This is a genomic window from Rothia sp. CCM 9419, assembly GCF_048512815.1.
Classification (GTDB): Bacteria; Actinomycetota; Actinomycetes; order Actinomycetales; family Micrococcaceae; genus Rothia.
In genome coordinates, this window is the sequence record NZ_JBLXXY010000006.1 from 1 (window position 1) to 57671 (window position 57671).

A 57671-nucleotide genomic window follows, 5' to 3' on the forward strand; every position below is an offset into this window, starting at 1 on the left:
GTCGTTGGAAATATATACGGGGTGGGGTTTTACAATTAGTGGTAAAACCCCACCCCTTATATGCCGGAGCTGAAGATACTATCGCCCAATAGTATGCAAATCTCGGTTCTTCGTCTCACCGGTGATAGCAATAAAGAGTACGGAGAGCAAAGCCGCCGCGCTAAGATACATGCCCACGTATCCAACACCGCCAATGGAGTTCAAATAGACTGCCACAAAAGGAGTCAAAGCTGCACCAAGAATGGACGCTGCGTTATAGGCAATACCAGAACCCGTATAACGTACGTGAGTTGCGAACAACTCTGGAAGGTAGGCAGACATAGAACCAAAAGATAGGCCCATCAGTGCCATACCTACAGACATGTACGCGGTCAACAAAACGATGTTTGCGTCTTCACCAGTACCGATAGTTTCGGGGGAGATGAAGAAAGAGAACGTCAAACCGTATAAGGACATGAGCAAGGTCGTGACGAGCTGCTGATGTTTACGTCCAGCAATATCTGCCCACCATCCAGATACAGGAATGAAGACGATAAAGAAAATAATAGATACGAGCTGTACCATGAGGAAATCGTGATAAGAGATACCCAAGCCACCTTTTTCGACTTTGCCAATTCCGTAGGAAAGAATCCACGCTGTCATGAGGTAGAACAAAACGTAGCAGGCAATCATGATGAAAGTTCCTTGAATCATCGGTAGCCATGCAGTTTTGAGTGCCTCAACCAAAGGCGCTTTAACACGCTCATCCTGTTTCAAGACCTGAGCAAATACAGGAGTCTCTTCGAGCTTGAAACGTACATAGAGTCCGATGAAAACCATCACCAGAGACGCTAGGAAAGGAATGCGCCAACCCCACATCATGAAAGTATGGGACATATTGGACGAATCAGCGGTGGAATCAAAAGACATGAGAGTGGTGAGGAAGAGGACAAACCCGTTCGCCAAGATGAACCCGAATGGTGCTCCCAACTGGGGCCACATGGCAGCGCGTGCACGTTTGCCTTCTTCTGCATACTCTGTAGCGAGTAGAGCTGCACCAGACCATTCTCCGCCTAGACCAAGACCTTGAGTAAATCTTAAGATGGTGAGCATTGCTGGTGCCCACAAACCAATTTGGTGGTAGGTGGGGAGCAACCCGATAAGGAACGTTGCGATACCCATGGTCAATAATGCGCCAACGAGGGTGGCTTTACGTCCGATACGGTCGCCAAAATGTCCGAAGATAATAGAACCAATGGGGCGTGCTACGAATGCGGCACCGAATGTTGCCATGGAAGCTAAGAGCTTGGCCGTGTCATCGACACCGATAAAGAACAGTGCCGGAAAAACTGCTACAGCAGCGGTTGCGTAGATGTAGAAGTCGTAGAACTCGATAGTAGTTCCAATGAGCGAAGCAAGAATTACTCGACTTCGTGGAACTGGCGTTTTGTGGTGCGCTGATGCGCTGGGTGTATCTGGTGTGGTTCGTGTAGCCACTGGTACCTCTCTTGGAAAGAATCAGATGTTGTTGGTCTAATACTTTAGGACGTGAGAGGACAGAAAACCCTGCTTGTCTCATTATGTGAAAGATTGTGTCTTAGGGTAGAAACAGCTACACCTAACATCAGAAACAACCCTCACCACACAACTACTTAATCGTAGCTATCGTCGCACCAGCTGAAACCGTATCCCCAGCCTTAAGCTTCAACCCACTAATCTTCCCAGAACGATGAGCCGTAATCGGCTGTTCCATCTTCATCGCTTCCAAAACAACAACAAGATCCCCCTCAGAAACCTTATCCCCATCCTTAAGAGCAACCTTGACAATAGTGCCTTGCATCGGCGAGGTCAACTCATGAGAATTAACTGCAGCAGCACGAGAGCCCCCACGTTCTTTACGCTTCTTAGCCGTTGGTGCAGGCTTAGTAACCGAGCCCAAAGACTGAGGAAGAACAACCTCAAGACGCTTACCATTGACCTCAACCACCACCTGATGACGCTGTTCGCTCTGCTCATCCACAGAACCAGCCGCCCCATCATAAGGCGCAATCGTGTTATTAAACTCCGTCTCAATCCAACGTGTATGCACACTAAAAGGAGAATCACCCTCAGGCGCAAATGCTGGGTCGGAAACCACCGCACGATGAAAATTCGTCACCGTAGGCATACCCTCAACCACCAGTTGAGATAACGCACGACGAGAACGCTCTAACGCCTGCTGACGCGTCGCCCCCGTAACAATGAGCTTGGCAAGCATCGAATCAAAAGAACCGCCAATTACATCGCCCTCAACAACGCCAGAATCCCAACGAACACCAGGACCAGTAGGAATCACCAGCTTCTCAACAGTACCGGGAGAGGGCATAAAAGAACGACCCGCATCTTCACCATTAATACGGAACTCAAACGAATGCCCATGCAAAATAGGGTCAGAATATCCAAGCTCCTCACCGCGAGCAATACGGAACTGCTCTCGAACAAGGTCGATACCAGAGACCTCCTCAGAGACAGGATGCTCCACCTGCAAACGAGTATTAACCTCCAAAAAGGAAATCGTTCCATCCACACCAATCAAGAACTCACACGTACCCGCACCCTGATAACCAGCCTCCTGCAAAATTGCGCGAGAAGAATCATAAAGACGCTGCTGCTGCTGTTCCGAAAGAAACGGAGCTGGAGCTTCCTCCACCAATTTTTGGTTACGACGCTGCAAAGAACAATCTCGGGTTGACACCACCACAACATTGCCATGGGCATCAGCTAAACACTGCGTCTCAACGTGACGTGGCGAATCCAAAAAACGCTCAATGAAACACTCGCCACGACCAAAAGCAGCCGTCGCCTCACGTACAGCAGACTCATAAAGTTCAGCAATCTTCTCACGCTGACGAACCACTTTAATACCGCGTCCACCACCACCAAAAGCAGCCTTAACGGCAAGAGGAAGACCAAACTCATCAGCAAAATCTTCAACCTCAGCCACAGAAAACACAGGATCCTTTGTCCCCGGAACCTGCGGCGCTCCGACCTTATCTGCAATATGACGTGCTGCAACCTTATCGCCAAGTAACGTAATAGATTCTGGGGAAGGCCCAATCCACGTCAAACCCGCATCAATCACACGCTGAGCAAACTCAGCATTCTCAGACAAAAAACCATAACCGGGGTGAACAGCATCAGCGCCAGAACGCTCTGCAACACTAAGAATCTTATCCATCACCAAATAAGAATCTGAAGCAGTGCTACCACCTAAAGAATAAGACTCCGTCGCTAACTTAACGTGCAAAGCATCGCGATCAGAATCAGCATAGACCGCAACGGTGCTAATACCCTCATCTTCAGCAGCGCGAATAACACGAACCGCAATTTCACCACGATTCGCCACTAAAACCTTAGAAACAGGACCTGTATGACGACCCGGCACGCTCATAAACTGACCACGTAGACGTTCGGTGTTTTTGCTCAATGAAAAAGCTCCTTGCCACCCCAAAGAGGTTAGCTATATTCTTCTGCGACAAGCACAAATAAAGATTATGGTTGAGAAAAGTCTACATTCTTATCACGTCAGCAGAGTTCTTTTCTTAGCTGATAGTACCGAAAAAACCAGAAGATTTTTGAAAAATTATGCCGTTTTCGTCCAAAAATTGGTGATAGAAAGACCTAAAACCTCCAACATATCCTTAAGCGCATTCACCGACAACCCCACCACCGTATGGTACTCGCCCTCAATACCGCGGATAAACGCAGAACCAAACCCATCAATCGTAAACGAACCAGCCACAGCAAGCGGCTCACCCGTCGCCACATACTCATGAATCTGATCCTCCGAAAGAGCATCGCAATGCACCGTAGCAGTACGTAACTCAGACGACGAACGCCCGTGCACCATACGAGTATCAATCAACCAATGCCCCGTATGCAACAACCCCGAAGCACCACTGAACAACCGAAGACGCTCAACAGCCGTACTCGCGTCATGAGGCTTACCATAAGCCACACCATCTAACTCAAAAACAGAATCGCACCCAAGAACAATAGCCCCCGGTACATCAACCAAACGAGCAACGTCCTCAGCCTTAGCGCGAGCCAAAAGTAACGCAACCTGAGCCGGAGTCAGCTCACCCAAATCTTTAACATCAGCATCCTTTTGAGCGCGAGCCACAACAGCGTCCTCATCTACCGAAGACACACAAACCTGAAAAATAATCCCCGCATCACGAAGAAGCTTCTGACGAGCAGGCGAAGAAGACGCCAAAACTAATGTTGGCTCAACATCAGAAACCAAAGAAAAAGAACTCATAACTACCAGTGTAGAAGTAACACCACAAAGAACACCTACCTTAACATCAAAAGATGCCGGTAAATATCTTAGAAAAGATATATACCGGCACCTTCAACAACAATCTTTACCCGCCTACGCAGGAAAAACTAGGTATGCTTAGAGATCCAAAGCCCTCTCCAAGCTATCAAGACCCATAGACCCGAGCTTCAACACACGAGTATGGAAATCACGGTCATCTTCTTGACGAGCACGAGCTTTATCACGCAACTGACCCCAAATGCGCTCGCCAATCTTATAGCTAGGAGCCTGGCCTGGCCAACCTAAGTAACGAGCGTATTCAAAGTTTAGTTGGCCCTCAGAAAGGTCTAGGTTTGCTTTGAGGAACTGGTAACCGCTCTCTGCATCCCATACACCGGCAGGAACACCAAGTTCTTTTACCCAACGTTCTGGAATTTCAAGACCACAGTGCACACCAATATCGAAGACTACGCGAGCTGCACGCATACGCTGATTATCAAGCATGCCCATGCGGTCACCGGGATCTTCTAAGAACCCAAGCTCTTGCATCAAACGCTCAGCATAAAGAGCCCAGCCTTCACCATGACCAGAAACCCAAACACCATTAGCACGCCACTGGTTAAGAGTCTGAGACATAGCGGTTGCTACAGAAAGTTGTAAATGGTGTCCCGGTACACCCTCATGGTAGACCGTCGAAACTTCGCGCCATGTACCAAAGGTTTCTTCTCCTTCAGGAACAGACCACCACATACGACCGGGGCGCTCAAAATCGGGGGAAGGTCCAGTGTAGTAGATACCGCCTTCTTGAGTGGGAGCAATCATGCACTCTAGCTCGCACATGGCGCCACCAATATCAAAATAATCGCCGGCAAGAGTCTCCACCGCACGATCTGAGAGATTCTGCATCCACGCTTTTAGTTCTTCAGTACCATGCAACGTACGTTCAGGGTCAGCATCAAGAACAGCCTTTGCCTCCTCGATGGAAGCACCTGGTTTAATCTGCTCAGCAACTTCTTTCTGCTCGTCAATAATACGTTCTAGCTCTTGAACGCCCCACGCGTAGGTATCCTCAATATTAATCTTTGAACCGAGGAACTGGCGAGAGTATAAACGGTAACGGTCAATACCGACTGCGTCCTCTTTCGGCGCTACCGGCAAAAGAGTTTCACGAAGATAAGAATTAAGGGTACGGTACCCTGCAATGGCAGCGTCTGCACCTTCTCGCGCCTGCTGTGCTAAATCAGGGGCATGCTGAACAACTTCTTCATGAAGCTTTTGGAAAAAACCATCTTCAGCAATATACGCATCGGTCTGTTCAATGACAATTTCTACCTGACGGCGCGCCGCAACATTGCCGCGTTCACGCGCATTTTCTAAGGTGCGAATATAGTCGTCAATCGCGGCAGGAACATTCTTCATACGTCCTGCAATATGAGCCCAATGTTCAGGAGTCTCGCGATTCATCAAGTCAAAAATTGCGCGAATACTTTGCGAAGCAGAGGCAATGTTATTAATTTCCCATGTGCCTAACCCTGCTTCATGCAATTCAAGTTCGAGACCGAGTCGTTCTTGCATCGCGTCAATGGTGACCTTATCAACATCATCAGCGGGTGTTGCTTGTTCAAGACGAGCAAGAGTCTGACGAATCAACTCAATAGATTTCTCGTGACCTTCGGGGGAGAACACATCACCGTATTCTGTCTCATGGCCAGCACGTCCCGCTAACGTTGCAGCTGAAGGATCTAGCTGAAGAGTCGCTTCATAATATTCATTAGCGATGGCGTCTACAGATGTGCTCTGACGTTCTTGGCGGTAAACCGCAGGAATGGTATCAAATTTCGACATGCCTCCATTCTACTGGGTAATCCTTTTGTGAAGGCAAGCACAGTCCAAAATCTTAATCTCAAAAAACAGTTTTTAGAACCTACATAGGGCGAGCACGACGCCAAGAACCAGGGCCAGGGCGTAACCGAACACCTAGACTCTGCCCACGTAACAAACGACGCTGCCACTGCCCCATAGACGGTTTCTGCTGTTGTTGATGAGACTGAGCCACAGCAAGTAAAACAGTAGATAAGGCTGCCAGTTCTTCCTCCGTTGGGTTACCTGAAACTACCGAAAAAAGTGGTTCTTGCTCTACTTCTGCAGGGGATTCTTGCTGTTCTGAGGAGCGACGAGAGCCAAGAGAAAACGCAAAACGTAGCGACGAACTAGCCATCACAAACTCCAAACAATAGACAGGATCGAAAAACTCATAGTGCGCAACAGCAATTACAAGGGGATATTGCCGTGCTTTTTCGCCGGTTGCGTCTCACGCTTATCGCGAAGAGCACGTAACGCACGAATCAGTCGCACACGCGTCTCAGCGGGAGCAATAACCTCATCAACATAGCCCAGCTCTGCCGCCTGATAAGGATTAAGTAATTCTTGTTCATATTGAGATACCAATTCTTCTCGTCGAGCCTCAACATCTCCTTGAGCCTGAGCAACCGACGCCAACTCACGACGATACAAAATATTGACAGCACCCTGTGCGCCCATCACACCAATCTGCGCAGTTGGCCACGCAAGGTTAATATCTGAGCCAAGCTTCCGTGAACCCATCACAATATAGGCACCGCCATAGGCTTTACGAGTAATCACCGTTACCAGAGGAACCGTTGCTTCAGCGTATGCATAGAGCAGTTTTGCGCCACGGCGGATAATGCCGTTGAACTCTTGATCTTTGCCCGGTAAGAACCCCGGCACATCAACAAAAGTCACTACAGGAATGTTAAAAGCATCGCAGGTTCGAACAAAACGTGCAGCTTTCTCCGAAGCATTAATATCCAAGGTTCCTGCAAACTGTACCGGCTGGTTAGCGACAATTCCTACGGTTCGTCCCTCAATACGGGCATAACCAACCATCACATTAGGGGCGTAGAGTGCTTGTAAAGGTAAAAAGTGCCCGTCATCTACGACAGTCTCAATAACGGTACGCATATCATAAGGCTGGTTAGCTGAGTCAGGAATAAGCGTATCTAAAGAATAATCCTCGTCGATGAGATCTTCTTCCTGATCATGGTCCACTATCAGAGGTTCCGAAAGATTATTTGCGGGTAAAAATTCGAGGAGTTCTCGCACGAAGTCAAAAGCGTCTTCTTCATCTTCAGCAAGATAAGCTGACGTTCCCGTCACAGCGTTATGTTGATGTGCCCCACCAAGGGTCTCCATATCAACGTCTTCGCCAGTTACCGTTTTAATAACGTCAGGTCCGGTGATGAACATGTGTGAGGTCTTATCAACCATGATAATGTAATCCGTCAGCGCAGGGGAGTAGGCTGCACCGCCGGCGCAAGGACCTAAAATGACAGAAATTTGGGGAACTACCCCTGAGGCGCGAACATTCATGCGGAAAATGTCGGCAAACATCGCTAATGAAGCGACGCCCTCTTGAATACGCGCTCCGCCACCATCGTTGATACCAATTACAGGGCACCCATTATCAAGAGCAAATTTTTGTACCTTAACGATTTTTTCGCCATTGACCTGTGAAAGAGAACCACCATATACGGTGAAATCTTGCGAATATACTGCTACAAGACGACCATCTACTGTTCCATAACCACAGACGAGGCCATCACCTAATGGGCGTTTTTTCTCCATACCAAATGCTGTGCTGCGGTGTCGAGCAAAAGCATCAAATTCTACGAAAGAGCCCTCGTCAAGGAGTAAATCAATACGTTCTCTTGCGGTGTTCTTGCCCCGACTATGTTGGCGGTCTACTGCTTCTTGACCAGAAGGCATGTAACTTTTTTCTCGACGATCATAGAAGTCTGCGAGTTTACCTGCGGTAGTACTTAAATCGTGTGCAGAAGATTCTTCTGTTGTGCTGTGGTGATTCATAGACACGGGGACATCCTTGACGGTGGGCATTCGCTAGCGTCACCGTACTGAGGCACAGTGAGCTGGTGAATAATATGATGCCCTCAACTATAGGATGTTTCTCGTGACGAAAATACCTGATAACTACTTATCTCATCACAAAAATAACAAAATATGTTGAGGGCGTCGCACTATTTGTAATAGCTAGTCAGACTAGCTGCCCAAAGAACCTAAAACAGGGTTCCACTCACGCACGTTATAAGAGAGCACCGCCCCACCGAGATACATGGGGTCCTGGCTGACATACTCACGGACCTCATCTGCAGAAGATGCCTTAAAAAGCAACATCGCCCCAGGTGCTTCGTTATCCACATAAGGGCCAGAAGCAATAATGATTCCTTTTTCTACGAGAGAACCTAGATAAAGGCGATGCTCTGGACGGTGTTTTTCTTGTTCTTCTGCTGGTGCGTAGCTATAAGTACAGATAAAAATGCTCATTGGTTTTCTTTCTGTTTCCGGTTGGACGAGAGGTTCATGTAGGCAACCCAGAGGAATACTGCAGAAAATGGGAAATACCAAGGCTTTCCAAGGAAGCCAAGAATAATCCCTGTTACTGCGGTAATTGTTGCTAGTAGTGCAATAACTTGTTTGCTTGTCATAGTATTTTTCCTTTGCTAGAGTCAGGGGGTAACGCCCTCCCGCCCCTGATTAGCTGAGTTATTCAGGAGCGGGAGGGTTTTACTTCACGTGGTTTCAAGAAAGTTTTTTCTTTTCAGAAGAAAGTGGCTTAGGTACAACCTCGTTATACCACTTCACCAGACTCTCCTTTTTCCATCCCTTAGTTTTTCCATTGACAATAAAATCTGGCTCTAGTGGGTATTTCTTCATATTACTCAAAAAGCCAGCGCTGGAAAGTTTGACCTGCTTACTCGCCTCTTCGCCCTTGTAGAAAACGGGAATTTCTGATTTGTTGCTCATGCCTTATACTTCTTCTTTTCCTATGAGAGAGGAAAGACTGCCTTTGCTGTATTGCAGATGTCACATGGAATCTGACGGGCTTTATTTAACCAGCTTCTCAAGATTTTTTGGAGCACCGACACTTGGAATGGTCTTATCCCAAGCTCTGAGGGTTTCCTCGGTCCAACATGGTTGATTCTCGTTGATGAGATAGTCAGGCTCAAGAGGATATTTCTCAATTCTCTTATAAAATCCATTGCGAGTAATACCCAAAAGAGCGCACGCCCCAATAGGAGTAAACACCTGCACCGGTTCAGTGGTAGACATTCCTAGTTCCTCTCTGTAACAATGAAAGCGCTTTCCTTTCTGAAAGAAGCCACCCTAAAAGTGGCGAGCGCCCCGATAGCTTCGTTCTTTTATCCTATCGGGGCGTTTCTTAATCTGCTCCAATAAAGCATTGCCTATCATATAAAACCTCAAGAGAGAACACCGCCGATGAGCGTACCGATACAAACCCTCGATAACTACCTCAAATATGAGGTGAGCCGTGCCGCATCTAAGGCTCCCTACCACCAATACCAACAAGTTCTTCTGCTCGATACTGTCCCCTCAACGAACCTCTACGCCCACGAACTTCTCACCTCAGCAGATTCTCTACAAAACCGGCGATGGGGTGAACTCTCTGTTATCGCAACAACACAACAAACACACGGTAAAGGTCGGCTCAATAGAGAATGGGTTGCTCCTGCCGGAAGCTCCCTCTGCGCGTCAGTCATCGTTCGCCCTCATGCTAACCCCGCACACCGTATCGCACCCGAACAATATCACTGGTTCACCGTGCTCCTCGCCCTAGCAGCAATTGACACACTCAACTCTTGGGGCATTGAAGCGCATCTCAAATGGCCTAACGACGTCCTCATTGGTGACAAAAAATGTTGCGGAATACTCGCTCAAATTGCTGTAGAGTCTGCTGAAAATCTCTCAGCAATAGTTGGTATTGGAATAAATATTAACCTTGAACCAGAAGAGTTTCCCGTCCCCACGGCAACTTCTGTTCTCGCCGCAACACAAAGACCACGAAGCCTTGATGAAGCCCTCGAAAAAATCTGTGAGAATTTTGCTCAACGATATGAAGACTTCGCCCGCGTTAACGGTATTCCCTCCGCACTGCAACGACATGGAATTAGCCTGTTAGACAGTGTCCGAACCAAAATGTCGACATTGGGGCAACGCGTTGTCATAGAACTGCCAGACGGACAAAAAACATATGGTGTAGCAGAAGATATTAACGACGACGGAGAAATCGTTATCACCACAGACTCCGGAATATCCCAAAGCTACGCAGTCGGCGACGTGATTCATCTGCGCAGTGCATAGAAAGACCATCTTTTTTGACGATTACTGAGACAAAAGACTATTCATTACCGTAAGATAAGTGAGCTATGAAACTACGAGGAACGCTTCTACAAGGGGAATCGGTGCGTGTTGCAACCCGATTACATTGGCGTTGCCTACTTATACCAGCACTTTATGCTCTTCTGAACATATTCTTCGTGAGTTTTGCGTCTGCTATAGCCGGAGTTAGTACTATCTGGTCATTTCTTGGATATCTTTTAGCAGGGGCGTCCTTATACCAGACGATTAAAAGCCTGAAGCGATACTTCTTGACCCAGTATTTCATCACGACACATCGTCTCGTAATCCAACGCGGATTGAGTGCTAAGCGTTCTATCTCCATCAATTTCGAGAGTATTACGGGGTGTGAGGTGCAACGAACGTGGCTTGGATATACAAAAATTGGAAAGCTGACAGTCTACGTTCAACACGGCACTCAAAAAGGTCTTTGCGTTCTACAAAATGTTCCTCATGCTCAGGCGTTTTCAGAGGAACTAAAACGAACACAGTACGATTTTAACGCTTCTTATCATGGCGTTTTAGGGTCGTATAGATAGTTCCACATCATAAGATGATGAACAGTTTTTCGTCATTCTTCGTATTACTCCCCATAAGTAGAGTATTGTAAGTCACAGAGTAAGTTTTATTGTCTCAACGAGAGCATGAGAAAGGATAGTCCCGTGGAAAAGCCGGCACCTGGATCAGACGATAATCTTCATCCAGTGCCTCTGGAAGAAGAATTTGAATATTCCAACAACCGTGTGCAAAGCAACGTATATCGCACAAAAGAAGACCGCGAAGCGGTTAAAGCCCTCGAAAAATTTCTCCTCGGTACACAGAAAAACCTTACCAGCAAAGAAATCATAGAACAGACCGGAGCGACGCTCCCACTAGTCAGCAAAATTTGGCATGCACTAGGAATACCAGATATCTCCGAAAACGAAGTGTACTTCACCGAAGCAGATGTCAAAGGGCTCAAAAAGGTTACTGAACTGACCGACAAGCACGGTTTAGACTTCGAAACAACGATCTCAATCGCCCGTTCTATGGGACAACTGACCGACCGAATCGTGGCCTGGCAAATTGAAGAAATCGTTGATGACATCTCAAGACAACAAGGCTTTAGTAACGGTAGAGCACGTCAAGAACTCCTTAAAGTTCTGCCAGAACTCATCACAACCTTACAAGAGATACTGTCTTACACCTACCGCAGACAATACAACGCTGGAGTGTTGCGACTAGCGCTCCGCAACGAAGACGGAGTCTCTGAAGACCGTGCTGATTTACCTCTGCTACGCGGTATAGGTTTCATTGATCTTGTTTCTTACACCACACTTTCGTGTCAGATGAATGAGAAAACGCTAGGTAAACTCGTCAAAACTTTTGAACAACGCTGTGCAGAAATCATAGCGATTGGTGGTGGACGCATCATCAAAACCGTTGGTGATGAAGTCCTTTTCCTCACCGAAACACCAGACGCCGCTGCACGCATCTCATTAGCCTTATCTCAAGCGATTGAAGAACACCCAGACCTGCCACACACACGCGTGGCGTTTGTTTGGGGACGTATCCTTCCCAAACTAGGAGACGTTTACGGCCCTACCGTAAACCTAGCTTCGCGCCTAGTAAGCATCGCAGAACCTGGTAAGGTGCTTACCAATGACGCTACCGCCCAGACGCTCAAAGGCGACGGACGTTTTCGCTTCACACCACAACCAAAGCGCAATGTCCGAGGCTTCGGAGACATAACGCCTATATCCGTGGAAGTCGGTACCGGCAATGAATTGGAGATCGACACAGAATGACCGCACAAAAACTAACAACCTTCTCCGGAAGTGCCACTGACGTTGGCGCTTACCGAGACAATAACGAAGACTCCTGCTCAGTAGTCGGAACTTTACACATCGTCGCCGACGGAATGGGCGGGCACGAAGCAGGCGAACACGCAAGCCGACTCTGCGCACGAACCATCAGCTATAACCACCTCTTCTCGCGCCCTTGCGGTATGACAGAAGCTGAACAAGAAAGCTATGCACGAGAGCTTGCAGCAGAAGATAACACCTCTACAGAAGGCAATCAGGGACTTCTTGGACGTCGTCGTCAAAAGACCACCGCCTTAAACCGGCAAATTATGCGTACTCTCGAACATATTCGTTCAATCATTGGCGAATCAGACGAACGTATTAAGGAGATGTTCTCTCAACGAGCTGGTACAACTGTGACGGGTGCTTGGTTGACGAATATCGGAGACCAATATATGTGGTTTATTTTCAACGTGGGAGACTCTCGTACCTATCGTCTCGTTCGTGAAGAAGAAGTCGAAACAGACGCACACGATATGTCTTTCTCTGCGGGAAGCGTTGAAGGCCTTACTCTAGAACAAATCACTGTGGACCACTCCGAAGTGCAATACCTCGTAGATACCGGACAAATTACACCACTTGAAGCGCTTACTCACCCACGTCGAAACGTCATTACACGTGCGTTGGGAACCGGAAACTACTGGGAACCAGACTTCTGGGTTATTCCTGCCCGAGAAGGAGACCGTTTGATGCTCTGCTCAGATGGGCTATCGGGTGAACTATCTCATGACTATATGGCGAGGGTACTGGCAACTGTTGAGCACCCTCAAGACGCTGCAGATGTCTTACAAATGGCTGCCCTACGTGCTGGCGGTAGAGACAATATTACTGTTGTTGTTGCTGACGTCGTGACTGAAGAAACAGCTCAAGAAAGAAGCGAACACCTTAAAGAACTCACTTCAACAGAACAACACCATATTGTGAGCTCTGCGGAAGAATATCAATCTCAACCCACGACAGTGGCAGAAGAAGAGTCCTATCACGATGAGAGAGAATTGCGCTAAAGTAATTCTTGAGGATATTTCGGGTAAACCCCAATGGAAAGTCCCTAACTGCTGATTAAATGTAGTTAGGGACTTTTCTATGAATGAAATACTACTAAGCCAACCTGAAAACAACACCACTGCGCCGTTCAATGCGGATACCTGCCAAGAACAGCGAACGTGAAATATGGAGAAGAAGATGGACGTTACGTCAACGGAACAATCTCGTGAACTCATCACAGCTGAGCTACAAGAACGCTATATTGCTTTGATGGAGAAAATCCGTCAGGCGCAAAAAAAATACTTTGTTGACGACGAACCAATCCTCTCTGATAAAGAATACGATGAACTTTTTGTTGAGTTGGAAAAACTTGAAGCATTACATCCTCAACTCATCTCTCAAGATTCACCGACACAACAAGTCGGGGCAGAACCATCCTCTATCTTTGCGCCCGTTGTTCATCTCAGCCGTATGTATTCTCTTGAAGACGTCTTTTCTATCCCCGAACTAGAACAATGGTTGAATAAAACTGAACAGAACGCGCACCTTGCGGGGTTATCATCTGTTCGTTGGTTAACCGAACTAAAAATTGATGGTTTAGCGGTTAACCTGCTATATCGTCAGGGAGAGCTTGTACGGGCAGCTACTCGCGGTGACGGAACAACGGGGGAGGACGTGACCCATAACGTCCTGACTATCGGGACGATTCCTCGTAAACTTGCCGGTGACGGACATCCTGAAGAAGTTGAAATTCGTGGAGAAATTTTTATTTCTTCTCAAGATTTTCTTACTCTCAATGAGCAGATGATTGCAGAGGGGAAAGCACCATTCGCAAACCCTCGTAACGCTGCTGCCGGTTCGCTACGTCAAAAAGATGCGAAAGTGACGGCTCGGCGTCCTCTATCAATGTACGTGCATGGCATTGGCACACATGAGGGTATCTCATTGGACTCTCAATACGAAACGTATGCTCTGCTCGAACAATGGGGACTTCCGGTGAGCCCCTATACTGAACTGTTCTCCGATACTCAGCAAATTCTTGAATTTATTGAACGTTACGGGCAGCAACGTCATTCTCTGGCACATGAGATTGACGGAATTGTTGTCAAAATTAATGATTTTTCAACACAAGAACGATTAGGCTACACCTCTCGTGTGCCGCGTTGGGCTGTTGCTTATAAATATCCTCCTGAAGAAGTGCATACAAAACTTGTTGATATTCGTGTCGATGTGGGGCGTACTGGGCGTGTCACTCCCTATGGGGTCATGGAGCCGGTAAAAGTTGCTGGTTCAACCGTTGAACGTGCAACGCTGCATAACCAAGACGTTGTCAAAGCTAAAGGTGTGCTTATTGGCGATACGGTGGTATTGCGTAAAGCAGGGGACGTTATCCCAGAAATTGTGGGTCCTGTGATTGCTTTGCGAGATGGCAGCGAACGAGCTTTTGAAATGCCTCAGGAATGTCCTTCCTGCGGTGAGCCGTTAGCGCCTGCTAAAGAAGGTGACGTTGATATTCGTTGTGTTAATGCTCGCTCTTGCCCTGCTCAGCTGACAGAACGCGTTTATCATGCTGGAAGTCGTGGTGCGTTTGATATTGAGGCGTTAGGTTTTGAAGCGGCTAAAGCATTGACTGCTCCTGCTGAGCCTGATGTTGCTCCTCTTGTTTCTGAAGCGTTCTTATTTGATCTTCGTGCAGAAGATCTTGCCGATGTGAAAATACGACGTGAGAAGAAAAAGCGTGGGGTTCTTAGCGGAGAGTATGAGCTTGTCCCATATTTTTATACGCGTGGTACAGCGAAGAAACCTTCTGCTGTTAACGCAAATACAAAGAAGCTTTTTAAAGAGTTAGAGAAAGCAAAAGAACAGCCGTTATGGAGAGTTCTTGTTGCGTTGTCGATTCGACATGTAGGCCCTACCGCGGCACGTGCTCTTGCAACTGAGTTTGGTTCTATGGAAGCTATTGAAAATGCCTCTGAAGAGCGTTTAGCGGTTATTGATGGTGTAGGTGCAGTAATGGCTCGCTCTATTAAAGAATGGTTTGCGGTGGACTGGCATCGCGAAATTATTGAGCGGTGGGCTGCTGCTGGCGTGCGCATGGCTGATGAGCAAGATGATAATCTACCGCAAACATTAGCTGGACTGTCTATTGTCGTAACGGGCACTCTCAAAGATTTTTCAAGGGATTCTGCCAAGGAAGCTATTATTGCTCGTGGCGGTAAAGCAGTGGGGTCGGTGTCGAAGAAAACGCATTATCTTGTCGCCGGTGATGCCGCTGGTTCGAAGCTGGAGAAAGCAGAATCTTTGGGCGTTCCAGTGTTAGATGAAGACGCTTTTAAGGTACTTCTTGCTGAAGGTGCTGAAGCCTTAACATAGGTGCTTTTGAGGTTTTATCGCGAAATATCGTAGTTTTCGTGGAGTGTCGCAAAGAAAATTAAAAAATTTTTTTCGGCGTTTTTTCGCCGATAAATGTTGCGATTTGATAACAAAAATAACGAAATGGTAAAGATGACCCCCACGTTGGTTCTTCCCAGAAATACGCGGGTTTAACACTCAATAAGTTCTCTTTTAAATAAAAAATACAACTGCGTGCGGGCTGTTATCAACAGTAGGCTGATAAATGCCCTACGGGCAACAAGACCTGCTGGGGAGGTTGTATGAACCCAAATCGTTACGTTATCGTTATCCATGAACGCAATCCCGCACCTGCGGGAAAAATACATTTCAGGGCTGGAAGAAGCCTTGAACTATATGCCGGGTTTTGCCGCACACCTGAGTCCGTCTACAGGGCAAAACCTCAATAGATACCCAATAAGCATCTACGGGTAGACGGCAACGCATTGAAGCCAAGGGATTGGTGGAGCGTTAGGTGGCCTACACTTGGAGCATTGTGAAAAAGACTTCCATTCGCCAAAACGTAACCCGCTCCGCAGCTGCACTAGCAGTTAGCGGTGTAGCAGCAGCATCTTTTGCAGTAGCACCTGCACAAGCAGCTCCTCTCGAAGCATGGGAAGCGCTATCTCAGTGTGAGTCCGGTGGCAACTGGTCTATCAACACCGGCAACGGCTTCTACGGTGGCCTACAGTTCACCCAGTCTTCCTGGAATGCTGCTGGCGGTAGCGGCGCACCTCACTACGCTTCTAAAGCAGAGCAGATTCGCGTTGCTGAAAACCTCCTTCAGATGCAAGGATGGGGCGCATGGCCTGCATGTGCAGCTAAGCTCAACCTTTACGCATACGGAACTGCCGGCGCACCTGCTGCCGTAGCTCCAGCTCCAGCACCAGCTGTTGTTGAAGCACCAGCTCCAGCTCCAGCACCCGTAGCAGCACCTGCACCAGCAGCACCCGTTGCTCCTCAGTCTGAAGCAGTTGTTGAATACACCGCTCCAGCTCCAGCACCAGCACCCGTTGTTGTTGAAGCACCAGCTCCAGCTCCAGCACCCGTAGCAGCACCTGCACCTGTTGTAGAGTCCACTCCTGCTCCTGCACCTGCAGCAACCGCTGGTACCTACACCGTTAAGCCTGGTGATACCCTCTCCGGTATCGCATACCAGCTAGGTCTTCCTTCCTACCACGTTATTGCTGATGCAAACAAAGACATTATTGCTAACGTAGACCTCATCTACCCCGGTCAGGTTTTCGTTATCCCAGCTCTCTAATATCGAGATAATCTCCATTAGGTAGCATAAAGACTTCGCTTTCTTCCTCAACTCATTGAGGAAGAAAGCGAAGTCTTTTCTTTAACCTCACTGAGTTCTTTGAGAGAACCTGCCACATATCCTCAAGAGAACTGCCTAAAGTGAGTTCAGAGAGATAAACTAGAAAAGAAAACTTTTGTCCACTACGGAGAATCTATGTCTGACATCACCCGTGAGACAGTTGCGCACCTAGCGGAACTGGCACACATCGAAATGACGGATACCGAACTAGAAGCAATGGCACAGGAACTCGGCGTCATCGTCGAATCCGTCAAATCTGTTTCTGAAGCAGTATCCGACGATATTCCAGCAACATCACACCCCATCCCACTACAAAACGTCTTCCGAGAAGACGTCGTAGAGGAAACCCTCAGCGCAGAAGAAGCGCTCTCCGGGGCACCTGATGCAGAAGACGGAAAATTCAAAGTCCCAGCAATTCTCGATGAGGACTAAGGAAAAACTATGAACGAACTCATTAAACTCTCTGCTGCAGAACTCGTCGAAAAACTTAAGTCTCGCGAAATCTCTTCAGTAGAAATCACCCAAGCACACCTAGACCGTATCAAAGCAACCGACGGGCAAGCCCTCGACAGCAACGACCGTTCCGCAGGAAAAGACGGACTCAACGCCTTCCTCCACACCAACGAAGAAGAAGCATTAGCAACCGCTCAAAGCGTTGACAAAGCCCGCGCAGCCGGCGAAGAACTCCCCGAACTAGCAGGCGTTCCCATCGCTATCAAAGACCTCATCGTCACCAAAGGACAACCCACCACCGCAGCATCTCGCATGCTTGAAGGCTGGATGAGCCCCTATGACGGTACCGTCACCCAAAAAGTTCGCCAAGCACGTATGCCCATCCTCGGCAAAACCAACCTTGACGAATTTGCAATGGGATCATCCACCGAACACTCCGCTTTCGGTGTCACCCGCAACCCATGGGCACTAGACCGTATCCCAGGCGGCTCCGGTGGTGGCTCCGCAACAGCAGTGGGTGCTTTCCAAGCACCTCTGGCATTAGGAACCGATACTGGAGGCTCCATCCGACAGCCAGCAGCCGTCACCGGAACTGTCGGCGTCAAACCAACCTACGGTTCTATCTCACGCTACGGCGTTATTGCCATGGCATCATCCCTAGACCAAGTAGGTCCTTGCTCCCGCACCGTTCTTGACGCAGCACTGCTTCACGAAGCCGTCGCAGGATACGACCGCCACGACTCAACTTCTTTGAACGAGCCGGTTGGCCCCTACGTTGAACAGGCACGAGAAGGCGCCCGAGAAGGAAGCCTAGCCGGAATCCGTATTGGCGTCATCAAAGAGCTCACTGGTGAAGGCTTCCAAAACGGTGTTACTGCACGCTTTAACGAATCACTAGAATTACTTAAAGAAGCTGGCGCCCATATTATTGAGGTCTCTTTGCCATCGGTCAAAGAGGCTCTTGGCGCGTACTACCTCATCATGTCTTCTGAGGTTTCCTCAAACCTCGCCAAATATGACGGCGTACGTTACGGGCTTCGTGTACTACCAGAAGACGGCCCACTGACCATCGAACGTGTCATGGCAGCAACCCGTGCCGCAGGATTCGGAGCAGAAGCAAAACGCCGTATCATTCTCGGAACATACGCCCTCTCTGCAGGATACTACGACGCCTACTACGGTTCAGCTCAAAAAGTTCGCACCCTCATCCAACGCGACTATGCTGCAGCCTTTGAACAATGCGATGTCCTCGTCTCACCAACAGCACCTACCACCGCATACAAACTCGGTGAAAAAACTGACGGTGACCCCATGGCAATGTACCTAGGCGATATCGCAACTGTACCTACCAACCTTGCGGGCGTCCCATCACTGTCTCTACCAGCTGGACTAGCTGACGAAGACGGCATGCCCGTAGGTATCCAATTCACCGCCCCAGCACACGAAGACGCACGTCTTTACCGTGTTGGCGCAGGGCTCGAAACCCTCTTGAACAACACCTGGGGTGCCCCACTATGGACACAGATGCCCGACACCGAATCACTGATTCGCGATTTTAACTTTGGGGGAGCGAAATAATGTCTGAAGAAACCCTAAGCTTCGACGAAGCAATCGAAAAATACGACCCAGTATTAGGCTTTGAAGTTCACGTAGAGCTCAACACCAAAACAAAAATGTTTGATGCTGCGCCCAACGAATTTGGCGATACACCAAACACCAACGTCACACCCGTATCCCTCGGGCTACCTGGTGTGCTTCCCGTCGTCAACGGAAAAGCTGTAGAATCTGCCATCAAATTGGGTCTTGCGCTAGGCTGCGAGATTGCACCAATTTCGCATTTTGCGCGTAAAAACTATTTTTACCCAGATACCCCTAAAAACTTCCAAACCTCACAATACGATGAGCCTATCGCCGCAAATGGCTCTCTCGATGTTGAACTTGAAGACGGAACAATCTTCACCATCGACATCGAACGTGCCCACATGGAAGAAGACGCCGGAAAACTCACCCACAAAGGCGGCGCAGACGGCCGTATTCAAGGTGCAGACTTCTCCCTCGTAGACTACAACAGAGCAGGCGTTCCCCTCATCGAAATCGTGACCCGACCCATCGTTGGGGCAGGAGAACGAGCACCAGAACTCGCACGAGCCTACGTGGCAGCTATCCGCGAAATCGTCAAAAACTTAGGAATTTCCGATGCGCGTATGGAACGTGGAAACGTCCGCTGTGACGCAAACGTCTCCCTCATGCCTAAAGGAAGCAGCACCTTTGGAACTCGCTCTGAAACAAAGAACGTCAACTCCTTACGCTCTGTAGAACGTGCTGTTCGATACGAGATTCAACGACATGCAGCTGTTCTAGAAGCTGGACAAAAAGTCGTTCAAGAAACCCGTCACTGGCACGAAGACACCCGTGAAACCTCACCGGGGCGTCCCAAATCAGACGCTGACGACTACCGGTACTTCCCAGAGCCAGACCTCGTGCCCGTGGTTACCGATAGCGAATGGATTGAACGTCTACGCGCAGAACTGCCAGAACCCCCTGCAGAACGCCGTCGCCGTCTCAAAGCAGAATGGGGATACTCTGATGAAGAGTTCCGTGACGTTGTCAACGCTGGGGCAATGGACGCAATTGAAGAGACCGTCGCTGCAGGCGCTAGCCCAACGGTAGCGCGTAAATGGTGGATGGGAGAAATCTCTCGCCTCGCAAAAGTTCGCGAAACCGAACTGCTCGAGCTTGGTGTAAGCGCACAAACCGTTGTGGAACTTAACCAACTCATTGAGAGCAAAAAAATCAACGATAAAATTGCTCGACAAGTTCTCGAATTTGTTCTTGACGGTGAAGGAACACCCACCGAAATTGTTGAAAAACGCTCTCTAGCTGTTGTTTCTGACGACGGTGCACTCAGCGGCGCTATCGACGATGCTTTAGCTGCAATGCCTGACGTTGCAGAGAAGATTCGTGGTGGCAAAGTTCAAGCTGTCGGCGCAATCGTTGGTCAAGTCATGAAAGCAACTCGCGGACAAGCAGACGCCGGACGTGTACGAGAACTCATCCTCGAAAAACTTGGCGTAGAACTCTAAGCCTCTTACACCTGGCTGAACACAAAAGCGGTGGTGTTGCCTCCAACGAGGCAACACCACCGCTTTTGTTATATACCGAAAAACCAGAAATATTATTGGTCTAATAAGTAAGTCAGCGCAAAAGCGTACTCCCACGCAATATCACGCCACGCAGTGTAACGGCCTGAACCGCCACCGTGCCCACCATCCATCTCAATCTTCAACAGGGGAGTAGCCGAATCAGCAGAGATACTCTCACGTAGCTGAGCTACCCACTTAGCCGGCTCAACATATAACACACGAGTATCGTTAAAACTCGTCACTGCAACAATCGGTGGATACTTGACGTGACGGATATTCTCGTATGGAGAATAAGACTTCATATACTCGTATACATCAACATCCTCAATAGGGTTACCCCATTCCTCCCACTCCAAAGCAGACAACGGAAGATCTGGATCAAGAATAGTCGTCAACGCATCCACAAACGGAACACCTGCGATAGCAGCACAATACTTCTCTGGAGCAAGATTCAGAACCGCACCAATGAGCAAACCGCCAGCAGAAGCACCAGAAATAGCAATCTTCTTCTGATCAACCCACGGGCGTTGCCCTAAGAACTCCGTAACATCAACAAAATCAGTAAAAGTATTCTTCTTCTGAAGTTTCTTACCATCTTGATACCACTGGCGTCCCATCTCGCCACCACCACGAATATGCGCCACCACATAAATCACGCCACGATCTAGAAGCGACAACCTCGCTATAGAGAAATAAGGATCTATCGACACCTCATAGGAACCATAACCATACTGGAACACGGGATGCTGCTGAGACAAATCAAGATCAGCACGATGAATAACAGAAATAGGAATCATCGCACCATCACGGGCAGGTGCCCACATGCGATACGCCTGATAATCCTCAGCATGATAATCGCCTAATACGGGGGTCTCACGGCGAAGAATAAGCTCCTGAGTACGCGGAAAATAGTCATAGATTCGAGGGGGAGTCACCCACGACGTGTACGAAATACGAATGACTGGCGAATCAATAGAAACATGAGAAACACCAGTCGTATAAATTTCCTCCACAAAACCGGTCGGCTCACTAAAAACAACCCCCGCATTCGACTGCGAACGCAACAAGGCACGCAAACGGTCTAAATCGGCAAGAAAAACTCGTACCGTCGTATTCTCACGAGCCGTCACCACAAGATGAGTTGACGAAAAATCAAACCCCTCAATACGCACCTCAGAACGATGAGGCATAACTTTAAGCCATAACTGACGGTACTGCTCAAAAGGCTGAGACGTTGGATAAGGGGCAAGCACAATTTCTGAGTTAAGAGCGTCAGCATCATGCATGATGAGAACATAAGGCACACCATCAATACGAATAGGCTCAACACCGTATTGCACACGATGCTTCTTACCAATAACCAACAAAGGCTCAGCCGACATATCTTGAAGCGGAACTAAACGAACCTCCGAAAACTCAGAAGAAAATGACGTAATAACGATATGAGTCCGGTCAGCAGAAAGAGCGCTGCTAAGCCACATCGCATTGTCATGCTCGGTGAAAAGAACACAATCTTCTTCCCCCGCACCAATACGGTGAGCCCGTATCTCATATGGGCGCCATGACTCATCGACAAGAGAATAAATAAGGGTTGATGCATCAGGAGTCAAATATGCGCCACTAAAAATACCGGGCAAAGTCTCCTCTGAAAGAGTCAACGTCTCTAAATCTAAGAAATACTGGGTATAGCGTTCATCGCCAGAATCATCAACACCAAAGCTCAACAAAGAACCATCTAACGAAGGCGAAAAAGACCCAAGAGAAAAGAACGGCAACTCTCGTGCAAACTCATTACAATCAAGAATGACCTGCTCTTGATCAAGAGGAACACCCGCCTGAACCTGCGGAGGAGAAAACATCTCCACCTCACCACCGTCTACCAAAGCAGGCACACGACAAAATACAGGGTACTGTTCACCCTCAATCGTCCGCGAAAAATACCACCAATCTCCATGGCGAGAAGGAACAGAAAGATCCGTCTCTAAGGTACGCTCCTTAATCTCCTGAAAAATACTTTCACGAAGTGCTTGCTGTGACTGAGTGGACTGCTCTGTATAAGCATTTTCTGTATTGAGGTACTCCACCACCTCAGAATCGTCCTTAGCACGAAGCCACTCATAATGGTCAATAAACGTATCGCCATGATGAACACGTGAAGACTCCACACGCTTCGTAACAGGTGCTTGAGACATGAAATGTACCTCCGAAAAGAAAAATAGATAATGCGCTCTTAAAACAACGCGACATGAGAACTATTCTAAAGACAAAATATGACGAAACAAGACAAACTACCGCATGAGAACGTAAAGAAGAAGAAACGGCTCGACCCACAACAAACCACTCAGATACGATAACAATACGGTCAAGAGCGCTAATACCAAGACTCAGCTTATTAGCCGGCAACCCTCCACTCGCGGCGGGGTGCCACTGAGACAGACCCGGCACCAGAAAAACACTCTAGACGGTGCAAGCGCGGGAGCAGTACGCACTACCTCCTCAACATAAGAGCCTGCACACCAAACAGGCAACACACTAGAGGAAACAACAGTGCAGATACAGCCCCAATCTACTACAACAATAGTTATTGGAGCATCTATGAGTACCCCAACAACACTCACTCACCAACACCACACAACCATCGAGACACTACCCCTAGAATCAGGGCACACACTACCCAACGCAACTATCGCCTACGAAACATGGGGAAACCTCAACAAACACAAAGACAACGCCGTGCTCATCTTACATGCCCTAACAGGAGACACCCACGTCGCCCACAACGAACACAACACTACTTACGGCTGGTGGGAAGACCTCGTTGGAGCAGGAAAAACCATCGACACAAACACCTACTTTGTCGTAGCACCGAATATTCTCGGTGGCTGTAACGGAAGCACCGGAGCACACAGCACACACCCACATAAACAACCGGAACAACCGTGGGGTTCTTCCTTCCCAAGACTCACCGTACGAGACACCGTACACGCCGAAAAACATCTAGCAGAAGCACTCGGCATCACACAATGGGCACATGTTATAGGAGGATCCCTCGGAGGAGCACGAGCCTTAGAATGGGCCATCACCTACCCCGAAAACGTACGTCACTGCGTCGTCATCGCCTCCGGCGCATACACCACCGCAGAACAACTAGCCTGGGCACAAGCACAAAACCTTGCTATCCGCAGCGACCAACACTTCTACGGAGGCGACTACTACGATAAACAACCTCCCAGCCAAGGACTAGGGATAGCTCGACGCATCGCACATATCACCTACCGAACCTCAGAAGAACTCCACACCCGATTCGGACGCACACAACAAACACAAAACAGTACACAATACAGCGTGGAATCATATATGGACTACCACGCGCATAAACTCGTGCAACGTTTTGACGCAAATAGCTACCTCAGCATTAACGAAATACTTATGAGCCACGACATCACCCGAAATCGTGGAACATTACACCAAACACTGCAACGAAGCCAATGCACATGGACCATCGCCTATGTGCACAATGACAGACTCTTCTACCCAGAACAATCACATGAACTAGCTAAGGCCTTACCCCAACCGGTACAAGCACAAGCTATCTACTCTCCAGCTGGACACGACGGATTCCTCCTAGAGACAAAACAACTACAAAAAATCCTAGAACCAGCTCTCAAACAAGGCAGAAAAACCCACTCACAACACGAAAAAGAAACAAACCCGGCATCGCCCCCGTTCACCTCACAATGAGCTACTGACCGCTATTCTTCAGAAGAAAATTCCTCGTGAGACAGGGGAGAAGACGACGCTAAAAGTACCCCATCACAATCAACCATGACACGACGCCGCACACCATGCGTACGTACATTAAACCCCTGTTCCATGCTCTTGTCGCTATACACAAGAGTCAATAACCCATCTCCAGCAGCTAATACACACCGTTCCCACAGATTATCTCGAACACGAGCCGAAACATTACCAACAAAAACACCCACCGATACTTCAGAAAGAAACCGCGTTAAATACCCATGTACATGCTGAGGTAAAGAAACCGTGGTGAGAACAACAAACATTACTGCGCCCTTCGACCATATTGAGTGTGACCAGTTACTTCCTCGCCTCTATCACTAATCAGACGATCATCATCACGATGAGGTAATTGCGGGCTATACACCTCTATCAACGTTTTCACCATGCCCTGCAAAACATTCTGACGTACCAACTCCCGACGAACAGCACGCCTAATATCTTCTGCAATATTCTCACTACTCGAGAACGAAAAAGCTAACGGAATACTTAAAGAAGGCTTATAAAGATCCGCAAGGTCATACAATAAAGAACGAATATCCCCACGATGAATCACCCCTAAAGCAGGGTTCAAACCCAATGCAGCACAAGCAGAAGCAGCACAACCGTACAAAATCGAATGAGCCAGATTCAACGCAACATTAACATTATCCGTTGCCGAAACGTCACGTTTAAACCCCTGAACACCATGTTTCTTAGCCTGCTCTCGATATAGATTGCGTATCGTCCGGCCCTCTAAACCACGCATCGTCGCAATAGAACCACCCGGCATTTTCTCAATACCTAGCTGCTTTTTGTACAGAATAAGAGCCGCTTGCTTTTGAAATTTCTCTTGGGCAGCAGTACGTGCCTGAGCAATAGCCCAACGAGCAGAAGAGGTCAGCGGTGTAGCATGAGAATATGCTGGTACACCGCCACCACCAGAGAACAGCACTGTGACACCTGCCCTCGTGCACGAGGTAATTGCTGGCTGAGAAATACTCGTCCCAGGACCTAACATCAAAACAGCAAGACTACTCACCGGCAATTGTATTTTCTGCCCCGCAAGTTTTTCAGAACCCCGCTCCGAACCCCACGCAACAACACCTGTTTTCTCTTGTTTAATAACGCAATACTCTAAGTAAAGAAAAGACACTCGATCTTCTAAACGAACCTGATGAGAAGCCGGTATCGTCGAAAAAGCTAAAGCCTCATCCGAATAAGCCATAAGAACATCCCCCTATTCCTCAGTAAAGAGGTGCTCTGAAAATCCTGACGCAGGGTCATAAAAACGCTCAGCCTGAGGCAAATACGAATACCGCTTCAGAAGAGACGGCGCATCAGCCAAAGAAACTAATTGCTCTGATAATTTTGAAGAAGAAACAACTAATGGCAAAGAACCTTTTGAAGAAGAAACAACTAATGGCAAAGAACCTTTTAATGCTTGCCGAATCTTCTGCTGTTCTTGAGGAGTAATCTTTGCTAGATCTTCGGGGGCACCATCCCACGCACCAGGAATACTGCCATCAGAACAGCAAAGAATAACCGGTGTGCTTTCATGTTCAATAAGGCGTGTACGCCGTTCAGCAGATTCCTCGTCTCCACCTCTTTGAGTGAGCTGTTTGAACTCCGTTATATTAGCCTCATCAGCTAACGCTTTTTCTAAGGGTGTCGCCGCGCTGAGACCCTCACGAATACGATTAATGATATCGGCAAAGGCATCTAAAGATGCGTCATTATTCTGGGCTTCTAAAGTGTCAAGAGATAAAGATGAGCTATCAATAAAAGCTTGATTATTATCGGGTACGACAAAATGCTGATGCTCCATCAAAAACGACCATGTACGCTCCAACTCAGCCTGAAAATACGGTGCACTTGAATACTTATCAAGTTCAGCAACACGAACCACCCGAATCGGTATATGCGGAACACCTGGAATACGCTCTGCACGCAAAACATCAGAACGCCTCCACACCCTACCAGCACGCTGAATCAACGACGCTGACGGGCACAAATCCGTACTCAAAAAATCTAAATCAATATCCAAAGAAGCTTCAATAGCTTGAGTACCCACAACAATAACAGACTCAGCCGTCTTACCAGCACCAATCAGCGCTTCAAGCTGTTGTGCGTTAATACGACGATGCTCCGCCGTCATCCGAGAATGAAGAAGAACAACACCCCCATACTCTTGCTCAAGAGCAGCAGCAACCGTCTGCGCTCGCTGAACCGTATTACAAATAACGCCGATACGAGCTTTGGGGAATCGTTCACGCATGGAACGAACCCACATAATATGGGAATCTTCTAGAGAATTAGAATCGACTGTATCTAATGAAAAATCAATGCTATATGTGTCACTTGGTAGGGCAGAAGTCTCCGGTGTAGAAGAAGAATACTCTAATGATTCTGTTGCAGGGAAAGCCGGAACAAGGCTGTGCTCGGCTAGAGACTCACCTGTATACGCTTCCAAAAATTGTTGACGCTGCCACTGCGGTAAAGTTGCCGTCAGCAAAGTGACACGCGTATTCGTCTTTCCCAACCATCCAAGAAGAGTGACCAATAATTGTGTTTGATAATGATCGAGAGTATGCACCTCATCAACCACAATATGAGAGTTTGCCAAAGCCAATAACCGCAGATGAGTCCACTTAAGAGGCAAAGAACCCATCAACGCCTGATCTACCGTGCCAACAAAAACAGGAGCAAGTAAACGAGCCGCACCAGAACGCACAAACTCCGTAGGATATAAACCGCCAGAACCTTGCCCCACACAAGAACTATCACCCATCTCAGAACCGCCAAAGCTCGTGACAGGGGTTTGGTAAAAATCCTCAATAGACGCTAGACCATGCGCCAAAGCCGCAACATTCGGCGTACCCTCATAAAACTTTTGCACCCTACGCATCAAAGCGTTAGAAGTTGCCTGAGTAGGAAGCAAAAACAACAAACGTTCTTGTTCTGTACAATGACGCAACAAAGCAGCCTCTGTTTTACCTCCGCCGGTCTGCACCATCACATTCCACAATCCACCACCAGAACGCAACGCTTCAGCCTGCATAGGCCGAGGCTCATAATCACCAAGAATAGCCTGACGAGCAGCAACCTCGTCCTCCCAACCATGGTAAACACCAACAGTTTCCTCAACCTTGTGAAGGGCCTGTTCATATAAAGCGGCTACCCATTCATTCGGTTTCTCTAAAACCAGCGTTCCGTCAGCCATGAGCTGTTGATTCTGAGCGACCCAATCAGAATGCGAAGCAATCCTATCTGCAAGAATAGTTAGACCCGAAAGCAACACAACCACCGTATTAGACACTTCATCAGGGAACTCCTTGCGGCAAATTCCTACTGCTTGCTCCAATAATGACAACAAATCATTCTGAGCCTGTGTCCAACCGTTTTCTTCAAGGAGGGACGTAAATTTTTGATGTAGGTAGGACGTATCATCTACAAATTCCTGAGGGATATCCGCATCAAAAGGAATGGCGAAATATCCATGATGCCCTAAAGCCGGTAAACATTGCCAAGAAGCTCTACTTTCATCTTCTTCGCAGGATTCTCCCTTCGATAAGAAACCTAGGGCAAGAGCACTAATTTGTTCATGTCGCCTGAGAGTGGAATTTCTAATCTCTCCGGGGGTAAGGCGTTCTATACCGTTAAAAGCTTGCGGTAAATGATCCAGAATATTCTTACGAATGCTGTCCCAGACTTCTGCTTTGCGGGTAAATTGCCCCTGAAATAAAGGTGAGGCTTTACCAACATCATGGCTACCAGCAATAAAACAAATAATACTCCGTGCCTGTTCCCCTAGTTCCTGTTCAAAAAGTTCTTGAAGGCCTGGTCGTAGCCAATGGTCGTAGAGAACGCCTGCGACTGCTGCAGTATCGAGCAGGTGGGCAAGGAGGGGATATGTGCCGTGAGTATTTTCTTGCTTTGCCCAGAGGTAGCTATGTGTTGATACAGACATGAGTGTTCCGCAACGCTTATTGGGCAATTTTAATGCTAAGCATTCCACAACCATAGGATTTGGCTCGTCCTATGCCGTTGAGAAGTGCCTGCTCAAGAACTGATGGGGAATCAACGTAGGCGAATCCGTCTACGGTATCTACCTGAACGATAAGATTTCCTTGCTTTTCGTCTTTGTGTTCGGTACTCAAAACTTGGCGCTGATGATTCATGATGGAGACGTCTTTGAGCGCACCAGAAAGACGTTGTGCAAGCCAATGAGTGAAACTTAAAGGGTTTTCTGAGTCTTCCCCATCAAATGGAACAGATGACATTTTTTTAGAATGGGCTTTACGAATAGTGCCATTGATTGAGAGTCTAAAAGCAACAGGTGTTCCTTCTGGTGGGGACTGGAGAGAAACTTCTTTCGTCTCAAGCTCTTCAATAATGTCTTCTGCCTGTACAGGAATAGAAGATTGGACTAGGAAATATGGAGCATGCCCTGGAACGGAATCTAAACGGAAGAGAATATTGTTTTCTGCCCGTGGGTTAGAAGAACCTAGATTATTGTCAAATAACCCCATAACAGCACGGTGCCTGAACCTAGGGGAATCAAGATAGGAAAGCGGAGTATGGGGCGCTCTCTTAAGAGCAGAATGTACTGGAAACTTTGTGAGATAGGCGGTTGTACTCATTGTGTGATGTCCCTTCTCTAGAACTCTCTGCTGTGAAGAACAATACTGTCGTTACGTTCTAAAGTATCATTACATTATTTACTTGGGTACCTTTTAAAAGATTACGGAATTATCATTGGTATGTAAGCTCATTCAATGGAACAATGTGAGTTACACTACTTTAGTGTATGGGTAATCTCAGTGGAGGTAAAAGAACGTGGTCAATGCTTTAAGAGATGTATCTTTTGTAAAATTAGATACTGGTTGTGTGACTGTGCGTGAGGCGCTTCTAAAGGCTCATCTTCCTGAGACTACGTTGGATATGAAAGTTCCTGGTTACGAATACGGTGCAGTATTGAGACTACTATCGACTGTAGCTGCGGTAAGTTTGAGATACTGTGGTTTTGATAGTTTTAAAAAAACAAAAAAGATAAGTTCCAAACTTATAACAGACGGTATTCCAGAAGAAGCACTGGATAAAGCATTAAAAGATTTAGAACCAGGTAGTTTTATCTTTGACGATATTACGCCTTTTATGCAATACAAATGGGTTGAGTTAGACGATCAAGGCGTTATCAGATTACAGAAAAAGCAAGAAAAAGGCCCTGCCGCAAAATTAAATCCGACTTTACCCTCATCTAAGCGTGAAGAGTTCTGGAACTTAAAAGACGTTCGGCGTTCAGAGCTGTCTTTACCCGAAGCGATAATGGGAATTTTAGTTTACTGTAATTATTCGATGGCGGGGAATAGCGCATATGAAGGGCGTAAATGCCAATCGGGGGCACCTGCTATTCGCTTCGTAGGTAAAGGAAATACTGCCACTGAGATATTTTGGCAGGGGGGCAGCCTACTTGCCACGTTGCTGATGTCTATTCCCAAAAGCTGGGTCTTCAGTGAAGAGTTGCCTGCATGGGCAGACAGAGAAGGCAAAACAAAAGCGAAGACCCCCTCTATGGAACCGTCATTATGGGATGCAACATGGAGTTCTAACACCGTTACTACGTACTGGAACGATAAAAAATTAGTAGGAGTGGATTTGGGCGGGATACCTGAGAATTGGTATTTACCAGAGATGGGTTCACCAACTGACAAAGATGAACCTAGAAAAAAATGGTGGGGCACCCGCAATACACTAGACCCCTTCTATCTATATCTACCAGATGATAAGGGGAATCCTAAAACCCAACGCCTCGATTTAAGCAAGGATGCTACAGCGTTAGCCGTGGAATGGGCTTCAAAAGCTCATCTTAAGAACGCAGCAGATGGACTGCAAACTAATCGTATATATGGAGGTACGGGAAAAGAAAAACTCTGTTTTGTTCGTCATCAGATTGAAGGAACATCGACTTCGGCAAGTATTAGGGCGTCTTCTGTATACCGTCCAGACTCAAAGCAGTGGGTATTCGATTCGTCGGAAGACTTACAACGAGAGATACGAAACCACGCAAAAATAATATACACACTTCATGAGATTGTTTGTTCTCCATTTAGCAGGAATGAGGGAAAAGGGAAAAACTCTCAAAAAGCAGGAAAAACGGCTGTAATTTTGGATGATTTAGGACATCGAAAAGAGGATATTTCTGCATATTTCTGGCGTGAAATTGCTCCTGTTTATGAAGGGTTTGTGAAGACCGCCAAAAGAGGGGAACGAGAAATTCCTCAAGAACTGTTAGAAGCAGCATATGTAGCTACTTTGCGAGCCTATGATAAGACTGTTGCTCCTCACCTGAGTCAACGTCCAGGGCGTATCGCTTATGTACGAGCAGATTTGAAACGCCGTTTACGCACCGCTTTATTCCCGCAAAAATAATCTCGTTGATAGGAAGGAGCCCCCTATGGCTCAGCAATCGTATAACAGTCTCCTTAACTTCACGCTAAGAGTAAGAGAATCCCAATCTAACTCAAAGAAAGCCTGGTCAGCTCTTCGAAAGGGCCTAGTACCTACTCTGGAACATTATGCTTACCCCTATGTGCTACCACACCTAGAGAGCACCCACGACCAAACGGCAACGCTTCGTGCTATTGGACTCATTGCAGAATTTAAGGATATCCCTGCCCAGAAACCTGATAAAGACGGGAAATACCAGTGGAAGAGCATCGGAACGTGGGCTGCAGAAGTAACTCGTGCGCTTGCCAAGGACAGAGATATAGAGCTAAACCCCGATAACCCAGATAGGAATAACCCAGACAGGATAGGTCAGCTTTTAGCGTATCTGCACACACAAAACTTAGAAGAGGCAGTTCGCACTTTATACCGCATCATGTACATGACGAAAAACCTTAACAACGTTCCGGCAATGCATTTTGGTGCACTCATTAACGTATTCACTTATTGGGGCAATGGAATTTCTGAAGAATCACGCGAACACCGTCTAACACTGATTCGCGATTACTATTCAGCAGTTTTACCTAAAAAAGAAAAAACTGAAGAAACAGAAGCATAAAGCTTTTATACACACCAAATATTTTTTAACACTACTGACTTGAAAGGCCGTTGATATGTCTCGTCACCTGACCTTGAGCATCGTCTCATCTGTACCCTACTCTAACCTCAACCGTGATGATATAGGAACACCAAAGCGTGCAACTATCGGCGGAAGCTTACGTGCACTGCACTCCTCGCAATCCATCAAACGAGGAATCCGTGTTGCCTATGAGAACGCCTCTTTAGACTATTCTGTGCGTTCTGGTTCTGGTTTTCTTTCTGAAGATGTCGTGGCAAAAGCCTTAGAGATTCAACCTGATGCAGACGAAAAAGCTTTAACCAAAGAAGCCAAAAAAATTATTGGTTCGCTAACTAAAAAAGATAAAAACGAAAAAGAAAGTGACTCAGAACGTTCCTCATGGCTCAGCGAAGAGGAACTCACCACCGCTGCATACACGGCACTAGGGCGTACCGACGAAACTTTCATCGAAGATGGACGTACTGGCTCTCTTGCTATCGCAGCTTTTGGCCGTATGTTTGCTAATGCGCCCAGCAAAAACACCGAAGCAGCTCTCAGCGTCTCACCCGGAGTAACAACACACCCCGCAATCATCGAAACAGACTACTTCTCCACTGTTGACGACATTAAAGAACGTAACTGTGAATCTGGCGCAACATACCTTGGCGTTGCACAATACACGAACGGTATTTTCTACCGCACTGTAAGCATCGACCGCGAACAGCTCAAGAAAAGCTGGGCAGGATTTGGTCAAGAAGACTCTAAAGAGAACCTACGCCAACTCATCACCGCAATTCTCTACGGAATGCCCCGCGGTAAAGAAAACAGCACCGCACCTTATGTTCAGCCTGCTCTCGTTCTAGCAGAAGAACAACAGTACCGTACCGCATACGACTTCGAAACACCCGTAAAAAATGGTGCTGAAGGCGGATACCTCGGCGCAACAATCGACGAACTCGCTCAACAATATGCTGCAGCACGACGCTTCGACCCAGACAACTTCGGTCCCGTAGAATCCCTCACCGGAACATACACCAACCTTGACGGAAAATTTGGTGACCTCAAAGCTGTCTCCCGCAAAGAATTCGTAGAGAACATCGTGGAATGGATCTGCCAATGACATCATCGGTGTATTTGAGACTAGCTGGCCCCTTACAATCTTGGGCTGGGGAATCCGTCACCGGTAATATCGTCAACACAGGTAAACTCCCTACACCAAGTGCCCTCCGAGGGCTTCTCGCAGGTGCATTGGGGTATCAACGAGGACAATGGCCACAATGGTTAGAAAACGTAGAGTTTACTATCCGTGTGGAACGCCCTGTACAATACACCGACGATTTTCAGACGATTAACCCTCCTTTTGGAAAGGAAAAACTTTTCCGTCGCCGTATTCTACCCCTTCACGGAAAACGAGTTTCGAGCGATACAAGCTTGTCTTTTACTCCTGATAAACGGTCTAAAACCGCTATCGTGAACCGTACATATCTTGCAGATAGCGAATTTATTGTACGTATCACCGCAGAAGATAAAACTGAAGAAATAGATGCGGCGTTAAGAAGCCCCCAATTCAGCACCTATTTAGGGCGCAAAGCGTTTCCTGCAGTGTTTCCTTTTTACTTAGGAGTAGGGGACTCAGACGAGATCTCTAAAATCCCTACGGTCAAGAGAAAACAACGAAGAGAGCAACGCTCCACTGTGCAAGAGGCAGGCGCAGAAGGGTCTGCAACAGTGACAATCTATCAATTTGTTGACGATGCTCCCAACGGAGGGGAACTGACTAGAGTTCCTGTTGTACAAGACCGCAATACGTGGTTAGAAAAAACAGCAGAACTTCTCAAACGACGTAAAACGCTCATATAAAACAGCAAGAACTCGTTGTGGAACCCTACTTTAGGCGCACCACAACGAGTTCTTTTGCCATACCCATTACTAAGGAAAAACATGACTTATACCGTCGAATACCTACACCCCGCACAAGAACGTGCTGGAACACATCTCATTCTTCTCTTACATGGGTATGGTTCTAACGAACAAGACCTCCTGCAAATAGCCAAACTCATCGGTTCAGAAAACATTACATGGGCGAGCATGAGAGCACCTCAGCCCGTCGGCGCAACCATTGACGACACCGCAACCACCGCACATATTCCCGCCGTCAGCTACGGGTACCAGTGGTTTCCACTCAACCAGCTCTTAGACAGTTCCTTACACAGCATTAACCTAGCCTGCGACTACGTGAACCAATGGCTAGACAAAGAATGTGCAGACTACGATGGGATAACGCTCCTCGGCTTCTCACAAGGTATGGCATTAGCAACAAGTATTGCGCGACGCTATCCCGAAAAAATATCAGCAATTATTGGCCTTAGCGGATACATCATTGAAACAGAAGAATGGGCTAAAACCACACAACAACTCAAACAACGACAAATACCAGTCTTCTACGGTTACGGCGACCAAGACCCCATTATTCCTACCGAAAAAGAAGAATATACTCGCTCATGGTTAGAAGAAAACACTAACCCCGAAATACACGAATACTCTGGAATGGCTCACAGCATCTGCCCACAAGAAATACAGCACGTAGCGTCATTTATCCAGAAAAATATACTCCCGTTAACATAGCTATAGTGAGGAAAACAGCTACGCTACACGTGTACCGAATCTTAACTGCAACCGGTATATACAGTAATTTACTGTTTACTTTCAGAGGCGACCTCAACAGTAATACCGTTGAGCGTTACCGTGTCGCCATGGCGTAGCTGCTTTCCGCGGGCCTCTTCAATATCACCGTTAACCTTCACAAGACCATCTTGAATGAGTTCACGGGCATGAACACCGTTCTCTACTAAAGCCGCAAGTTTAAGAAACTGCCCTAGCCGGATACTCTCATCACGAATAAAAATACGTTCAACATTACTCATAACTAATACTCTAACCGATGAACCAGCAGGCAAAAGACCTACGCTTTAACTCAAGACGTATCACACCGCTCAGTAACAGAACGAACCATAATAATAAGGTACTCTTAGACAACGCGTACAGATACGCACAGACACTATAAAACAACCCCTGCACGTCGTCTCCAGCGGCGGGGCACTAGGAGTAATAATGGCAGAAAAAACAGTTCTCGATAACGTCATCACCTTGGCAAAACGCCGAGGCTTCGTCTTCCAAGCCGGCGAAATCTACGGCGGAACACGATCAGCGTGGGACTACGGCCCCCTAGGTGCTGAACTCAAAGAGAACATTCGCCAACAATGGTGGCAAACATTTGTACGCGGACGCGAAGACATGGTTGGACTCGACTCTTCCGTCATCCTCCCCACCAAAATTTGGGAAGCATCCGGTCACGTAGAAACCTTCACCGACCCCTTGGTTGAATGCCTCTCATGCCACACCCGCCTACGACAAGACCACCTCATCGAAGCCTACGAAGAGAAAAAAGGTCGCGCACCAGAAAACGGCATGGCAGACATCGCCTGCCCCAAATGCGGTACACGCGGACAATGGACCGAACCACAAAACTTCTCTGGTCTGATGAAAACCTACCTCGGACCAGTCGATAACGAAGAAGGCCTACACTTCCTCCGCCCCGAAACAGCGCAGGGAATCTTCGTAAACTTCAACAACGTGGTAACTGCTGCACGCAAACGCCCACCCTTCGGCATCGGACAAATTGGTAAAGCCTTCCGCAACGAAATCACCCCAGGAAACTTCATCTTCCGAACCCGCGAGTTTGAACAGATGGAGATCGAATTCTTCACCCACCCTGAAGAAGCACCACAACACTTTGAACAATGGGTTGAAGACTGCTGGAACTGGTTTGTTGACCTAGGTATCAACCCAGATAACATGCGGAAATTTGATGTTCCTGAAGACGACCGTGCCCACTACTCTGCCGGAACCATCGACATCGAATACAAATTTGGTTTCCAAGGCAACCCTTGGGGCGAACTCATGGGTGTTGCAAACCGTACAGACTACGACCTTGGTGTGCATAACAAACACTCAAACGCTAAGCTTGAATACTTTGACCAAGGAACCGGCGAACGCTACGTACCTTATGTTATTGAACCGTCCTTCGGACTCACCCGCTCTATGATGGCGTTCCTTGTAGATGCGTATCTAGAAGATGAAGCACCTAATACTAAAGGTGGAGTAGACAAGCGTACTGTGCTTAAACTTGATCCTCGTCTTGCACCTGTTAAAGCAGCGGTGTTGCCACTATCTAAAAAAGAAGATTTGGTGCCAACAGCAAAGAACCTTGCACAGCAGCTTCGTCGTCAATGGAATGTTGATTATGATGACTCTGGCGCTATTGGACGTCGTTACCGCCGTCAAGATGAGATTGGTACACCGTTTTGCATCACTGTAGATTTTGACACTCTTGAAGACCAGGCAGTGACGATTCGTGAACGTGACACAATGAATCAAGAACGTGTTTCTTTGGACAAGGTACAAAGCTATCTTGCTGAAAAACTTCTAGGGTAAAACCTAGGTTCATTCTTATAGAAATTCATAATTCTTATGGTGTCTGGTGCTATCTTCGTGGTGGTGTCAGACACCATTTTTATATCTAAGGATAAAGAATGAAAAAAGAGACAAAAAACTTATACGTCATATCAATAATTGTCGCAACCTTATTTATGCTTACGTTTATATTGACGGCTTCAGGACTGCTGAGTTTATTTTTTGATTCTGATACAGAAAATAGCTTAGATGCAACCAATTACCTGTCATTTGTATCTATCTCTTAAATTTTCTGGGTTAGCTCAATAGAACCCCCTACTCTAAGCCTCATCTATGGGTGATGTTCTATGGGGTTACTAAGAGATACTGCTCTAACCTTGTGTATCTTCTCGTTATTGCTTGGGGTCGAGATGATTCGGGTTTTGTTTCATTTTCCTGTTCGACTGCCATTCTTGGTCTTCTCTATAAAGTTTCTTGAATCCGTAGTAGAGAAAGCGAATCACCAATACAACTATTGCTAAAGATACGATTATGCTGATTAGGGCGAGAATGGAAATAACAAGGTGAGTCATAAATTTATTCGCTCCTTAGTCATTTTTGATGGCTTGACGAATATCTATAAGTATCGGTTCTTGCAAACCATCAAATGAGATGCAAGTCACTATACACTACTTGTGTGGGGTGTTCAAGGAACTTATTGGATTCTCTGACATGGGGGAAGAATTATCTCTCAAGGAAGGGAGATTTGCCTCCCCCCCACTGGCGTGGGGAAGAGCATATTTTCGAGTATTTTCAGCAAGAGTAAAAGGAATTACCCCCACTGGCGTGGGGAAGAGTTTTGATGCTGGAACTGGTGCCAAGGTAAGACGGAATTACCCCCACTGGCGTGGGGAAGAGTCCGGAGCTAAAGGATACCTCTTCAGCCGCTTGGAATTACCCCCACTGGCGTGGGGAAGAGAAACTACAGTTTATTGCTCGTAGTATTCAAACGGAATTACCCCCACTGGCGTGGGGAAGAGTTTTTTCGCCGTTTGGTTTACCGACATATAGTGGAATTACCCCCCCCCACTGGCGTGGGGAAGAGCTTTTCTCGCCTTGGAAAAACAACAGGCTCAAGGAATTACCCCCACTGGCGTGGGGAAGAGTCCTAAACCTAACAGCACGAACATGATTTGAAGGAATTACCCCCACTGGCGTGGGGAAGAGGGACTAGCCCTTTAATGATCTCAAGGATAGTCGGAATTACCCCCACTGGCGTGGGGAAGAGTGGTCATTGTTTTATTACGAATGAGGATGTTAGGAATTACCCCCACTGGCGTGGGGAAGAGTAGCTTCATTAACTTTCCACGCTGCAAAACTCGGAATTACCCCCACTGGCGTGGGGAAGAGTCTCTCGCCAATACTACGGTAGCGGGGATTACGGAATTACCCCCACTGGCGTGGGGAAGAGCTTTGCAACCTACAACCCGCTAGCGAAAAATGGGAATTACCCCCACTGGCGTGGGGAAGAGTATTAGCTCTGGAAGCTTCGGCAAATATGGCAGGAATTACCCCCACTGGCGTGGGGAAGAGCTTGGCTAATAATAATGCCCCTTTTTCTTGCGGGAATTACCCCCACTGGCGTGGGGAAGAGTTCTGCCACTGCCAGAATGACCTTAATAGGAGGGAATTACCCCCACTGGCGTGGGGAAGAGTCACCGCAACCACCACAAACAAACACATCGCGGGAATTACCCCCACTGGCGTGGGGAAGAGCGCTTTCTTTGCTGGGTAAGATTTATGAGAATGGAATTACCCCCACTGGCGTGGGGAAGAGCTTTCCAATACTCATTGAGCCAGTATTTCTCCGGAATTACCCCCACTGGCGTGGGGAAGAGAAGTTCCTGAGCCAAAAGAAAAGCTAAGGATAGGAATTACCCCCACTGGCGTGGGGAAGAGAGAACACCAGAAACGGGTCATGCCACATTTGGGGAATTACCCCCACTGGCGTGGGGAAGAGGCTCTCTAATACTGCCCAAGCATCACGCGCTTGGAATTACCCCCACTGGCGTGGGGAAGAGCCCCGCAGGAGGGTAAAAGCACCACTATTTCCGGAATTACCCCCACTGGCGTGGGGAAGAGACTACCTGACCAGCAATTATTCCATAGAAAAAGCGAAAATATCAAAGTTTTTGATATTTAGCTGCATTTATGTATCTCCAAGGAATAGATATTTATGGAGCGTTCTCAAACAACGCGCATGCTGGTGTGTTTAGATTTTTACGACGGGTAGTGACGCAGTGCTGAGTGAGGCAGGGGAATGTGCTTGTTCCCAGTCTTTTCTGAGAATCGCTTTAATCATGGAGTCGTGGTATTTGCCGTCGTAGTAGAGTGCTTCACGGCGGCGTCCCTCACAGACGAAGCCGCATGAGGTGTACACGTATCGTGCTCGTGCGTTGAAGTCGAATACTTCGAGTTCGATGCGGTTCAGCTTGAGCACCGCGAAGGCGTAGTTGACCATCATTTGTGTGGTTTCGGTGCCGAGCCCGTGGCCTCGTCCTTTTTGTCCGATGATGATTCGGTAGTTGACGGACTTGTTTTGAGGTGAGTAGTCGTTGAATACGGCTTCGCCTACGTATTCGTTGTGTTTGAGTGAATATATTGCTAAGTCGAGTCTGTTGTTTTGGTTGTTTCGTGTGTCGTACCAGCTTTTTGCGTGTTTGACGGTACGTTCATTGCGGTTTAGTGCTTCTTGTGTGGAGTGTACTGCCCCTGTTTTGATGAGTACTTCTGGTTCTGCGAGGATGTTCATCATTGCTTGGGTTGATTCCTCGTTGAAGGGGCGTAGTTCGACGAGTTTTCCGGTGAGGGTGGGTTTGGTGGCGAACATGTTGGTGGGTGTGTTAACTTGTGTGCGCATGTTCTCATTTTAAGTCAGATAAGTGCGTTTTTACCTCAACTGTTGGTGTGGGTTTTCATTCTCTTGGATGAATTTTTTCTGAACGATTCTAGATGTTGTTCCGGTGTGCTTCTGCGCTATGGTGGTGTACAGAACATATTAATAATTCGATGATTTTGAGGCAGGTTTTTGGTGGATAATTATACTTTTCGTCCGTGGCGTGAGGGCGATGATTTAGAACTTCTTCAGCTTTGGGGTGACGCTGAATCTTCGGGGTACGATTCTTTTCGTGCGATGTTTCGCCCTGATCAGGATTCTGGCCCGTGGTCTCGTACTCTTGTAGCGGAACATCATGGTGTTGCGGTTGCTGCCGCCACTGTCTATGAGACGTCTTTACATGTTCAACGGTTGTGGGCGTATATTGAGGTTGCCGTTGACCATCGTCGGCAGGGGCTTGGTGCTGAACTGTTTCGCCGTTTGCAAGAGCTTGCTTCATCTTCGCCTTCGGGTGTTCAGGCTTTGCGGTCTAAGGTTCAAGAAGGCTCTGCTGGTGCTTCCTTCGCTCAGGCTATGGGGTTGGGGGTTATTCAGCGTAGTCAGATTGTGAAAGTTGCTTCGGGTTCTGTGCCTGAGGTTCCTTTGCGTGTTGATTCTTCGGGGCAGCCTATGCAGGTTATTGAAAATATTGCTACGGGCTCTGTTGAGCTAACACAAAAGATGTGGGAGTTCTATTCTCGTTCTCACCGTTGGGATCCTCCTGCTGAGATTTCTTTGGGGCAGGTTAACCGTTTGTTCTTATCAGATGAGGCTGAAGCGCTTGGCGCAATTGTGCTACGTGACTTTGATTCCTCTGATGATTTTTCGGGGCAGCCTCCCATCAAGGCTTTTGTGGTGAGTTACCGACCGTTAGAGCAAGAGTTACCGGGGCGTCAACTAGCTGATGATGAGGCGACTGAGATTCTCTTAGGCTATGACTTTGATGATGTTGCTGCACGTGAGGCTATTATGCAGTTGCTGTATGTTCTAGTTCATCAGTACCCAGTCATCTTAGAGGTAGATGAGTCGATGGAAGACTTGCAGGTGATGATTAATCAGCTGGTGAAGATGGGTTCTGCTCAGGTTCTTGATACAACGTTGGTGGTTGCACACTAGCAGTCTTCTGCTTTTCTGCTAGGCCGCTGTGATGCGTGCTTGGCTGAGTGTTTGTCGTATTTGTGTCACAATTGCTAGGTGACTGAAATATCGCAGACTTTTTCAAAGACTCAACAGCTAAAACTTCCGCCCTTACAATTAGGTAAGTTCACGGTACAGACGCCGGTTGTTCTTGCCCCTATGGCTGGGGTAACTAATAAGGCTTTTCGTCGTTTGTGCCGTGAATATGGTGGCGGTTTGTATGTGACAGAGATGGTGACGGCTCGTTCTTTGGTGGAGCGTCGTCCTGAGTCTTTACGCATTATTGAACATGACGATGATGAGCAGATTCGTTCTATTCAGATTTATGGTGTTGATGCCGTGAATGTGGGTAAAGCGGTTCGTCTTGTGGTGGAAGAAGATCGTGCTGACCATATTGATCTAAACTTTGGTTGTCCTGTTCCTAAAGTGACGAAGCTTGGTGGCGGTTCTGCTTTACCGTGGAAGACTGATTTGTTCACTGCCATCGTAAAAACTGCGGTTGATGAAGCTTCTCGTGCGGATGTTCCTGTCACTATTAAGATGCGTAAAGGCATTGATGATGAGCATCTGACCTTTTTGGAGTCTGCGAAGATTGCTCGTGATAGTGGCGTTGCTGCTATTGCGTTGCATGGTCGTACCATGGAGCAACATTATTCTGGTCATGCCGATTGGGATGCTATCGCTCAGCTACGTGAGGCTATCCCCGATATTCCTATTCTTGGTAACGGCGATATTTTTAGTGCGGAAGATGCTATTGCTATGGTCGAGCAGACCGGTGTTGACGGTATTGTGGTGGGTCGTGGCTGTCAGGGTAGGCCGTGGCTTTTTGGTGATTTACAGAATGCTTTTGAAGGTTCTGCTGAGCGTATTAAACCTGGTGTTTCTGAGGTTGCGCAGATGATTTATCGTCATGCTGAGCTTCTTGTTGAGACTTTTGGTGATGAGCTCAAGGGGCTTCGCGAGATTCGTAAACATGTGGGCTGGTATTTTCATGGGTATCCTGTGGGCGGTCAGCTACGTCAAAAGATGGCTACTGTTCCTGATTTAGCGAGTTTTCGTGAATATCTGGCTGAGTTGGACCACAGTATTGGTTATCCTGGTGCTGCTGTGGAGGGTCCACGTGGTCGTGCCGGTAATCCGAAGAAACCTCATCTTCCCCATGGATGGTTAGATTCGCGTATCCTTGGTGATGCAGAACGTCTTGGTTTGGTCGGGGCAGAGCTCGACATTTCGGGTGGATAATATTGCAATAGTGATGGGCTGGTAACGATGAAGAATGTACCTGTTGACGGTTTAGTTGAAGGCAACGAGTTGACGGAGACTCCCGGCTATGTGGCTGAGGATGTGGAGCGTTGGGTGCCTGAGCATCATCGTAATGTGTATCGTTCTGCTTTTGAACGGGATCGTGCCCGCGTCTTGCATTCTTCTGCGTTACGTCGTCTAGGCGCTAAAACACAGGTGATGGATCCAGACACCGATGATTTTATTCGTACGCGTTTGACGCATTCTCTTGAGGTTGCTCAGATTGGTCGTGAAGTGGGTCGGATGCTTGGCTGTGACCCTGATGTTGTTGATACTGCTTGTTTAGCTCATGATTTGGGGCACCCTCCTTTTGGGCATAATGGGGAGACTGCTTTAAACGAGTTAGCAGCAGATGCTGGCGGGTTTGAAGGGAACGCGCAAACTTTACGTTTGCTCAGCCGTCTTGAGCCGAAGGTTATTGGTCATGATGGTTCTTCTGCTGGGTTAAATCTTACTCGTGCTTCTTTGGACGCGTGTTGTAAGTACCCTTGGACTCTTGCCGAGGCTCCTGCGCGTGCTGATGGGCGACCTAATCGTAAATTTGGTGTGTATCAGGACGATCAACCTGTCTTTGAGTGGATTCGTCAGGGTGCTATTGCGCAGGACGGCTCTTCTTTGCCTGCTAAGTGTATGGAAGCTCAAGTGATGGATTTAGCCGATGACATCTCGTATTCGGTACATGACGTTGAGGACGCTGTTTTTGGTGGGCATATTCAGTTAGAAGATTTATTAGACCCCGCAAAACGTGAAGAAGTTTTTTCAAAGACTCAACAGTGGTATCTTCCGCATGTTTCTGAGTTGGAGCTTGAGCAGGCGTTGTCTCGTCTTGAGGGCCTGCCTCAATGGGTGAAATATATGAGTGGTACTCGTTCATCGATGGCTGCGTTTAAGGCGTTGACTTCTAAACTGATTGGTCGTTTTGCGGCTTCTGCAATGGAAGCTACGCGTGCACAGTACGGTAAGGATCGACCTCTTGTCCGTTATACTGCGGAGCTCATCATCCCTAATTCTACGGTGCATGAGATTGCTGTTCTTAAGGGTATTGCTACAGCTTTCGTGATGAGTGTTCGTGACGCTCAACCTCATTATGAGAACCAGCGTGAAATTTTGAGTGTGCTGGTAGAAGCTCTCTTAGACGAACCAAAGTATTTGGCGTCTTCTTTTGCCGCTGATATGCAGGAGCTTGGTACACGTGATGATGATGCTCGTTTACGTTTAGTAATTGATCAGGTTGCTTCACTAACAGACCGTTCTGCAGTGGCGTTGTATAAGCGTATTACGGGTAATCAATGGCATCATGGCGATAAGCCTCTGTGGTGAGTTCGGAAAAGTTATAAGTTAGGGAATTCGAGGTCTTTGTCCTCATGCTGATGATGGATATGATGTTTTAAGTGGCTGGTTTAATTCGACGTGAAGATATCGATGAGGTTCGTTCTCGTACTGATATCCGCGAAATTATTGAGGGCTATGTGCGCCTCAAGAGCGCCGGTATTGGGTCGTTTAAAGGGCTGTGTCCTTTTCATGATGAGCGCACCCCTTCTTTTCATGTGCGTCCACAGATGGGCACCTATCACTGTTTTGGGTGTGGGGAGTCTGGCGATGTTATCGCTTTTTTGATGCAGGTTGAACATACTTCTTTTACGGAGACGGTTGAGAAGTTGGCGGCTCGTATCAATTATGAGTTGCATTATGAGCAGGGGAGCGGTTTATCTCGTGAAGAGGTGGGGCGTCGGCAACGCCTCTTAGACGCCCATAAAATTGCGGCAGAGTTTTTTCAGAAGAATCTTTATATGCCTTCTGCCGTTGAGGCTCAACGTTTTTTGGGTGGTCGTGGTTTTGACGCAAAATCAACTGCTCAATTTGGTGTGGGTTTTGCGCCTCAAGGTTGGAACAATCTACTGAATTTTTTGCGTAAGCAGGGTTTTTCTGATGAAGAGCTTGAAGCCACCGGAATGTTTTCGCGTGGGCAGCGTGGTTTATATGATCGTTTCCGTGGGCGTATTATGTGGCCTATTCGAGGTATTGCGGGGGAGACCATTGGTTTTGGTGCCCGCCGTTTATTTGATGATGATAAAGGCCCAAAGTATTTGAATACGCCTGAGACGGTGCTGTATAAGAAGTCTCAGGTTCTTTATGGTTTGGATCTTGCTAAACGTCATATTGCAAAGCGTCGTCAGGTTGTTGTGGTTGAAGGCTATACCGATGTGATGGCTGCTCATCTTGCTGGTGTTGATACGGCGGTAGCAACGTGTGGTACTGCTTTTGGTGTTGACCATATTCGTATTTTGCGTCGTATTTTGGGAGATGACGGTTCTGGCGGGGAAGTGATCTTTACCTTTGATGGTGATGCTGCTGGTCAGAAGGCTGCGTTGTCTGCTTTTGAAGAGGACCAGCGTTTTATGGCGAGAACTTTTGTTGCGGTGGCGCAGGAGGATATGGATCCATGTGAGCTTCGTATCCGTCGGGGTAATCATGCGGTTCGTTCTCTGATTGAACATAAGCAGCCTCTTTTTGAGTTTGCTCTTCGTAGTACTATCCGTAAATTTGATATGGATTCTTTGGAAGGGCGTGTGCAGGCTATGCGTGCTGTTGCTCCTATCCTTGCTGGTATTAAAGATTCTGCGTTGAAGCCAGCTTATATCCGTGAGGTTTCTGGGTGGCTAGGTTTGGGCGCGGATGAGGTTCAACGTGCTGTTGTTTTAGCTGCTCAACAGGTTTCAGCGGAGTCTTCTTCGCTGCAACAAATAGATCATACTGGCGGGCCTGATAGTTCTGGCGAGGTTGTTGTTCAGTCCGCTGCTGTGCCGTTTGAAGTTCCTGATAGTCATGATCCTTTGGCGCGTTTGGAGCGCACTGCTTTAGAGGTCTTAGTTCAGGTGCCGCAGGAGGTTCCTGTAGATTTTTGGCAACAGCTGGTTCAGGTGCAGTATCGATATCGTTTACATACGGTGCTGGCGCAGGGAGTGATGTCTGCTGCTGCTGAGGTTGTTCCTGCTGCCGGTCATGCTTGGCTGAATCAGGTGCGTTCGCATATTCCTGAGGCTGCTCATACGTTTTTGGCGGAGTTGAGTGTATCTCCTATTCCTGCTTCCTCTGCTGAGCAGCTGACTCGTTACGTGCACGATATTTTGAGACGTTTGTTGGAGGAAGATGTGAATCGTCAGAAGTCTGAGCTGTTGTTGCATCTTCAGCGTTTGGACGCACGTACTGAGTACGAGCAGTTTCAGCAGATTCAGCGTCGTTTGATGGAGTTAGAATCTCATCGGCGTAAGATTCGTCAGGGGATAGAAAACATCCTATAAACGTGTTGCAGATTACACTATTTTGATTTGTGAAGAGAAAAAAATCTGTGTATAGTTATTACTCGTTGCGGTGATAAGCCGTAATGAATATTCCCCCGTAGCTCAATTGGCAGAGCATTCGACTGTTAATCGAAGGGTTACTGGTTCGAGTCCAGTCGGGGGAGCATAGATGAAACACCTGACAAGATAATTTGTCAGGTGTTTCTTTTTTTACGTAAAAACTCCTCAAAACTTACTTCTCTCACCTGGCAAGTACCAATACTCTTAAACCATTTGGCAGGAGTGAACTAGCAGCTTCTCTAGATACTTCGTCGACGATGTGACACGACTCAATCTCATAGATTGAAGAAAGTCTCTAACAGTAGAATAATGAGAGAAACTGGTACACTTGCACCGGAAAGCACACTTACTTTTGGAGAGGTTGAGTATGACCGATAACGGTACACCTATCAGCAACGGGGCTCAGAAGAAATCTTCTTCTGGTCTTAAAGCTACATTTTCTAACTTGAAGTCCAACGTCACCAGCACTATCGATGCAACTAAAGTAGTTACTCGCCTCACCCCGAAGCAGATCAAAGACGAAGTTCAAATTGCTAAACTTGAGCTCAAAAACAAAGGCGTTGCATTCGGTAAAGGTGCCGCATTCGTTGTCGTTGGTGTGGTCTTTGGACTATTCCTCATTATTTCACTGATTACTGCAGGCATTCTTGCTCTAGGTACCGTCATGAAGCCTGTCTACGCTGCGCTGACACTAGCATTAGTGTTCCTGCTTCTTCTACTTATTTTCGCCCTTATCGGTGTCAAGAAGATCAAGAAACAGCTTCCTCTAAAACCTGAATCCGCAATTTTCGGACTCATGTATGACCTTGGCGTTCTCAAACACGGCTCCCAGATGGACTCTGCCCGTCTGAAACGTGAACAAGAAGAGAAAGCTAAAGCCAAAGCAGACGCAAAGAAAGCTGCCGCTGAAGAGAAAGAAAAAGCTGCCGCAGACCCTTCAACTACAGCAGTTCTTGCTTCTGCACCCAATGAAGAGCAACTCAAACAACGCACCAAACAGCGTCGTGAACACCTCAAGAGCCTACGTGATGACATTCAAACCTACAGCGGCAACGTTAAGGAGCAATTCACGGGTTTTTTAGACGAAACAAAGAGTAGCGTAGTTTCTTTGCCTGCGACTATCTCTGAAACAGGTAATCGTCTAGCAAAGAACGCAAGCGACCCCGACGTCCTCAAAGCTCGTGGCGGTTCTTTCGCGTTGCTCATCGGAGCTGTAGGCGTCTTCTTTATTTTCTTGAAAAAACTTCTACGCCGTAACTCCTAACAAAGGTTCTCTAAGCTAAGTACGTGCTAAGAACCACCCACTAAAAGGCGTCTTATTCATCCTAGTCTTCATAGGAAATAAGACGCCTTTTGTGTTTTAAAGCTCCCCGACTCTGAGACAAAAATATGAGATTATAGAGGAATAACAATAAGCTTTCTTCATTGATACGCAAGATACGGTCACTTGTAGAACAACTCTGCAAGGAAAATACAACGCGAATAGGTGTTCCATACGATATGACACAACAGTCTCTAACCATCATGATTGGTGCTGATACGTACCCTCCAGATGTTAACGGTGCTGCTCAATTCGGTTATCGTTTGGCAACAGCAATGCATCACCGCGGACACCAAGTCCATGTGGTTGCGGCAAACCCTAAGGAACGTAAAAACTATACTCGCACGGTTAACGGCGTCGTTGAACATCGTCTCATCTCGCATAAAGCACTAACCCACCCTACTATCCGTATTTGTACACCTTGGGGTATCTGGAAACGAGTAGGCGAGATACTCGACGATGTTAAACCTGATGTTGTGCACGTCCAATGCCACTACATCGTGGGACGAGTACTGCTTCTTCAAGCCCGCAAACGTGGCATTCGCGTGGTCGCAACAAACCATTTTATGCCCGAGAACCTCGACCCATTCTTGCCCTTTCCCCGCTGGTTTAACGATGCGTTTGCACAACTCAGTTGGAAGGACATGCGCTTCGTCCTTGAACGTGCTCAGGTTGTTACGACCCCCACCCCGATTGCTGCGCGCGCGATGAAGGAAGCCGGCAATTTTAAAAAACCAGTTATTCCTATCTCTAACGGCATTAACTCTGACGATTACCAGCTTCGCGAGGGAGAGCATTTCGACCCTCACCCGCAGGAGCTTCGTATTTTCTTCGCCGGCCGTCTTGCTGTTGAAAAGAATATTGACGTGCTGATTGAAGCTCTCTCGTTACTGCCTCAAGAACTGAACCACACTGTTCTTGAACTTGCCGGTGAAGGTGAAAAGCATGAAGAACTCCAAGAGAAAGCACAAGAATGTGGCGTTGCAGATCGTGTACGTTTCCTTGGCTACGTTAGCGATGAACAGCTAAGAGAAGGGTATCTCCGAGCTGATGTATTCTGCCAACCAGGAACAGCAGAATTACAATCCTTAGTGACCCTTGAAGCGATGAGCGCTTCTCGCCCCGTTGTTTTGGCTAATGCATTGGCTCTACCTCATCTGGTACAGGAGGGAGAGAACGGTTACCTATTTGAACCGAATAACGCTGCAGATTTAGCTCAAAAACTGGCGCAGGTACTTCTTGCACCGGAAGAGGAACGTCGCCGTATGGGGCAGTGCAGCAGACAAATGGTTGAAATCCATTCTGCTCAAAAGACGTGGGAAACTTTCGAATCTCTCTATCTTTCTAACCAGATATATTACGATTTCGTGGTTTCTCAGAAAAAATAGTGCTGTAGATTTTTTCTCTACGGTATTATCAGGTACGCTATTAACCGTTGCTCTTTTGGTAGCGACGCTTTGGGGCCTTAGCTCAGCTGGTCAGAGCAGGGGACTCATAATCCCTTGGTCGCGGGTTCAAGTCCCGCAGGCCCTACAAGAGCTAGTTTCGCTTCGGTGCTGGCGATCATTTGATGAGTCGTCCCTATCGGTATAAAGCCGGTATGGACGACTTTTTTTCTTACCTTTTGTCTTCTTGCAACGTTGGACATAAGGATATGCTCAGCGGTGAGAGCTTCACCTAATCGTTCGGTGTGGGTGGAATCAACACTGGGGCTACCTCAACCTCTATTTCTTGCTGTGAGGAAAGAGCCTATGCCGGTAGCTGAGTTGAGTAATCTGCCCTAGTCCCGAGCCATCTGCTGTATCTCTGGTGTAGGTCGTGGCTGAAATCGGTAGTGAAGTAGCAACCGTTCTTGAAGGCATATTGGGATACGGTGACGTCCTCAATAACTGCTTCAACTAAACTGTTTTCAACAGAGAAGGGTTGCAATTACAGACATCCCTCCACCCGTTTTTTAAAATCAATAGGAGTGTTACTCATGGCCTCGAAGCATATTTACGATCAGAACCACCGAGAATATGTTTCTCTATCCGCAGCGTATGTAGGGCACCTGATGACAAGTAGTCTTCTAACGCCCCTTGCAGGCCTTATGTACGGGTTACTCTCATACTTCTTCCCTGTCCTCAATTTTGGGATTCAAAACCTCGTTATCTTTATCATTGCTGTGGTCATTGTGGGTGAGCTGATTGTGGTGCTGATTCAACGCCCCTTTATTATCAAGGCTTCTCACAGTGACCCAGGTGGATGGGGTTATGCCTTACCTGAGTTTCTAGTGCTCCCTTGTTTGGCTGGATTAGGAGCATTTCTCATCTCTCGTGAGCTGTCAGCTGGTCTTGTGTGTGCGCTTGCGTTCTTTATTGTTTTTGGGGTTGCAGGTTTGTTGTCTAAACCGTGGACGCCAGGTCTGTCTCGTGCTGAGATTCGTGAGAGATATGAGCAAACTAAAGACATGATTCAAGCAGGCTATATAGAGGAAAAATATCGTGATGTAGAAGTTGACCCTTCGCATAGAGATTTATTTAAGAAACGATAGACTCTTACGACTTGTGAAAAGCTAGGGAAGCCTCCTTCGGCGTCTTTTCATGCTCTAAAGCGGAGGGCTGTCCTGTGCCTATGTATTTTCATGACGATGAGATGTCTCTGAAACTGCTTTATGTCATCGAGCATTTCAGAATAAGCTGTTTGTTCTGCAACGGTGGAATTTTGAATAGGAACTGTTCCGATTGGAGTCGGCTAAGAGCAGCAGTAGCTGAAAAAGAAAAGTGGTAGCAAACTCAGCAACAGCAACCTTCCCTAGATTTTAGTTTTCCTTTTTAGGATTCCCTTTAGCTGGTGAATAAAACTGGTTTCCTTGACGAACTAACAAGATTAAAGAAAACAAAGACAAGGAGATGGGAACTAACTTAAAATTGCTACCCAAGTCTCTAACTATTAAATGAGAAGTGTAGAAAACGGCTGCCGACATAAGCAGGGAGACCGCAATAACGAAAATCTTCTGACGAGTGTTCAAGCCTTTAACTTCTAAGTTTTGGGCTGTCTTGGAAGAAGAGCGGAGTCCCAAGAACAATAGAGTCTTATGCATAGGGCTCCTTCCACATAACTGAAATATATCCTACGTCACACTAGCGGTGTCATCAAGATGTTTAAGGGGTGCGTAATACCCTGATTGAGATTTGTGAGCCCATATGCGACAACCCAAGCGCATTTCACTCCAGCTCAGACCTGCATAACTACGACTTCAGTTTGGGTACTTTTAACCTTCCTCTTCGCGCCCAATGAGCGAAAGAACAAAAGAAGAATACACGTCATGAGTATGCAAAACTACCTAAATTGACCGTGAATATATCAGGTTAGCGGAAAATTTGGCTAAAGAAGGATTTGAATTAAAAACTTGTAATATGGTGGCAATATACTAAATGCTTGTAGGGGGAACAAAAGATTTTTGTTCCCCCTACAAGCATTTAACTATCATGTTGTTCGTCATCCTGAACATACCGTCCAGCAGCTGACTTAGATACTCCTATCTGTTCAGTAATTTTGGTGGGCTGATAAACCTTAGACACAGATTCTGCTACCCGTTTTTGTCTGTCGTTGGCACGAGCCAGATACTCGTCTCGAGGCTCCGCTAAAATTCATGAGTATGTGACCTCAAGCGGAAAATACTTATCGAGTGATACTGAGCCCACCTGATTCTGACCACGTAAACACATATCCGCGAGAGAATTCAATGCGTGCTTGCCCATGACGTACAATCTCGTCAGTTACCGGATAACCGTACCGCCGAATATCTTTAATCCACGTATTATAAAAAGCGCCTCGGGCGTTAAGTACTTTCGCCCCAGTACTGGAATGCCACACGATAGCGGTTCGATGCTGGCTTCCGGTTGCTTGATACATTACTTGAGCACCGCCGAAACTTAGGTCGCTCTCATCAGTGACAGGGAAACCTAAGGTTAAGGCGCCGCCTCGTTTTGCCCATGTATTGAAAATGCCACCGCGGGCGTTCATAGAATGTGCGCCGGTTTGTTCAGACCAGTACACAACGGTTTCTCGGCCCGTTCCGATATTTTTGAATGTTTGTTTGGCTCCATGGTTAAACGTGGATTCGTTCATTGTTGGGTAGCCCCAGCCGCGTATGCCACCATTGTGAGTATGTTTAACTCCAATTGCGCCCGGTTCCCATACGGTATAGGTTCCGGTGTGTGCTGACCAGTAGATTGCGGTGCTTTTTCCCTGTTTATTGCGGAAACGCTGATAGTATCCGCCATCGGGCAGTCTTTGTTCACTCATTGCGGGATAGCCAAGTTTTTGATGATGCTCAGTATAGTATGAGCCGATAGCGCCCGAACGTTTGACGGGGTGAGCGCCCAGCTGAGACGTCCAATAAATTGAGTATTGGTTTTCAAAATGCTGAACTACTGCGCCATCTGCTAAGGGAATCTCGTGGGACGTTGGTTCACCGTAGACCCGTATTCCACCAGTTGTTCGATAAGTATTCTCGATACCCGAATTTTCTTTGAGTTGGTAGACCGGTGGCGCCAGTGATTTTGCTGTGAGCACTGCCTTATAGGCATGTACAAGAGGATAGCCTTGTGTCCATGTGCCGGTTTCCCTAAGAATTCGCCGTATTTGCTCTACCGTCAGTTCAGAGTTGACTTCTTTCATCATGGCAATAACGCCCGCAACATGTGGTGCTGCCATAGACGTGCCATTTAGTGCCGCGTAGGTTGGTTTTTCTTGTTGATATAGGCCCGTGTTTGAGGTTGATATAACAGGTTCGCCTACTGTTCCTCCGGGAGCAATCACATCTATTTCTTGCCCCTTATTCGTATATGCGGTTAGTGCGCCCCATGATGTGGTTGCACCGACGACTACTGCCCGATAACAGTTAGCAGGGGCATAGTCTTTTGTATTTTCACTGAAATTTCCTGCTGCAACGACTACTGGGATTCCTCGTGCATGAGCGTAATTGATAGCTCTTTGCAGGTATGGATCGCATTTGCCTTTCCACGCTAATGACATATTAATAACATCTACCGGTGGTTGTTCAGGGAAGCCCGATACTTTTCCACCGGCTGCAGCAAAGACGGCGTCCGCAAAATCGGCAAGGTATCCGCTTCCGGAATTTCCTATGGCTCTGAAGTGTTTGGTGGATACTTCTGGGGCTGTAATTTTGGTGTCGCCTTCGACGTGAGTTCCGTGCCAATCAGAATACCTAAATCGGGAGTATGTTCCGGTGTCGGTTTCGTCCCAATCACGTCCAGGCTCTCCGTCACGCCCATAGAATTCGTCGCTGATGAGGTCTAGCCCTCTGAGTCTATGTGCAAGGAGTGAGGGGTGTTGTGTTGCGCCTGAATCAACGATGCCGATGATGATGTTTTTTCCTGTGGCGAGGTGCTCTACGTTGTGAGCGTTAATTTGTTGAGCTGTCCACGTCGAAAGTGATGTGTCGCGGGTGATGCGTTTTTTCTGTGATGAAAGAGCGTTATGGATGATGGGGTCGGGCCGAGCATCTACAATTCTAGGATCTTCTTCCAAGGTTTGAACGGCAACGTTTTGTTCTTCTTGACTGAGTGGGGACTCTACTTGGATAACTGTGGTGTTTTCGTCGTCGAGTACTGAGTCTTTAACAATTTGAGTATGTTCAAGGGTGTCTGTTTTATCTTCCGCGATATCGAGCGCTTGAGCTTTTTCTTCTGCATCGGTGTCTTCTGCGAAGCTGACGATGAGCCTGTCTGTTTCTTCGGCTACGTAGGGGTGCCGTTGGGTAAGTTCTTGGAGAGTGGCTTGTTGGTCTAGTTGCTGTTCAGGTGTTTCATATAAGGACGTAGCGTGTGTTGGTGTGATACTGCTGAGCATAAGAGCTGCAGTGATGAAGATGGGGGATATCTTTTTCACGTGTTCTCTCTACATATATAGGGGGAAGGGGAGTAGTGAGGGCGTGTAGAGGAGACGACAAAAGGGGCGGAGCATGTTGCTCCGTCCCCCTTAATAAGCGAGTGATATATATGTAGTATGAGTCTCTCGACACCCCTCAATGCTATTATTATGCCTTGTCAAAACCATTTTTGCGAGTAGGTGTGGGGTGTTTTTATGCAGGAACTAGGTAACTTAGCTGATAGAAGGTGCCTCAACGTTTGCTCGTGGAGCATGCGAGGCTAAAAAGTCTTCTGCAACAGGTAGGAGAATACTTGGCTTTTCGAGAAACAATAATGTTAACGGGTTAATATATTCCCACTCTCCTGCAATATTCTGGCGGACTCCCCAATGGATACATCGTTGCGGGCAATGCTGAACTGTTTCATCTACCTGCGCAATAACTTCTCCAATAGATACTGTCTCACCTGTTTCTTTTGCCTGGGTGACGGGCTCAAAACTCGATTTATAACCATCCTCATGTTCAATAGTGATGACATACCTATCAACAACTTTTCCTGAAAAAATGATTTTTCCACTCATTGGTGCCCGTATTGAACCGTGAGCTACGATATCTACTCCTCTATGACCTTTAGCCCAACGCTGTTGAGGTTTTTGAAAAGCTCTCAAAACCTCTAATGGTTCGGAAACAGGGGAAACCCACTGGTGTTCACGGTGATGCACTGAGGTGGAGCTAGTCGGTGAGGGTTCCGCTCTTTCGAAAGGTTGGGCTGCGCTCGCGGCACTGTAGAACACCACCATGATGATGGTGAATAGGGTTGTGAATCTTTGGGAGGTAACGCGCATAGTTTTCATCTGGTCAGGTTCTTTCGCGTATGAAGAGGCAAAATACTATCTTCTTCGAGACTGAATGAGGTGAGAAGCGTTGTCGTTGGCTTGGCCAAAATTGTGGATAGTTGTAAGTTTTGCTGTATTAATATTGAGAGGGTTAGGTTCGCTGATGAAGGCGCTATTTTGGTTGATATTGGTGCCTGTCTCAGTGTGGGGTAGAGGCTAAGAAACCGTGGTGTGGTGCACTGGTTGTTGATGAGCTGGGTTGTTGTTTTCTGCTGCCTCTAGAAAACCTTGGTTTTTTGCTCACATTCGCCGTATTCCGTATGTTTTTGACGGTGTCGATGCGGTATAGTTGGCTATTGCAGTTCGATACTTCCTGCCTAAAAACTTTGAGTCTTATGGCTTAGGTTCTTATTGAGAGGTTTCGAGAAGTCACCATACATAGTGACTTACCGCTGTAGAAGTGGTCTGACAACGCGTAAAACAATATCTTCATAAAGCCTCTCAAATATATTCTGGGGTTTATGTGAAGACTGAGAACTTTCGGTCCATCAAATGAGGTGGTGAAGGTCTGAGTATTGTTCAGGGTATCCTCCCTCGAACAATATGAGTTTTACCAGGGGAGTGTTTTACTCCAATGTAAACCGATAACTACTATGCGCGTGGACGGTTAGCCTGGAATCAGGGATCGCCACGGCACATCTATATAAAAGGAGACGACATGCCAGTCGTAACTATGCGCCAGCTTCTTGACTCTGGTGTTCACTTTGGTCACCAGACCCGTCGCTGGAACCCCAAGATGAAGCGCTTCATCTTCACCGAACGTAACGGCATTTACATCATCGACTTGCAGCAGTCTTTGGCTTTCATCGATAAAGCTTACGAAGCTGTTAAAGCAACCGTTGCTCACGGTGGCACCATCCTCTTCGTTGGTACCAAGAAGCAAGCTCAGGAAGCTATCGCTGAACAGGCTACTCGAGTTAACATGCCTTATGTTAACCACCGTTGGCTTGGTGGTATGCTCACCAACTTCGAGACTGTTTCTAAGCGTATCGACCGCATGAAAGAACTAGAGCAGATCGACTTTGACGATGTTGCAGGCTCACAGTTCACCAAAAAAGAACTCCTCTTGCTCCGTCGCGAACACGAAAAGCTCGAGCGCACCCTCGGCGGTATTCGCAACCTCACCAAGACCCCTAGCCTTTTGTGGGTTGTTGACACCAAGAAAGAGCACCTCGCAATTGACGAAGCTCAGAAGCTCAACATTCCTGTTGTGGCAATTCTTGACACCAACTGCGACCCTGACGAAGTTGCTTTCCCCATCCCCGGTAACGACGACGCGATTCGCTCCGTTAACCTCCTCACCCGCGTCATTGCTGACGCAGTTGCAGAAGGTCTTCTAGAACGCAACAACAAAAAAGCCGGCAAGGGAAACACTGCTGAAGAACCTATGGCTGAATGGGAGCGCGAGCTTCTTGAACAGCACAAAGCTGAAAAGACCGCAGAAACTACCGAAGCATCTGCAGAGTAATTTCACATAAAACTAATGGCGCCCACCTAAGTTTTTGGGTGGGCGCCATTAGCAAAAACCACACTGTAACACCCCAGACAGTGTGTATGTATAAAAATCTTTGAACTAAAACAATCAAGGAGTTCACAATGGCGAACTACACCGCAGCAGACATTAAAGCACTGCGCGAAAAGACCGGCGCAGGTATGCTCGACGTCAAGAAAGCTCTCGACGAGGCTAACGGCGACCAGCAGAAAGCAATGGAAATCATCCGCGTTAAAGGCCTCAAGGGCGTTACCAAGCGTGAAGGCCGTGCAACCGCTGAAGGTCTTATCGCTGCACGCGTTGAAAACGGCGTTGGCTACATGGTAGAAGTCAACTCTGAAACTGACTTCGTAGCAAAATCTGATCCTTTCGTAGAATTCGGTAACAACGTTCTTGAAGCAGCTATTGCAGCTGGCGCTTCCACTTTGGAAGAACTTCAGGCAGCTACCGTAGACGGAAAGACTGTTGAAGAACTCACCACCGAAGCTGGCGCACTCTTGGGCGAAAAAATTGTTGTTCGCCGCGTAGCACGCGTTGAAGGTGAAAACATTGCTGTGTACTTGCACAAGACCTCCAAAGACCTTCCTGCACAGGTTGGCGTTCTTTTGGCTGTCACCGGTGAAAACACCGATACCGTAGCGCACGATGTTGCTGTACACATTGCAGCATTGTCTCCTAAATACTTGAACTCTGAAGCTATCCCAGCTGAAGACGTTGAAGCAGAAAAGCGCGTTGCTGAAGAAACCGCTGCTGCTGAAGGTAAGCCTGAGCAGATTATTCCAAAAATTGTTGAAGGCAAGCTCAAAGCTTTCTACAAGGAAAACACCTTGCTTGATCAGGACTTCGCAAAAGATTCTTCCAAGTCTGTTGCTAAGGTTCTTGAAGAAGCTGGCGCTACCGCTACCGCTTTCGAGCGTTTCCGCGTTGGTGCATAAATAAAATCTTCACTGTTTTGCTCTCAAAAAATAGAAATATTTTAGATTGAGCCGAACATAACAAGGGGAAGTACCTAGAACGGTACTTCCCCTTGTCGTATGCTATTAGACGAGAACGCGTTTTATGACGCATGATAAATACAGAACTTTTTGGAGGCTCCATCATGACTCAGCCCGCTACTACCCCCACTTATCGCGATGACACAGGACGCCGTCGAGTTCTTCTCAAACTATCTGGGGAAGTCTTTGGTGGCGGAGAAGTTGGTATTGCAACTGACGTCGTTCGTGGAGTTGCTGAACAAATCGCTGCAACTATTGGAAAAGTAGAGACCGCTATTGTGATTGGTGGAGGTAACTTCTTCCGCGGAGCAGAGCTCTCAAACGCTGGCATGGATCGTTCCCGTGCAGACTACATGGGCATGCTAGGTACGGTCATGAATTCCTTGGCTCTTCAAGATTTCCTTGAACAAGCTGGTATTGACACCCGTGTTCAATCCGCTATTACTATGCCTCAGGTTGCCGAAACCTATATTCCCCGTCGTGCGATTCGCCATATGCAAAAAGACCGCGTCGTAATTTTTGGTGCTGGCGCTGGTCTACCTTATTTCTCGACAGATACAGTTGCTGCTCAGCGTGCTCTTGAGATTTCTGCAGATGAGGTTCTCGTTGCAAAAAATGGTGTTGACGGTATCTACACTGCAGACCCTAAGACAAATCCCGATGCTGAACGTCTTTATAGCCTCACCTATGATGAGGCAATGCGTAAGAATATCCGTGTGATGGATCAGACGGCGTTCTCTCTCTGCCGTGATAACAACGTCACGATGCGCGTATTTGGTATGCAAGGTGACGGTAATGTAACTCGAGCTATTCTTGGCGAAAAGATGGGAACGCTCGTTACCGCTTAATCAATGTGAGGAACGATATTGATGAGAGGCTCTTCTGCTCATTTGGTTTGTCAACACCAGATGAGAGCAGGGGAGCCTCTTTTGGGTTGATAGCTCTTTGCACCTTCACGGAATTAACACTTGGTTCTTCGAGATGTCTTAAGCAAGAAGAGAGTAAATCAACTAGACTAATAGGGAGCATACCTATTGGTCATTGTGACTGATAAAAATACCGTATTAAAAGGAGATACCGTTGATCGAGGAATCATTAGCAGAAGCAACAACAAAGATGGACAAGGCAGTAGAAGCCGCTAAGAACGAATTTGCAAATGTGCGTACTGGTCGTGCAAATCCTTCATTGTTCTCTTCATTGACCGTAGAATACTACGGAACTCCTACCCCTTTGCAGCAGCTTGCATCCTTCCAGACTCCTGAGGCTCGCACTATCCTTATCACTCCTTACGATAAGTCTGCGCTTGGTGATATTGAAAAGGCTCTACGTAATTCTGACCTTGGTGCTAACCCTGCAAATGACGGTAACGTCATCCGTGTTGTGATGCCAGAAATGACAGAAGAACGCCGTAAAGAATACATCAAGATTGTTGGCAATAAAGCTGAGGAAGCACGTGTTTCCGTACGCAATATCCGTCGTACTGCAAAGAGCGCTATCGACAAGCTGGTCAAAGATGGCGAAGTAGGCGAAGATGAAGGCTCTCGCGGAGAAAAAGAACTAGACGCTTTGACCAAAAAGCATATTGATCAGATTGATGAGCTATTCAAGCGTAAAGAAGCGGAGCTTCTTGAGGTCTAAATTTGATGGGTACTCGGGTTAAACAGCAAACTGGGTCAAAGAATTCTAAAGCGGGACGTAACCTTCCTGCTGCTATCTTCGTAGGGACCTTTTTAGGTGCTCTTCTTATCATTGGTTTGTTTTGCTACCCTTGGCTTCTTGTCATTCTTGGTGCGCTTGCTGCTGCAGTTGGTACGTGGGAAGTAACTTCTGGTATCAATAAGAAACGCGGTATGGGAATACCTCTGTTTCCTACAGTAGCAAGCGCATTATTCCTACCCCTTATTGCTTATATCGGGGGTGGGCAATGGATGATTACTGCAATGGTGTGCGCTATTTTAGCGCAGATTATTTGGCGTCTTTTTGGTCCTAAAGACGGCATGATTATGTCAGTGATGGGATCTATCTTTGTGACCTCTTGGGTTCCTTTTATGGTGGCATTAGCGTTGCTGTTATTTAGGACAGACGGTGGCTCAGGCAAAATATTTCTCATTTTGTTGATGGCAGTTGCAAATGACACATGGGGGTATTTAGCGGGGGTACGCTGGGGCAAGCACCCGATGGCGCCAACGATTTCTCCGAAAAAAACATGGGAAGGTTTTGCTGGCTCCTTGATAGGGGCTGCATTGACGGCTGTTATTTCGTGTTTCTTTTTAGGGTATCCGTGGTGGTTCGGTGTTATCTTGGCATGTGCGCTGGTAATAACAGCAACCGCTGGTGATCTTTCTGAGTCGATGATTAAGCGTGAAATCGGCATTAAAGATATGTCAAATATTCTTCCTGGTCATG

47 protein-coding genes, 2 tRNA genes, 2 CRISPR repeat arrays and 1 riboswitch (1 of these 52 running past the window's edge) are annotated in these 57671 nt (G+C 47.3%); of the genes, 30 read left to right on the forward strand and 19 right to left on the reverse strand.

From position 1 onward, the window contains the following. Nucleotides 1-78: 78 nt before the first annotated feature. From ACN08W_RS06030 to ACN08W_RS06075, 10 genes are all read right to left on the reverse strand, one after another. Complete coding sequence (locus tag ACN08W_RS06030; protein ID WP_419109039.1) at nucleotides 79-1476, reverse strand: MFS transporter; 1398 nt, start codon at nucleotides 1474-1476, stop codon at nucleotides 79-81. 151 nt (nucleotides 1477-1627) lie between these two features. Further along, nucleotides 1628-3409, reverse strand: a complete 1782-nt coding sequence (locus tag ACN08W_RS06035; RefSeq protein ID WP_419109086.1) for an acetyl/propionyl/methylcrotonyl-CoA carboxylase subunit alpha — start codon at nucleotides 3407-3409, stop codon at nucleotides 1628-1630. A gap of 192 nt (nucleotides 3410-3601) precedes the next feature. Then, the gene (locus ACN08W_RS06040; RefSeq protein ID WP_419109040.1) at nucleotides 3602-4279 is read right to left on the reverse strand and encodes a Maf family protein; all 678 of its coding nucleotides are present in this window, start codon (nucleotides 4277-4279) and stop codon (nucleotides 3602-3604) included. Nucleotides 4280-4417: 138 nt separating this feature from the next. Then, nucleotides 4418-6124, reverse strand: coding sequence for a DUF885 domain-containing protein (locus ACN08W_RS06045; RefSeq protein ID WP_419104046.1), 1707 nt, complete (start codon nucleotides 6122-6124; stop codon nucleotides 4418-4420). Between the two features lie 79 nt (nucleotides 6125-6203). Beyond that, complete coding sequence (locus tag ACN08W_RS06050; protein ID WP_419104045.1) at nucleotides 6204-6497, reverse strand: acyl-CoA carboxylase subunit epsilon; 294 nt, start codon at nucleotides 6495-6497, stop codon at nucleotides 6204-6206. Between the two features lie 53 nt (nucleotides 6498-6550). After that, nucleotides 6551-8164, reverse strand: a complete 1614-nt coding sequence (locus tag ACN08W_RS06055; protein ID WP_419109087.1) for an acyl-CoA carboxylase subunit beta — start codon at nucleotides 8162-8164, stop codon at nucleotides 6551-6553. A 192-nt stretch (nucleotides 8165-8356) separates the two neighbouring features. Then, on the reverse strand, nucleotides 8357-8641 hold the full coding sequence (locus ACN08W_RS06060) for a YciI family protein (RefSeq protein WP_419109041.1): 285 nt from the start codon (nucleotides 8639-8641) through the stop codon (nucleotides 8357-8359). Continuing rightward, complete coding sequence (locus ACN08W_RS06065) at nucleotides 8638-8802, reverse strand: hypothetical protein (protein WP_419107520.1); 165 nt, start codon at nucleotides 8800-8802, stop codon at nucleotides 8638-8640. Before ACN08W_RS06065 ends, ACN08W_RS06060 begins: the two co-directional genes overlap by 4 nt. 94 nt (nucleotides 8803-8896) lie before the next feature. Continuing rightward, entirely contained in the window at nucleotides 8897-9121 is a 225-nt protein-coding gene (locus tag ACN08W_RS06070) for a hypothetical protein (protein ID WP_419104040.1), read from the reverse strand. A gap of 81 nt (nucleotides 9122-9202) precedes the next feature. Beyond that, entirely contained in the window at nucleotides 9203-9427 is a 225-nt protein-coding gene (locus tag ACN08W_RS06075) for a hypothetical protein (RefSeq protein ID WP_419104039.1), read from the reverse strand. A gap of 168 nt (nucleotides 9428-9595) precedes the next feature. On the opposite strand from ACN08W_RS06075, the gene ACN08W_RS06080 reads away from it, so the two are divergent. From ACN08W_RS06080 to gatB, 9 genes are all read left to right on the forward strand, one after another. Continuing rightward, nucleotides 9596-10477, forward strand: a complete 882-nt coding sequence (locus tag ACN08W_RS06080) for a biotin--[acetyl-CoA-carboxylase] ligase (RefSeq protein ID WP_419109042.1) — start codon at nucleotides 9596-9598, stop codon at nucleotides 10475-10477. Nucleotides 10478-10578: 101 nt separating this feature from the next. Next, nucleotides 10579-11052 (forward strand): PH domain-containing protein, encoded by a 474-nt coding sequence (locus ACN08W_RS06085; RefSeq protein ID WP_419109043.1) that lies wholly within the window; start codon nucleotides 10579-10581, stop codon nucleotides 11050-11052. 123 nt (nucleotides 11053-11175) lie between these two features. Then, on the forward strand, nucleotides 11176-12300 hold the full coding sequence (locus ACN08W_RS06090; RefSeq protein ID WP_419104036.1) for an adenylate/guanylate cyclase domain-containing protein: 1125 nt from the start codon (nucleotides 11176-11178) through the stop codon (nucleotides 12298-12300). After that, a complete protein-coding gene (locus ACN08W_RS06095) occupies nucleotides 12297-13361 on the forward strand; it encodes a PP2C family protein-serine/threonine phosphatase (protein ID WP_419104035.1) in 1065 nt (354 codons plus the stop codon). The genes ACN08W_RS06090 and ACN08W_RS06095 overlap by 4 nt, the downstream gene beginning before the upstream one ends. 178 nt (nucleotides 13362-13539) lie before the next feature. Further along, the gene (gene ligA / locus ACN08W_RS06100) at nucleotides 13540-15714 is read left to right on the forward strand and encodes an NAD-dependent DNA ligase LigA (RefSeq protein ID WP_419109044.1); all 2175 of its coding nucleotides are present in this window, start codon (nucleotides 13540-13542) and stop codon (nucleotides 15712-15714) included. A gap of 514 nt (nucleotides 15715-16228) precedes the next feature. Further along, nucleotides 16229-16996, forward strand: coding sequence for a transglycosylase family protein (locus ACN08W_RS06105; protein WP_419109045.1), 768 nt, complete (start codon nucleotides 16229-16231; stop codon nucleotides 16994-16996). 195 nt (nucleotides 16997-17191) lie between these two features. Continuing rightward, nucleotides 17192-17488, forward strand: a complete 297-nt coding sequence (gatC, locus tag ACN08W_RS06110; RefSeq protein ID WP_419102121.1) for an Asp-tRNA(Asn)/Glu-tRNA(Gln) amidotransferase subunit GatC — start codon at nucleotides 17192-17194, stop codon at nucleotides 17486-17488. Nucleotides 17489-17497: 9 nt separating this feature from the next. Next, complete coding sequence (gene gatA, locus ACN08W_RS06115; protein WP_419107515.1) at nucleotides 17498-19087, forward strand: Asp-tRNA(Asn)/Glu-tRNA(Gln) amidotransferase subunit GatA; 1590 nt, start codon at nucleotides 17498-17500, stop codon at nucleotides 19085-19087. Next, entirely contained in the window at nucleotides 19087-20592 is a 1506-nt protein-coding gene (gene gatB / locus ACN08W_RS06120; protein ID WP_419109046.1) for an Asp-tRNA(Asn)/Glu-tRNA(Gln) amidotransferase subunit GatB, read from the forward strand. Before gatA ends, gatB begins: the two co-directional genes overlap by 1 nt. A gap of 92 nt (nucleotides 20593-20684) precedes the next feature. Here gatB and ACN08W_RS06125 read toward each other — a convergent pair whose 3' ends face one another. Next, on the reverse strand, nucleotides 20685-22844 hold the full coding sequence (locus ACN08W_RS06125) for a S9 family peptidase (RefSeq protein ID WP_419109047.1): 2160 nt from the start codon (nucleotides 22842-22844) through the stop codon (nucleotides 20685-20687). A gap of 168 nt (nucleotides 22845-23012) precedes the next feature. Beyond that, nucleotides 23013-23131: riboswitch (SAM riboswitch) on the forward strand. Nucleotides 23132-23247: 116 nt separating this feature from the next. Between ACN08W_RS06125 and metX the strand changes: the two genes are divergently transcribed. Then, complete coding sequence (gene metX, locus ACN08W_RS06130; RefSeq protein WP_419109048.1) at nucleotides 23248-24393, forward strand: homoserine O-acetyltransferase MetX; 1146 nt, start codon at nucleotides 23248-23250, stop codon at nucleotides 24391-24393. An 11-nt stretch (nucleotides 24394-24404) separates the two neighbouring features. Here metX and cas2e read toward each other — a convergent pair whose 3' ends face one another. Genes cas2e through cas6e form a run of 4 tightly spaced genes read right to left on the reverse strand, consistent with a single transcriptional unit; the run spans nucleotide 24405 to nucleotide 29072 of the window. Next, nucleotides 24405-24716 (reverse strand): type I-E CRISPR-associated endoribonuclease Cas2e, encoded by a 312-nt coding sequence (cas2e, locus tag ACN08W_RS06135; protein WP_419103311.1) that lies wholly within the window; start codon nucleotides 24714-24716, stop codon nucleotides 24405-24407. Further along, a complete protein-coding gene (cas1e, locus tag ACN08W_RS06140) occupies nucleotides 24716-25657 on the reverse strand; it encodes a type I-E CRISPR-associated endonuclease Cas1e (protein ID WP_419107229.1) in 942 nt (313 codons plus the stop codon). The genes cas2e and cas1e overlap by 1 nt, the downstream gene beginning before the upstream one ends. A 12-nt stretch (nucleotides 25658-25669) precedes the next feature. Then, the gene (cas3, locus tag ACN08W_RS06145; RefSeq protein ID WP_419109049.1) at nucleotides 25670-28399 is read right to left on the reverse strand and encodes a CRISPR-associated helicase Cas3'; all 2730 of its coding nucleotides are present in this window, start codon (nucleotides 28397-28399) and stop codon (nucleotides 25670-25672) included. A gap of 16 nt (nucleotides 28400-28415) precedes the next feature. Continuing rightward, on the reverse strand, nucleotides 28416-29072 hold the full coding sequence (gene cas6e, locus ACN08W_RS06150) for a type I-E CRISPR-associated protein Cas6/Cse3/CasE (protein WP_419109050.1): 657 nt from the start codon (nucleotides 29070-29072) through the stop codon (nucleotides 28416-28418). A gap of 196 nt (nucleotides 29073-29268) precedes the next feature. Here cas6e and ACN08W_RS06155 point away from each other — a divergent pair, with 196 nt between their 5' ends. From ACN08W_RS06155 to ACN08W_RS06175, 5 genes are all read left to right on the forward strand, one after another. Beyond that, nucleotides 29269-30861, forward strand: coding sequence for a type I-E CRISPR-associated protein Cse1/CasA (locus ACN08W_RS06155; RefSeq protein WP_419109051.1), 1593 nt, complete (start codon nucleotides 29269-29271; stop codon nucleotides 30859-30861). 25 nt (nucleotides 30862-30886) lie between these two features. Further along, nucleotides 30887-31495, forward strand: coding sequence for a type I-E CRISPR-associated protein Cse2/CasB (locus ACN08W_RS06160; RefSeq protein ID WP_419109052.1), 609 nt, complete (start codon nucleotides 30887-30889; stop codon nucleotides 31493-31495). A gap of 55 nt (nucleotides 31496-31550) precedes the next feature. After that, nucleotides 31551-32615, forward strand: coding sequence for a type I-E CRISPR-associated protein Cas7/Cse4/CasC (locus ACN08W_RS06165; protein ID WP_419109053.1), 1065 nt, complete (start codon nucleotides 31551-31553; stop codon nucleotides 32613-32615). Continuing rightward, nucleotides 32612-33355 carry a type I-E CRISPR-associated protein Cas5/CasD gene (gene cas5e, locus ACN08W_RS06170; RefSeq protein WP_419109054.1) on the forward strand — a complete coding sequence of 248 codons (744 nt, stop codon included), beginning with the start codon at nucleotides 32612-32614 and terminating at the stop codon, nucleotides 33353-33355. Before ACN08W_RS06165 ends, cas5e begins: the two co-directional genes overlap by 4 nt. A gap of 81 nt (nucleotides 33356-33436) precedes the next feature. After that, on the forward strand, nucleotides 33437-34120 hold the full coding sequence (locus ACN08W_RS06175; protein ID WP_419109055.1) for an alpha/beta hydrolase: 684 nt from the start codon (nucleotides 33437-33439) through the stop codon (nucleotides 34118-34120). A gap of 68 nt (nucleotides 34121-34188) precedes the next feature. Here ACN08W_RS06175 and ACN08W_RS06180 read toward each other — a convergent pair whose 3' ends face one another. Continuing rightward, nucleotides 34189-34419, reverse strand: coding sequence for an RNA-binding S4 domain-containing protein (locus tag ACN08W_RS06180; protein WP_419102135.1), 231 nt, complete (start codon nucleotides 34417-34419; stop codon nucleotides 34189-34191). Nucleotides 34420-34606: 187 nt separating this feature from the next. Here ACN08W_RS06180 and ACN08W_RS06185 point away from each other — a divergent pair, with 187 nt between their 5' ends. Continuing rightward, nucleotides 34607-35989, forward strand: coding sequence for a glycine--tRNA ligase (locus ACN08W_RS06185; protein WP_419103302.1), 1383 nt, complete (start codon nucleotides 34607-34609; stop codon nucleotides 35987-35989). A 725-nt stretch (nucleotides 35990-36714) separates the two neighbouring features. Beyond that, nucleotides 36715-36988: direct repeats of the CRISPR family, unit length 29 nt; unit sequence GGAATTACCCCCACTGGCGTGGGGAAGAG. Between the two features lie 96 nt (nucleotides 36989-37084). Then, nucleotides 37085-38089: a CRISPR direct-repeat array (repeat unit 29 nt; unit sequence GGAATTACCCCCACTGGCGTGGGGAAGAG). Nucleotides 38090-38219: 130 nt separating this feature from the next. On the opposite strand, the gene ACN08W_RS06190 is transcribed toward ACN08W_RS06185, so the two are convergent. Next, a complete protein-coding gene (locus ACN08W_RS06190; RefSeq protein WP_419103299.1) occupies nucleotides 38220-38867 on the reverse strand; it encodes a GNAT family N-acetyltransferase in 648 nt (215 codons plus the stop codon). A 171-nt stretch (nucleotides 38868-39038) separates the two neighbouring features. On the opposite strand from ACN08W_RS06190, the gene ACN08W_RS06195 reads away from it, so the two are divergent. The 9 genes from ACN08W_RS06195 to ACN08W_RS06235 all read left to right on the forward strand — a co-directional run bounded on the left by ACN08W_RS06195 (nucleotide 39039) and on the right by ACN08W_RS06235 (nucleotide 48537). Further along, nucleotides 39039-39998, forward strand: coding sequence for a GNAT family N-acetyltransferase (locus tag ACN08W_RS06195; protein ID WP_419109056.1), 960 nt, complete (start codon nucleotides 39039-39041; stop codon nucleotides 39996-39998). Between the two features lie 87 nt (nucleotides 39999-40085). Then, nucleotides 40086-41261: a tRNA dihydrouridine synthase DusB gene (gene dusB / locus ACN08W_RS06200; RefSeq protein WP_419102228.1), complete on the forward strand. Its 1176-nt coding sequence runs from the start codon at nucleotides 40086-40088 to the stop codon at nucleotides 41259-41261. Nucleotides 41262-41288: 27 nt separating this feature from the next. After that, nucleotides 41289-42641 carry a deoxyguanosinetriphosphate triphosphohydrolase gene (locus ACN08W_RS06205; RefSeq protein WP_419107239.1) on the forward strand — a complete coding sequence of 451 codons (1353 nt, stop codon included), beginning with the start codon at nucleotides 41289-41291 and terminating at the stop codon, nucleotides 42639-42641. A 71-nt stretch (nucleotides 42642-42712) separates the two neighbouring features. Then, on the forward strand, nucleotides 42713-44623 hold the full coding sequence (dnaG, locus tag ACN08W_RS06210) for a DNA primase (protein WP_419107240.1): 1911 nt from the start codon (nucleotides 42713-42715) through the stop codon (nucleotides 44621-44623). A 91-nt stretch (nucleotides 44624-44714) separates the two neighbouring features. Continuing rightward, nucleotides 44715-44787: transfer RNA gene (locus tag ACN08W_RS06215), tRNA-Asn, on the forward strand. 263 nt (nucleotides 44788-45050) lie between these two features. Next, entirely contained in the window at nucleotides 45051-45947 is an 897-nt protein-coding gene (locus tag ACN08W_RS06220; RefSeq protein ID WP_419107241.1) for a phage holin family protein, read from the forward strand. 236 nt (nucleotides 45948-46183) lie between these two features. Continuing rightward, the gene (locus tag ACN08W_RS06225) at nucleotides 46184-47392 is read left to right on the forward strand and encodes a glycosyltransferase (protein ID WP_419109057.1); all 1209 of its coding nucleotides are present in this window, start codon (nucleotides 46184-46186) and stop codon (nucleotides 47390-47392) included. 71 nt (nucleotides 47393-47463) lie between these two features. Next, nucleotides 47464-47537: transfer RNA gene (locus ACN08W_RS06230), tRNA-Ile, on the forward strand. A 445-nt stretch (nucleotides 47538-47982) separates the two neighbouring features. Continuing rightward, nucleotides 47983-48537 carry a hypothetical protein gene (locus ACN08W_RS06235; protein ID WP_419109058.1) on the forward strand — a complete coding sequence of 185 codons (555 nt, stop codon included), beginning with the start codon at nucleotides 47983-47985 and terminating at the stop codon, nucleotides 48535-48537. Between the two features lie 1130 nt (nucleotides 48538-49667). Here ACN08W_RS06235 and ACN08W_RS06240 read toward each other — a convergent pair. Together ACN08W_RS06240 and ACN08W_RS06245 are read right to left on the reverse strand one after the other, a co-directional pair. Continuing rightward, nucleotides 49668-51902 carry a S8 family serine peptidase gene (locus tag ACN08W_RS06240; RefSeq protein WP_419107244.1) on the reverse strand — a complete coding sequence of 745 codons (2235 nt, stop codon included), beginning with the start codon at nucleotides 51900-51902 and terminating at the stop codon, nucleotides 49668-49670. Between the two features lie 213 nt (nucleotides 51903-52115). Further along, nucleotides 52116-52736 carry a M23 family metallopeptidase gene (locus tag ACN08W_RS06245; RefSeq protein ID WP_419107245.1) on the reverse strand — a complete coding sequence of 207 codons (621 nt, stop codon included), beginning with the start codon at nucleotides 52734-52736 and terminating at the stop codon, nucleotides 52116-52118. A gap of 700 nt (nucleotides 52737-53436) precedes the next feature. On the opposite strand from ACN08W_RS06245, the gene rpsB reads away from it, so the two are divergent. From rpsB to ACN08W_RS06270, 5 genes are all read left to right on the forward strand, one after another. Then, a complete protein-coding gene (rpsB, locus tag ACN08W_RS06250) occupies nucleotides 53437-54246 on the forward strand; it encodes a 30S ribosomal protein S2 (protein WP_419102146.1) in 810 nt (269 codons plus the stop codon). A 128-nt stretch (nucleotides 54247-54374) separates the two neighbouring features. Then, nucleotides 54375-55205 (forward strand): translation elongation factor Ts, encoded by an 831-nt coding sequence (gene tsf / locus ACN08W_RS06255; protein ID WP_419107246.1) that lies wholly within the window; start codon nucleotides 54375-54377, stop codon nucleotides 55203-55205. 164 nt (nucleotides 55206-55369) lie between these two features. After that, nucleotides 55370-56113 carry a UMP kinase gene (gene pyrH, locus ACN08W_RS06260; RefSeq protein ID WP_419102148.1) on the forward strand — a complete coding sequence of 248 codons (744 nt, stop codon included), beginning with the start codon at nucleotides 55370-55372 and terminating at the stop codon, nucleotides 56111-56113. A gap of 232 nt (nucleotides 56114-56345) precedes the next feature. Then, on the forward strand, nucleotides 56346-56903 hold the full coding sequence (gene frr / locus ACN08W_RS06265; RefSeq protein ID WP_419103285.1) for a ribosome recycling factor: 558 nt from the start codon (nucleotides 56346-56348) through the stop codon (nucleotides 56901-56903). 5 nt (nucleotides 56904-56908) lie between these two features. Next, nucleotides 56909-57671, forward strand: the 5' portion of a protein-coding gene (locus tag ACN08W_RS06270; RefSeq protein WP_419103284.1) for a phosphatidate cytidylyltransferase. It continues 86 nt past the right edge of the window; the window shows 763 of its 849 coding nt (coding positions 1-763); its start codon is at nucleotides 56909-56911; the stop codon falls past the right edge of the window.

Coding starts and splice junctions, on each gene's coding strand:
- cas6e (WP_419109050.1), bottom strand. CDS start 29,072: ATGAGTACAACCGCCTATCTCACAAAGTTTCCAGTACATTCTGCTCTT.
- ACN08W_RS06185 (WP_419103302.1), top strand. CDS start 34,607: ATGGCAGAAAAAACAGTTCTCGATAACGTCATCACCTTGGCAAAACGC.
- ACN08W_RS06075 (WP_419104039.1), bottom strand. CDS start 9,427: ATGTCTACCACTGAACCGGTGCAGGTGTTTACTCCTATTGGGGCGTGC.
- ACN08W_RS06220 (WP_419107241.1), top strand. CDS start 45,051: ATGACCGATAACGGTACACCTATCAGCAACGGGGCTCAGAAGAAATCT.
- ACN08W_RS06245 (WP_419107245.1), bottom strand. CDS start 52,736: ATGAAAACTATGCGCGTTACCTCCCAAAGATTCACAACCCTATTCACC.
- ACN08W_RS06125 (WP_419109047.1), bottom strand. CDS start 22,844: ATGTCTCAAGCACCTGTTACGAAGCGTGTGGAGTCTTCACGTGTTCAT.
- cas2e (WP_419103311.1), bottom strand. CDS start 24,716: ATGTTTGTTGTTCTCACCACGGTTTCTTTACCTCAGCATGTACATGGG.
- ACN08W_RS06060 (WP_419109041.1), bottom strand. CDS start 8,641: ATGAGCATTTTTATCTGTACTTATAGCTACGCACCAGCAGAAGAACAA.
- ligA (WP_419109044.1), top strand. CDS start 13,540: ATGGACGTTACGTCAACGGAACAATCTCGTGAACTCATCACAGCTGAG.
- metX (WP_419109048.1), top strand. CDS start 23,248: ATGAGTACCCCAACAACACTCACTCACCAACACCACACAACCATCGAG.
- ACN08W_RS06070 (WP_419104040.1), bottom strand. CDS start 9,121: ATGAGCAACAAATCAGAAATTCCCGTTTTCTACAAGGGCGAAGAGGCG.
- ACN08W_RS06055 (WP_419109087.1), bottom strand. CDS start 8,164: ATGAATCACCACAGCACAACAGAAGAATCTTCTGCACACGATTTAAGT.
- ACN08W_RS06205 (WP_419107239.1), top strand. CDS start 41,289: ATGAAGAATGTACCTGTTGACGGTTTAGTTGAAGGCAACGAGTTGACG.
- gatB (WP_419109046.1), top strand. CDS start 19,087: ATGTCTGAAGAAACCCTAAGCTTCGACGAAGCAATCGAAAAATACGAC.
- tsf (WP_419107246.1), top strand. CDS start 54,375: ATGGCGAACTACACCGCAGCAGACATTAAAGCACTGCGCGAAAAGACC.
- ACN08W_RS06225 (WP_419109057.1), top strand. CDS start 46,184: ATGACACAACAGTCTCTAACCATCATGATTGGTGCTGATACGTACCCT.
- gatC (WP_419102121.1), top strand. CDS start 17,192: ATGTCTGACATCACCCGTGAGACAGTTGCGCACCTAGCGGAACTGGCA.
- cas5e (WP_419109054.1), top strand. CDS start 32,612: ATGACATCATCGGTGTATTTGAGACTAGCTGGCCCCTTACAATCTTGG.
- ACN08W_RS06065 (WP_419107520.1), bottom strand. CDS start 8,802: ATGACAAGCAAACAAGTTATTGCACTACTAGCAACAATTACCGCAGTA.
- ACN08W_RS06040 (WP_419109040.1), bottom strand. CDS start 4,279: ATGAGTTCTTTTTCTTTGGTTTCTGATGTTGAGCCAACATTAGTTTTG.
- gatA (WP_419107515.1), top strand. CDS start 17,498: ATGAACGAACTCATTAAACTCTCTGCTGCAGAACTCGTCGAAAAACTT.
- ACN08W_RS06190 (WP_419103299.1), bottom strand. CDS start 38,867: ATGCGCACACAAGTTAACACACCCACCAACATGTTCGCCACCAAACCC.
- ACN08W_RS06035 (WP_419109086.1), bottom strand. CDS start 3,409: ATGAGCGTGCCGGGTCGTCATACAGGTCCTGTTTCTAAGGTTTTAGTG.
- pyrH (WP_419102148.1), top strand. CDS start 55,370: ATGACTCAGCCCGCTACTACCCCCACTTATCGCGATGACACAGGACGC.
- ACN08W_RS06080 (WP_419109042.1), top strand. CDS start 9,596: ATGAGCGTACCGATACAAACCCTCGATAACTACCTCAAATATGAGGTG.
- ACN08W_RS06165 (WP_419109053.1), top strand. CDS start 31,551: ATGTCTCGTCACCTGACCTTGAGCATCGTCTCATCTGTACCCTACTCT.
- ACN08W_RS06180 (WP_419102135.1), bottom strand. CDS start 34,419: ATGAGTAATGTTGAACGTATTTTTATTCGTGATGAGAGTATCCGGCTA.
- ACN08W_RS06235 (WP_419109058.1), top strand. CDS start 47,983: ATGGCCTCGAAGCATATTTACGATCAGAACCACCGAGAATATGTTTCT.
- cas1e (WP_419107229.1), bottom strand. CDS start 25,657: ATGGCTTATTCGGATGAGGCTTTAGCTTTTTCGACGATACCGGCTTCT.
- ACN08W_RS06095 (WP_419104035.1), top strand. CDS start 12,297: ATGACCGCACAAAAACTAACAACCTTCTCCGGAAGTGCCACTGACGTT.
- cas3 (WP_419109049.1), bottom strand. CDS start 28,399: ATGTCTGTATCAACACATAGCTACCTCTGGGCAAAGCAAGAAAATACT.
- ACN08W_RS06160 (WP_419109052.1), top strand. CDS start 30,887: ATGGCTCAGCAATCGTATAACAGTCTCCTTAACTTCACGCTAAGAGTA.
- ACN08W_RS06045 (WP_419104046.1), bottom strand. CDS start 6,124: ATGTCGAAATTTGATACCATTCCTGCGGTTTACCGCCAAGAACGTCAG.
- rpsB (WP_419102146.1), top strand. CDS start 53,437: ATGCCAGTCGTAACTATGCGCCAGCTTCTTGACTCTGGTGTTCACTTT.
- ACN08W_RS06050 (WP_419104045.1), bottom strand. CDS start 6,497: ATGGCTAGTTCGTCGCTACGTTTTGCGTTTTCTCTTGGCTCTCGTCGC.
- ACN08W_RS06175 (WP_419109055.1), top strand. CDS start 33,437: ATGACTTATACCGTCGAATACCTACACCCCGCACAAGAACGTGCTGGA.